Origin of the sequence: Pseudomonas antarctica, from assembly GCF_001647715.1 — a bacterium.
Lineage (GTDB): Bacteria > Pseudomonadota > Gammaproteobacteria > Pseudomonadales > Pseudomonadaceae > Aquipseudomonas > Aquipseudomonas antarctica_A.
This window is the reverse complement of record NZ_CP015600.1, coordinates 3307633-3362666: the sequence shown is the minus strand read 5'-3', so window position 1 is coordinate 3362666 and position 55034 is coordinate 3307633. Positions and strand designations below refer to the sequence as shown.

Sequence of the window (55034 nt, the reverse complement as noted above, 5' to 3'; positions counted from 1 at the left end):
TCGCAATTGCGACAAGCATGAGTAAACGCTCCGATGGCTCAGCAGCAATTGCTGGCGCGTTGTGGTCTGTCGCCCATTGCATCCAGACGCAGCGCGTCGTTTTGCAACCATGGCTGGTTGGCTTGCAAAGTGGTGTCGAGCACCTGTGTCACCCAGGCGGGCAATGCCGGATTGATGCGGTAATAGACCCATTGGCCCTGGCGACGGTCCTGCAACAACCCACAACTGCGCAGTTGCGCCAGGTGGCGGGAGATTTTTGGTTGACTGTCGTCCAGAGCATGGATCAGTTCGCACACGCAAAGTTCGCCCTCGCGCAGGATCAATAACGTCAAGCGTGCGCGGGTGGCATCGGCCAGGCATTTGAACAGGGTGGGCGGGGAGAGGAGGTCAGACATGATCAAGATCTTTATATATATGATTATTCGAATATACGTATAGCCATATATGTAGGTCAAATCCTGAATTCGTTTGATGTGGATCAACCGCCGGCAAAACAGCCACAACTGACTGAAATTAAACTGAAACACGCATGTCCTAAAGTGCCAGCCATTACTGATGAAGGAAGAACCCGCGTGACCCGTGCCACTCGCAACCTGCGCAAGACCCTCGATTCCGTCGCGGATAACAACGAAACCGCGGCGTTTGACCTGATGCGCGCCGTCGAAAAACTCAGTGATGAAGTGCTGCGCCAACGGCTGCTCAATACTATTCACCGGCTAAACCAGGATGCCTACGAGCTGCGCGAAGCGCGCGACTCGGTTGAACAGGTCTCGGTAAGGCTCGCCTGAGCACGATCGTTCAAGACAAGCTCCGTATGACGCTGGCATGCTTGTCGACTGTCTGTCGATGAGCCGTCTCCATGCCTACAGCCTTACCTCATTACGCCTTCGGACGCGGCGCAATTGCCGTTATTCCGCTGTCCCTGGCCTGTGCCCCTTGGGGGCTGCTGGCCGGCTCCATGGCCATTGATGCGCAATTTACCCCGCTGCAAGCCCAGGGTTTGTCCGCCATTGTCTTCGCCGGTGCAGCCCAGTTGGTGGCTATCGGTATGGTCAAGGGTGGCGCCAGCCTGATTTCGATTGTGCTGACCACCTTGCTGCTGACTTCCCAGCATTTGCTCTATGGCATGCACATGCGCCCGACACTCTCATCGCTTAACACTCGCTGGCGCATGAGCCTGGGGTTTCTGCTGACCGATGAGTTCTTCGCCCTGGTCAACCACTATGACCGTGAGACCTTCAACCGCTGGTATGCCCTGGGCGTTGGCCTGACGTTCTATATCATCTGGAACCTGTTTACCCTGGCCGGCATTGTGCTTGGCAAAAGCATTCCCGGCCTTGATCAATTGGGGCTGGAGTTTTCAATCGCCGCGACGTTTATCGCGTTGATCACCCCCGTAGTGCGCGACTTGCCCACCGTGGTGTGCGTCGCAGTTTCCCTGCTGTGCTCGGTATGGCTGAGTTACCTGCACTGGGAGTCGGCGGTGGTGGTGTCCGGCGTGCTGGGGATGAGCGCAGGGTTTGCCTGCAAACGACTGGGAGTAGGGCTGAAATGATCTACATCATGATCGTGGCCATGGGCCTGGTGGTGTTTCTCAACCGTTACCTGTTTATCGAGCCACGCCTGCCGGTACGCCTCAACCGCGGCGCGCGCGAGTTTCTTGGGTTTGCGGTGCCGGGCATGCTCACGGCGATTTGCGGGCCGATCATTTTCCTCGCGGATCACACGCTCAACCTGAGCCCGGCCAACCCCTACTTGCTGGCCGGCATCTGCGCAGTGGCATTGATGTTCTGGACGCGCAGCGTATTGATCACCGTGCTGCTGAGCATGGCGTTGTTCTATCTGTTTCGCTGGTGGCTCTGAATCAGGGGCGAAAAAAAGCCCGCGGGAGAGCGGGCAGAAGGGAGACTTCTTAAAAATGAGCCTGTTGACTATAGGCGTCGTGGTGTCCCTTCACAGTGAAACTAAATTCATTCGGCGGCCGGTAACGGCTTCTTCTTGGCCTTCGCTTCAGCCGCCAGGCATTCCAGGGCGAACTGCTCGGTGTAGGTCATCTGGATCGGCGTGCTTTCGCCCTTGACGGTGCGCTCGCCATCGAGAATGTAGCGGATGCGCTTGTCCGTGACGCCGATACGCTTGGCGATCCACGCGGGTGTCTGGCCAATGCGGCTGACCAGCTTGTCGGCGTAGTCGGTGGAAGGGTTGTAGCGCTCGGCGTTGGGGGTCATCGGGTTTCCAGGTAGAAGCGAGGTTGCAAGTAGGCGACAGGGTGACTGAATAATCCTTGGGTGTCGCTGGCTAATGGTAGAGTCGCATTTTTTACAAGGAGGCGATGGCATGCACAAGGTGGTAATTGGCGCATTGGTAGTGGCTGCACTGTCCGGTTGCGCGGGCTCGAAGATGAAAGACGCGCGCGCAGGTCAGCCTTACAAGACCCTGGCGTCGGACAAGGCCACGCTGGTAGTTGCCCAATGCATTCAGTTCGGCTGGCAGGACGAAGCGGTATTTGGCGTAGACGCCGGGGGCTTCAAGGAACCTCTTGAGGCAGGTGGTTTTACCGTCTACACCACCGGCGGCGATTATTTTGTCGACGTGCGCGCCGCGGGCGCGGGTTCCAGCGTGAACTACTACGCGGCCCAGGACTCGATGCCGGCTAAACGCCGTTTGGCTGCACTCGCAACCTGTCTGTAATCCTTTGCCTTAGTGATATTCGGAAATGCCCGGCGGGACAGCTGGCAGGCATTGGCTTATCATTCTTTCCGCTCGCTCGACGTGATAGCTCTTTACCAGTACACGGATGTCGAGGCCGAAACGTCGGGCGGGCCTCCTTTCTTCTTAGCGTGGCATGTAGCCCAGGTGCCAGCGCCGAGGAATCTTCAGCGACACCAACCCCAGCAAGGCGGCCAATGCGCCACTGACCAGCAGCGCCTTGAGGCCAAGCTGATGCTCCAGCACCGCGCCGATCACCGCGCCCACAAACATCCCGGCCCACGGCACCAGTTGCACCCGCCAACCGTTGCGTCGCTCCCCGAGCATCCAGCGCCCGAGCCCGCGCCCAAAACGTGACAGCGCACCGGTCACATACGTCAGGCCTACCGGCAGGCCGTTGACCTCTTCCACCGCGGCATTGAGCATGCCCATGGCCGTAATCGCTGCCAGCAGCGCAGGCAAGGCATCGTCATAGGGCCACACGGCTGCGCCACACAACAAGGTGGCGATGCACATCAGCAACGGTAGTGCATGCCGCCGACTGAGCCGGCTGATCACCACGCCCAAGGCGTTGCCGACCACAAACACCAGCACCAGCAACAGCAAGCGCCCGGTCAGGCCGAGGTCACCTGCGCTGATCGCCACCGCCAGGCGCGTGGTGTTACCGCTCATGAACGAGACAAAATCACCGCTGGCCATAAAGCCAATCGCATCGGTCATGCCTGCCAGCACGGAAAGGCTGGCCACCAGCATCAAACCGACCCGCCCGCGCCAGCGTTGGCGATGGGCGAGCGCCGCATTGGCGTAAGGTCTGTGGGATGAAGGCAGCATGGGGCCGGGCTCCTCGGTGAGATTATTCGGCCACCACCGTAGTGCGCTTTGGTTGCGCATGCAATGACCTCAGACACACACCAGTCGCCATCCCGCTGGCTGCCAGATCAAGTGATGGGTTGGCCGAATCGCCTGCACAAACGCTTCGTCGTGTGACACCGCGACCACTGCGCCAGTAAAACCTTGCAGTGCCTGTTCAAAAGCCAGCACCGATTCCAGGTCCAGATGGTTAGTCGGCTCGTCCAGTAGCAGCAGTTGGGCCGGTACTTCACGCCACAAGGCAATCGCCATCGAGGCCTTCAAACGCTCACCGCCACTCAATCGGCCGACGGGTTGAGTGACGCGCAAAGCATCCAGTTGCAGCAAGGCCAGGCGCGTGCGCAGTTGCGCTTCGGCCAGCGGAGTATCGAGTAGATTGAGCTGCTCCACGATGCAACGCTGATCGTCCAACAGCGCGAGCTGTTGATCGATATACGCACAGGGTACGTGCACCGCACAGTCGCCGCTGACCGCCGGCCATTGGCCCGCAAGCAGTTTGAGCAGCGTGGATTTGCCGCACCCATTTGGGCCGCGCACGGCCACGCGTACCGGGCCCATCAGGTCGAGCGTGACGTACGCCGAAGGTTGCCGTGGGTCGAGCCATGGCAGTTGGGCGTTTTCCAGCGTCAATACGTGTCGTCCGTTGGGCAGGGCCGAGCCGGGCAGTGCAAGCAGGGTGGGGCTTTCATCGACAACACGCGCATAGGCTTCGCGCACGTGCCCATCGAGCTCGTTTTTATACGCGTGATGTGCGCTGCGGACCGTGCTGACGATTTCTTTGGCAGCGCCTTTCCAGCGGGCCTTGGTAAACCGCGAGACATTGGCGGTCTCCGCGTGTTTGCGCGCGTGGGCGGCACTGCGTTGCAGGCTGTCGTGATCCTTTTGCAGGCGCTTGCGTTCGCGACTGCGATCCAGGCGAGCGTGCTCAAGTGCGGCAACCGCAGCCTGTTGTTCGGTGTCGCGTTGCCGGCGATAGGCATCATAATTGCCGCCGTACACCCGTGCGCCGAGGGGCGAAAGCTCGATGATGCGCGCCAGGGTATTGAGCAACTGCCGATCATGGCTGACCACCACCAGGCCACCACGCCAATCGCCCAGGATGTTCAGCAGCCATTCGCGGCCGGCGCTGTCGAGGTGATTGGTGGGCTCATCCAGCACCAGCAAATCCGGCGCCGCCAGCAGCGCACCTATCACGGCGACCCTGGCCTGTTGGCCGCCACTCAACTGATCGGCCGGGGCGTCAAAACCGAGCGCTTGCAAACCTGCGCTATCAAGTGCTGCGCGCAGACGTTCGGCAAGGTCCCAACGATCGTCGATCACTTCGAGGTCATCGGCCTGGGGTGCGCCCCCGGCCATGCGCTCAAGCGCGGCCAGGGCCTCGGCGGTGCGGGTGAAACAGGCGACGCTTGCTCCCGCTTCAACCACCGGGTTCTGTGCGACGTACGCCACGCGGGCCTTACGGTCGAGCATGCCGAAGGAGGGCGTCAGCGCCCCGGCGATCAACTTCGCCAGGATACTTTTGCCCCGACCATTACGGCCGACAATCCCGGTGGGCGTGTGATCAATCGACAGGTTCAAATCTTCCAGCAGGGTCTCGCCATTGGCGAACTGGAAGGACATGTGTTGCAGGGATACGAGTACGGGCAGCCGTTTGACGTCAGTCATCAGCACCTCCAAAAAAATGTCGAACAGGCCAACAAGCACGCAGGGCGGCTCGTTGCAGATACATTTTGGAAGGCTTAGTTGTTCACGTCGGCGGTCATCCCGTGAGTCAGAAGGGACGCGAAGGCTAACGCACCTTGGCGTTCTTCGGCAAGTCAGCGGCCAATTGTTCGAGGAACATCGCCAGGGCGACTTCCTCGGCTTTCAAGCCCGTGCGCTTGCGCGGTTTTGGCAAACTGGACAGTTCACCCAGGCTGAAATGCTCCAGCACCGCCGGGTGGATATAGCACTTGCGGCACACTGCCGGGGTGTTGCCCAGTTGCTTGGCGACATCCTTGACCATGGCCACCACATGCCGCTTGGCGTCGGATTCCGGTTGCCACGCCAATTCTCGCAGCACCGCCAGCGCCATCGCGGTACCGGCCCAGGTGCGGTAGTCCTTGGCGGTGAAGTCGGCGCCGGTCAGGCTGTGCAAATACGCATTCACGTCGTGGGAGCTGACCGTGTGGCGCTCGCCGGCTTCGTCCAGGTACTGAAACAGGTTCTGCCCCGGCAATTCCAAGCAACGCTTGACCACCGTGGCCAGGCGTCGGTCCTTGACGCTGATCTGATGCTCGACGCCGCTCTTGCCGCGAAACTGGAACTGGATCTCGCTGCCCTTGACGTCCACATGGCGGTTGCGCAGGGTGGTCAGCCCATAGGATTTGTTGTCGCGGGCGTATTGGGTGTTGCCGACACGGATCAGCGTGGCATCCAGCAGCATCACCACCGTGGCCAGGACTTTCTCGCGCGTGAAGCCTGGGGCGGCGATTTGCGCCTCCAGTTGCTTGCGCAGTTTGGGCAAGGCATTGCCGAATTCCTGCAGCCGCGAATACTTGTCGGTGTCGCGCACCTCACGCCAGCGCGTGTGGTAGCGGTACTGTTTACGACCGCGCGCATCGCGGCCGGTCGCTTGCAGATGGCCGCGCGGGTCGGCGCAGATCCACACGTCGGTGTAGGCCGGCGGCACGGCCAGGGCATTCAGGCGTTTAATTTCCTCGGCATCGGTGATGCGCTGGCCTTTGGCGTCGACATACTGGAATTTGCCGCGCAGCTTTTTACGGCGAATGCCGGGCTGGGTGTCGTCAACGTAATGCAGGTCGCGGGGCAGGTCGGCAGTCAGGGCAGAGTCGGGCATCGTGCAAATTCCTTGGCAACGGATCAGGCCGGTATGTCTGATTGACCGCAGGGTTTTGCGCGCGTGCAAAAAAGTTATGCGAGTACCGCCACCGCCTTGATTTGCGCCCACAGCGTCTGGCCGGGATGCAGATGCAACTGGTCGCGGGAGAAGCGGGTGATACGCGCCAACAGCGGCGTCCCCCCGGCGTCCAGGCGCACCAGCACATGGGCGCTGTTATCCGCCGAAATGTCCTGAGTGACCGTCACCGGCAGGCGGTTGAGGATGCTGCTGTGTTCCTCCGCCTGCAGGCTGAGGCTGACGTCTCGGGCCTGCACCTTGATGCGTAGCTGTTTGCCCAACGCCAGCGGTGTATGGGCGACGCGCATGCTCAACGCACTGTCGGGCAACTGCAGGGTGAGCAACTGATAGTGCTCGTCATATGCGCTGACGCTGCCATTGATGACCACGCCGGCGTCATCGCCCAAGGCCAGGGGTAAATCCAGGCGCGCCAGGGTTTCGCCGATGGGGCCGCTGGCCAGGGCCTTGCCGTCGCTGAGCAACACGATGTGATCGGCCAGCCGCGCCACTTCGTCCTGGGCATGGCTGACGTACAGCACCGGAATCTCCAGTTCGTCGTGCAGGCGCTCGAGGTACGGCAGGATCTCGCTTTTGCGTTGGCTGTCCAGGGCCGCCAGCGGTTCATCCATCAACAACAGCCGGGGGCTGGTGAGCAATGCGCGGGCGATGCCGATGCGCTGGCGCTCGCCGCCGGACAAATGCTGCGGGTGGCGCTCGAGCAGGTGGCCGATGCCGAGCAATTCGGTCGCGTGGGCCATGTCCACATGACGCAGCCTGCGTGGGATGCGCTTGAGGCCGAACTCCAGATTGGCGCGTACCGACAGATGAGGAAACAGGCTGGCTTCCTGGAACACATAGCCCAAGGCACGTTTGTGCGGCGGCACAAACAGCCCCTTGCGACTGTCTTGCCAGACCTCGTCATTGACCTGGATAAACCCGTCTTCGGCGCGCTCCAGCCCGGCGATACAGCGCAGGCAAGTGGTTTTGCCGGAACCGGAATGGCCGTACAGCGCGGTGACACCGCGGCCGGGCAAATGCAGGTCGACGTCCAGCGCAAAGGCGGAATAGTGAAGGTTCAGGCGTACCTCAATCATCGATCAGCTCCAGCCCATCTTGGTTTTACGGCTGGAGTAGAGCGCCAGCAACACGAGGAAAGCGAAGACCACCATGGAACCCGCCAGCCAATGGGCCTGGGCATACTCCATGGCTTCGACGTGGTCGTAGATCTGCACCGAGACCACGCGGGTTTTGTCGGGAATGTTGCCACCGATCATCAGCACCACGCCGAACTCACCCACGGTGTGGGCGAAGCCGAGAATCGATGCAGTGATAAAACCTGGGCGCGCCAGGGGCAGGATCACCGTGAAAAAAGTATCCCAAGGATTGGCGCGCAAGGTTGCGGCCACTTCCAATGGGCGAGTGCCGATGGCAGAGAAGGCGTTTTGCAACGGCTGCACCACAAACGGCATGGAATAGATCACCGAGCCAATCACCAGCCCGGCAAAACTGAAGGTCAGGGTGCCCAGGCCCAGCCATTGGGTGAACTGGCCGAAGTAACCATGGGGGCCCATGGTCAACAGCAGGTAGAAACCGATCACCGTCGGTGGCAACACCAACGGTAACGCGACGATCGCCCCGATGGGGCCGCGCCACGCGGAACGGGTGCGCGACAGCCACAGCGCAATCGGAGTGCCGATGACCAGCAGGATCACGGTGGTCAGTGACGCCAGCTTGATGGTCAGCCAGATCGCGGACAAATCGGCACTCGACAGCGGCATTTAGTTGGCCAGCTCGTAACCGTAGGACTTGATCACTGCGGCGGCTTTTGGACCTTTGAGGTACTCGACCAGGGCTTTGGCAGCGGCGCTGTCTTTACCTTTGGCGAGGATCACGGCGTCCTGTTTGATCGGGTCATGCATGGCCGCCGGGACGATCCAGGCCGAGCCGCTGGTGACTTTGCCGTCTTTGTAGATCTGCGACAGGGCAACAAAGCCCAGTTCGGCATTGCCGGTGGACACGAATTGATAGGCCTGGGTGATGTTCTGGCCTTCGACGATCTTGTCCTTGACCTTGTCGGTCAGGCCTTCTTTAGCCAGCACTTGAGTGGCGGCCAGGCCATACGGGGCGGCTTTCGGGTTGGCGATGGACAGGTGCTTGAATGCATTCTTTTTCAGCACGTCGCCTTTGGCATCCACATAGCCTTCTTTCGCCGACCACAGTGCGAGGGTACCGACTGCGTAGGTGAAGCGCGATCCTTTGACAGTGTCGCCTTCGGTTTCAAGTTTTCGCGGGGTGGTGTCGTCAGCGCTGAGGAACACTTCGAACGGTGCGCCGTTCTTGATCTGCGTATAGAACTGACCCGTGGCGCCGTAGGCCGCGACCAGTTTGTGGCCGGTGTCTTTTTCGAAGTCAGCCGCGATCGCCTGGATCGGGGCGGTGAAGTTGGCGGCGACGGCGACCTGCACTTCATCGGCTTGGGCCGAGCCAAAGGCAAAGGCGGCAATAACGGTTACCAGGGCAGTGGGGGCCAAGCGTGAGGCGCGGATCATCATGAAGCAGCTCCTTTGGACGTTGTACGGCTTGTTATAGGCAGAAGGCGTTACCGCTATGTATGGGAATATATAGCGGTTGGCCATAGCCGGTACAGTGCAAAGTTGTTCCCAGTGTCAGTCGCGCTTGAGCTTGGCCAGCGCCTGCTCGGCCAACTGGCGCGTCAGGTCATAAGTGGAAAGCTCTTTACCCAGGCGCAGCGCCTGGCCTGACCACAGGTTGCTGAAGCCCGCTTCATCCTTGGCCTTGAGCGGCATCAAGGCGCCGCCGGAGGTGGGGAAGGCAGGGGCCGCCGGGTTGATCGCGCCGAGTTCACGCATTACGCGGTTGACGATACCGCGTGCCGGGCGGCCGGTGAACAGGTTGGTCAGGGCCGTCTCGCTGGCCTGGGCGTGACGCAGTGCAAAGTGGTGGGAGGCGGTTACGTTGGCTTCGGGGGTGAACAGGTACGCGGTACCGATTTGGACGGCCGACGCCCCCAGCGCAAATGCCGCGACAATCCCGCGCGCATCACCGATACCGCCGGCAGCAATCACCGGCACGCTCACGGCGTCGACAATTTGCGGCACCAACGCCATCAGGCCGATCTGGGTATTAAGGTCGTCGCTGAGAAACAAACCACGATGCCCGCCAGCCTCTATGCCCATCGCAATGATTGCGTCGCAACCATGCTGTTCCAGCCAGATGGCCTCTTCTACGGTGGTGGCCGATGACAGCACCTTGGCCCCGGTGGCTTTTACCCGGTCGAGCAAGGCTTTTTCCGGCAGGCCAAAATGAAAACTCACCACTTCGGGACGAAACTCCTCGACCACTTTGCAGGCGGCTTCGTTGAATGGCTCGCGGTTGGAAACGGGGGTTGGCGCATCAAAATCGGCGCCGAGTTCGCGGTAGTAGGGCTCCAGCAAATCCTTCCAGTGGCGATCACGCACTGCATCAGCAGCAGGCGGTTGATGGCAGAAGAAATTGACGTTAATGGGGCGCGAGCTTGCCTGGCGGATGGTGATCAAGGCGTCGCGCAGTTGCTCGAGACTCAGCGCGGCAGCCGGCAGAGAACCCAGCCCGCCTGCGTTATTGGCGGCGATGACCATGGCGGTGGTGGTCCCGACAGCCATGGGCGCCTGGATAATAGGCACTTCAATGCCCAGCAGGTCGAGAATTCGGGTGTCTGGCCAGGTGCTCATGGGATGCGTCTCCAGCAGTAGTAGGTCTTTTCGCTGTTTTAACAGGGCCCTTGGCACCCGGCCAGTCTGTTTTATTCACTGGACGAAGTCGGGATTTCGTGTAGCGCCGTCAGTCGATGGCCTCGCCCAGCACCGCATGAATGCGCTCAGCGATATGCGCCGCATGGGTTTCCAGGGCGAAGTGGCCGGTGTCCAGTAACTCGACCACGGCATTCGCGTTGTCCCCTTTGTAAGCGTGGGCGCCAGGCGGGATGAAGAACGGATCGTTCTGGCCCCAAATCACCAGCGTGGGCACCTGTGTGGCTTTGAAGAACGCCTGGAACGCCGGGTACTGCGTGAGGTTGTTACGGTAATCGAGGAACAGGTCCAGTTGGATCTCGTCATTGCCGGGACGCTGCATCAATAGCACATCAAGCATGTAGGACTCGGGCGCAACCCGCTCCGGCTGACTCACACCGTGCAGGTACTGGTAGCGCGTGCCCTCCAGGCTGATCACCGCCGTGCGGATCACCTCGCGATTGGCCTGGCTCGGCTCGGCCCAATAGGCCCGAATCGGTGCCCAGGCATCGCCCAAGCCTTCCAGGTAAGCGTTGCCGTTTTGCGAGACCAGCGCGCTGACCCGCTCCGGATGTGCCACTGCCAGCCGCAGGCCCACGGGTGCACCGTAATCGAACACGTATAGCGCGTAGCGGGACAGCTTCAGCGCATCGACGAAATGCCCGACAGTGACCGCCAGGTTATCGAAGCTGTAGTGATAAGCACGCTCGGCAGGGATTTCGGTGAAGCCGAAGCCCGGCAAGTCTGGCGCGATAACCCTGAAACGTGTGGCGAGCAGCGGGATCAGGTCGCGGTACATATGGGAGGAGCTGGGAAAACCATGCAGCAGCAATATCACGGGTGCGGCCGGGTCGCCGGCTTCACGGTAGAACATGCGAACGCCATCGGCATCGACGTGGTGGTAGCGAACGACAGGGGCTTGGATAGACATGACTGGATCACCTTTTGTAACTTGATTAAGTGTTATTACGGGTTACCTTTTTAAAAAAGCTGCGCCAAATTATGTAACCTGTCAAATAAATAATTCAGGTTAGCTATTCGTCTGGTGTAACTACCCTTGCGTGAAAATAGCGGTTACGATTGCGCGGTGATCAAGAGGACGAATCATGGCCATCCCTACGCCCCCAGCCACACCTTTGGAACCCTATGTGCTTGCCGATGACCCGGTCTTGGACATGCTCAATACCCTGGCGAATATCGACGGCATGCCGTGGGATTTCTGGCAGGCCGATGCTGACGTCCAGCGTTGGTTAGTGCGTTTGGCGTGGGTTCAAGAAGGGCGTCTTCCCACGTTTGAGGAGGGCGCCTTGCTCGCTGCCGCACGTGAGTTGCGCGAGGTGATTCGTGACCTCGTCGCGACACGCAAGAACGGTCAAGTGGGCGATCCTGCGGCGCTCAACAGTTTTTTGCGCAAGGCGGTCAGCCATCCACAGCTGGTCTGGCCGGCGTCCGGAGCGCCTCTGTTGGAGCGCCAACGCAAATTGCAGACGGCGGAGCAATTTTTGTCGCCGATTGCCGAAGCCGCAGCTAATTTATTGGTGGCCGGCGATTTCAGTTTGATTCGCCGTTGCGAGCATCCGGAATGCGTCCTGTGGTTTTATGATCGGACCAAGGCCCACAAGCGTCGCTGGTGCAGCATGGCCTTGTGCGGTAACCGGCATAAAGTCGCCGAATTCCGTAAACGTCAATTGAAGCGTTGAAAGGAGAGGGCTTTGCAAGCAATCAAGGAACAGGTCGTGGCGGCAATCAGGGTGTCGGGCTTGCAAGTGCGGACCCGAAATGCCGATGAAATGCAGCCCGCGAGCGCGAAAATCGGCCCAATGTGGCAACGGTTTTTTGAGGAGGGGCTGTACCAGGCAATCCCGGGCAAGCACCCCGACTCGCCGGTGTACGGGGTGTACAGCGGCTATGAATCGGATGCGAGTGGTTTTTTTGATGTGACGGCGGGTGTTGCCTCCGTTGCACCGGCGCAAGGCTTTGAAAGCCTGGTGATCGAGCCGGGCCGTTATTTGGTGTTTGAGGCGCGCGGGCCAATGCCGGATGCAATCATTGCTACCTGGCAACAGGTCTGGGCTTATTTCGCAAAGCCGGGTGTCGAGTCGCGGGCGTTTGTCACCGACTTCGAGGTCTATCAGGCAGACGAAGAGGCACGGATTTATATCGGTATCCGCTAGCGCATTACTGACGTTCGCGCTCCAGCAGCTGCCGCTTGCGTTCTACGCCCCAGCGGTAGCCCGACAACTCACCGTTGCTGCGCACCACGCGATGGCAGGGAATCGCCACCGCCAGGCTGTTGGCTCCACAGGCCTGGGCCACGGCGCGAAAGGATTTGGGTGCGCCGATACGCTCGGCAATCTGCGCATAGCTGGCGGTGCTGCCCAGCGGAATTTCGCGCAGCGCCCGCCATACTCGTTCCTGAAAGGCCGTACCGCGTAAGTCGAGGGGCAAATCCAACCCCAGCGCAGGCGCTTCGATAAAGCCCACGACGTGGGCAATCAGCTGTTCGAAGTTGCGGTCCGCGCCCTCCAATTGTGCCTGGGGAAATTGATCCTGCAGGTCACGCACCAGTTTGTCCGGGTCATCCCCCAGCAAAATCGCACACACACCGCGTTGACTCTGCGCCACCAGAATCGCCCCCAATGAGCATTGGCCCACGGCAAAGCGAATCTCGCTGTTAGTGCCGCCGGCCCGGTAATCAGTCGGCGTCATGCCCAGTAACTGATCGGCGGACTCATAAAAGCGGCTGTTGGAGTTGAAGCCGGCGTCATACAGCGCTGCTGTGACGGAATGCTCGCCCATGAGGCCGTCGCGCATTTTGCGCGCGCGCAGGGCGCTGACATAACCTTTGGGGGTCAGGCCGGTGATGGCTTTGAATACGCGGTGGAAATGGAACGCGCTCAACCCGACCAGGCAGGCGATTTCATCCAGGCTGGGTGGTGTTTCGGCCTGTTCTATGTACCGGCAAGCCGCTGCCACCAACTGCGCATGGTGCGCGGCCAGTTGGGTCTGGTCACCGGAGGCGCGTTTGCTCGGGCGATAACCGGCAGCCTCGGCCTGCTCGGGGGTGTCGAAGAATTCGATGTTTTGCGGGCGTGGCAAACGCGAGGCACTGCTGGGGCGGCAATACACGCCTGTGGTTTTTACGCCGTAGACAAACAGCGTGTCTGCCTTGGCATCGCGGGCGATGATGGCGGCCCAGCGGGGGTCGTGTTCGTTGTTCATGGCCTGCACTCTTGACGGATCAGGGGCAGATTAGCCGCACCGGTCATACTCGGCACTCCGAAGCTTGCGGTCAAATCAGCCGGCGGTACGAAAGGTCAGGTTGATGCGTTGTGGGCCCATGACCGGATGCACGCCTTCCTTAATCGGCATCACCCCATGAAAACGCAGGCGATCGACGCCGCCCCAGACCACGATATCACCGTGGAACAAGGAAATTTTCTGGGTCTTGCTGCTGCGCTCAGGGCCGCCGAACAGGAAAATCGCCGGCAGCCCCAACGACACGGAAACCACCGGGGCGTTGTAGCTGCGCTCGTTTTTATCCTGATGCAGGGACATCTTGGCCCCTGGCACATAGCGGTTGATCAGGCAGGCATCCGGGGAAAACTCGCTGAAACCGGCCTCGGCTGCCGCAAGCGTGGCGAGCTCGCGCAGGGCGCTGGGCATGGCTGGCCAGGGTTGCTGGCTGCGCGGGTCGAGAGGGCTGTAGCGATAGCCGGCGGTGTCGGTGGTCCAGCCCAGTTCGCCGCAACTGCTCAGCGCTGCTGACATGGTAAAACCGCCGGGCGTGACCATTTGCCGAAACGGCGCTTGGGCCAGCACCTGCCGAAGCTCCGGTAGCAGGCGTTCAATCCAGGGCAGGGCATAGCCCCTCAGTACGTAAGACTCTTCGCCAATCTGTTCGCGCCTTGCAGGTTGCTGCAACGCATCCTCGGCGAACAGGTCGGCAGTCGGCCCTGGCATGACTTACAGCGCCTTACTCACATTGATGTCAGTGATTTCGTCGCTGGCACCGTGGATTTTCGCCAAGGCCTGTTTGGCCTCTTCGACGCTGTTGGTGAGCAATTGTGCGAACTCAAAGCGACGTTCGCCGTTGAGCTTGTACTTGATGACGTATTTAGTCGTGGTGGTCACAGCTTTTTTCCTGTCGTGGGTTCGGATCAGCTCAGTTTGGTGCTGGTGCGACGAACGATGCGGATCTTGTGGGACAACGCGGGTTTGCGGGTAACGCTGATGGCGCGACGCGTGACTACGTCCAGGGTGATGTTCCAGAAACCAGTGCTGGGTGCAGTGATTTTTGCCGGGAATTTTTCGAAGGCGCCGCCGTGGTAGGTGTGGCGGCCGCCGTTCTTGAAGCTGCGAAAATTGGCATCGCTCATCAGGCGAATATTGCAGGTCTGCGAGCATTCGATGACAACGATGTCGCCCTCGTTGAGGTGCTCGCGCTGGTGGATGAATTTCATGGGGTGTCTCCAGAAGGGCTTTTTCTGAAAAATCAGAATGATACGTAGGTTAAGATAGAGTTTATCAGCCCCAGCGCGTTTATTATCGGGTCGTCGTCGACGACTTCGACAATTTAAAACAGTTATTTACCGAGTTTTCAGAGATAAATCCTACATTGGCGGGAGAAATTTACTCTCTAAGCTGTCGTAGGGTCTTTATCGGAGGTTTTAGTATGAAGTGGAGTGTGTTGGTTCTGGCCTTGGCGATAGGTGGATGTGCTTCGGTTGCAGATATCAAGCAGACCCCGCCAACGTTGGTGGTCATTTCCGGGAAAAAACCGCCGGAATATGCTGCGTGTGTGGTGCGCAAGCTGGCTGCGACCCGTCGCCCGCCGCAGATCGAGCCACATAAGGAGGGTGTACAGGTGATTGTGCCGCAGAAATTCTCGGCCGACCCTTCGGCAATTTTCGAGATTGAAGAGCGCTCCAGCGGCAGCAGCATCAAGCTCTATGAGAGCATGTCCAATGTCCCGATCCGCCCAGGTGATATCAAGAAAGCCGCGGAGGATTGCATTTCCGGCTGAGCCTGAGGCTTACCCACGCCGTTGAATCCGATAGAAAAGCCTGACGCTACGATAGCGGCGTCAGGCTTTTTTTTGCGTTGATGTCAGGTGTTGTCGACAAAGGATCATTACCCTGCGATTTGTAGATCCGTTAAACTGTCGGTCATCCAATCCAAAAAAATGCCGCGCAAGCCTTGAGAATGCGCGGCATTTGTCTTTTCTGGAAACCGTCATGAAACGTGAACACGTCACCGCCCGCCATGCCGAGGGCCAAATCTCGGCCACCCATGTCATCCAGAATCCTGCCCACCTGGGCGAGTGGATCGTATTTTTCAAGAAAAGCGGCGGTCGCAGTTTTTTCCTGGTGGATGAGCACGATGAAGTCGAATCATTTGCGCGCCTGGATGACCTGATCGAAATCCTGCGCGGCCTAGGCATCAAGTTCGCTGAAATTCATCTGTAGCCATCGGGTTTACTTGCAGACGACAACCACGCTGCGGCTCTTGAAGTTACCCACGTCTTTGCCCAGGGTCTTGTCGCTTTCCTTCAGCGCCGGCGTGCCTTCGGTGCCGACGATGCGGTAGCCGGTGCCTGCGCAGGAAGCATCGGCTTTTTCGTAGCAACTGGCCCACGAGTTCGCCTCGCCCGAGCAGTCGATGGTCAGGCCTTGTTCGCCATTTTTCAGGTAAGTATCGGAAGTGGTGGTGCAGCCGGCCATCAGCGCCAGTAGTGCAGGCAGTGCCAGAATCTTGTTCATAGTGGAATCGTCGTCGAGGGTGTTGGAGGGGCGCTGACACTGTCGTGGGGCGTTTGTGCAAGATTATAGCGAACTGCCACCTAGGTACAGCCAATCGCAAAAAAGCCCCGATTACCGGGGCTTTGTGCAAAGGGCTTTGATGCTTACTTACCCTTTGGTCTTTTGCTCGACGCGTGGCCGGCTTCGTCCACAAACACTTCGGCTACTGCAGCAGCCTGGCTTTCGGTCGCAAATGCCCCGGCGACGCTGTCTCCGTGGAAGTTGATCAAGTGCCAGCCGTCCGCTCGCTTTGTGATCAGGTAGCCGTTTACGCCTTTGGGTTCTGACATCTATCAATCTCGTGGTGTGGTTCAAGCGCGTAATGATAGCGCCAAACGCCCTGCAAGCGCGCAAGTTGTTGCAGGTCAGTGCCTTGCGTCGAAAAGCGTGCTAAAACGGTTACAGCCCTTTTAAACAAAGGGGTCAAGGCGTGTTTTGTCGTGCCGTTGGTAATGCCCCTTGTAGGATCAGCGGAACTTACGCGCACATTTTTTCTCTATGTTGACATCGCAACGCCAGCAGGACCCATTGTAAGGTGACTGCGGCCTCATTAGACTGCGCCGAATTCCGTACGCACAGCCCTTTGTAAGGACTCATATGATCAAGAAATGCTTGTTCCCAGCAGCCGGTTACGGCACTCGCTTCTTGCCAGCGACCAAAGCCATGCCTAAAGAGATGCTGCCGGTGGTGAACAAGCCACTGATTCAGTACGGCGTCGAAGAGGCACTGGATGCCGGTCTGAACGAAATTTCCATCGTTACCGGCCGCGGTAAGCGCGCGCTGGAAGACCACTTCGACATCAGCTACGAGCTGGAAAACCAGATCAAGGGCACCGACAAGGAAAAATACCTGGTCGGTATCCGTAAATTGCTCGACGAGTGCTCGTTCTCCTACACCCGTCAGACCCAGATGAAAGGCTTGGGCCACGCGATCCTGACCGGCCGCCCACTGATCGGTGACGAACCGTTCGCCGTGGTACTGGCGGATGACCTGTGCGTTAACCTGGAAGGCGACGGCGTACTGACCCAGATGGTCAAGCTGTACCAGAAATACCGCTGCACCATCGTTGCGGTTCAAGAGGTCGATCCTCAGGAAACCAACAAGTACGGCGTGATCGCCGGTGATGACATTGGTGATGGCCTGATTCGCGTGCGTGACATGGTTGAAAAGCCAGCGCCGGAAGATGCACCTTCGAACCTGGCCATCATTGGCCGTTACATCCTGACCCCGGACATCTTCAAATTGATCGAAGAAACCGAGCCAGGCAAGGGTGGCGAGATTCAGATCACTGACGCCCTGTTGAAGCAAGCCAAAGACGGCTGCGTGATTGCCTACAAATTCAAAGGCCGTCGTTTCGACTGCGGTGGCGCTGAAGGCTACATCGAGGCGACCAACTTCTGCTACGAGCACTTCTACAAAACTGGCAAGGCTTACTGATTCACGGTTGCCTGACCTGTTTTAAGAGAAAGCCACCTTCGGGTGGCTTTTTCGTTTTTCAGTCCCATCTAAATCGGTATGCTGATGTCCTGCCGAGGAGAGTGAAATGGCCTACGATTTTGATCTGTATGTAATTGGTGCCGGTTCTGGCGGTGTTCGCGCGGCGCGCTTTGCCGCAGGCTTTGGTGCCAAGGTGGCCGTGGCGGAAAGCCGCTACCTGGGCGGCACGTGCGTTAACGTTGGCTGCGTGCCGAAGAAGCTGTTGGTTTACGGCGCGCATTTTGCCGAAGACTTTGAGCAGGCCAGCGGTTTTGGTTGGTCGCTGGGCGCAGCGAACTTTGATTGGGCGACCTTGATCGCCAACAAGGACCGCGAAATCAATCGCCTCAATGGCATCTACCGGAATCTGCTGGTTAACAGTGGCGTGACCTTGCATGAAGGGCACGCACGCCTGGTTGATCCGCACCAGGTGGAAATCAATGGCGAGCGTTACACCGCCAAGCACATTTTGATCGCTACGGGTGGCTGGCCGCAGATCCCGGAGATCCCGGGGCGTGAACACGCCATTGGCTCCAATGAGGCGTTCTTTCTGAAAGAATTGCCTAAGCGCGTGCTGGTCGTTGGCGGTGGTTACATTGCAGTTGAATTCGCGGGTATTTTCCATGGCTTGGGCGCACAGACGACGCTGCTGTATCGCGGCGATCTGTTCCTGCGCGGCTTTGATGGCTCGGTGCGTACGCACCTGAAGGAAGAGTTGACCAAGCGCGGCCTGGACCTGCAATTCAATGCCGATATCGAGCGTATCGACAAGCAAGCAGACGGCAGCCTCAAGGCGACCCTGAAAGATGGGCGTGTGCTGGAGGCCGATTGCGTGTTCTACGCCACCGGTCGCCGTCCGATGCTGGACAACCTGGGGCTGGAGAATACCGGTGTCACCCTGGACGAGCGCGGTTTTGTTGAAGTGGATGACCTTTACCAAACCGCTGAGTCGTCGATCCTGGCCATCGGTGATGTGATTGGTCGTGTGCAATTGACGCCGGTGGCCCTGGCTGAAGGCATGGCGGTGGCCCGTCGTCTGTTCAAGCCAGAACAGTACCGCCCGGTGGATTACGCGATGATTCCGACGGCGGTGTTCAGCCTGCCGAACATCGGCACCGTCGGCTTGAGCGAAGAAGAAGCGAAGAAGAACGGCCACAAGGTGCAGGTCTTTGAAAGCCGCTTCCGACCTATGAAGCTGACGCTGACCGATTGCCAGGAAAAAACCCTGATGAAACTGGTGGTCGATGCCGACACCGACAAAGTCCTGGGTTGCCACATGGTCGGGCCGGATGCCGGCGAGATCGTTCAGGGGCTGGCGATCGCGCTCAAGGCGGGCGCGACCAAGCAACATTTCGACGAAACCATCGGCGTGCATCCTACGGCGGCGGAAGAATTCGTCACCATGCGCACGCCTGTGGTGGACTGATCAGGTCTCGGGCGTTGCCTCTGGCGTCGTTGCAACGACGGCCGTCAGGCGCAATGCCTCGATACTGGCCTGGGCCTTGATAAGGTCCAGTTCCAGGGTTTTGTTGGCCTGCTGGTGTTCGCTCAGCGCTTGCTGGCGTGACTGGCTCTCCAGTACGGCAACCCGCAGGCGCTCCTGAAGCAGGGTGCGCTCGCTCTCTATCAGGCTTGCCTGTTCGTTCAACTTAAGCTGCAAGGCCTGGTCTTTGCGAGTTTGCTCCTGCAGGGCGGCCAACTCCTTCGCCGTCACACGGTGTTCAATCAATAGCCGCTCATTGTCGCGGTGCAGTTGGGTGATTTCATCCTGGCGCACCATTGCGCTTTGCTGGGCTTGGCGCAGTTCCGCCTGGACCTGCTGCAACTGGCCTTCATGACGTCGCTGTTCCTGCTCGCGCTGCTCCTTGATTGCATTGCGGTAATGCTCGAGGGCTTCCCGGGCGTGCAGGTGCTTTTCTTCCAGCGAACGAATTTGTTCGTCCTTGTCGTTGATGCGTAATTCGTAATCGCTGCACGCCTGGCTGAGCCCGGCGTTACGGGTTTGCTCGGTTTGCAGGCTGGTGCTCGCGGTTTGCAGGGCAGCACTTTCTTCTGCGAGGGCAGCGGCCTGGATCGCAAATTGCTGATTTAGTTGGCTGTGAGCCTCTTCAAGCGCTTCCACCTGGGCGAGTAGGGCGGCTTTCTGTTGTTCGAACTGCGCCAACGCCAGGTCAATCGGCTCCTGGGCTTTTTCTTTAAGGCGCTGGGCCAGGCGTGCGACCAGCTCACCCAGTTCGTCGTCGATGGGCGCTTCGGTGATCGTCAGCCGGGTTTCGCTCTCGTCCAGCTCCTTCAAGTAACGGTGAATTGTGGTCTTTGAACCGGTATTGCCCATTTCGATGCGGACTGCGTCGATGCTCGGGTTCTCGCCGCGGGCAAGGATCGCCAGGCGTGCCGTTTGAACTACTGCTTTGTTTATGCCGCCGCGAGCCATGGAGTCTCCGTCGATTTAGTACTGTGTTATGTAGTATGTATGTACATACTGTAACACGAATAAAAAATCGTTTAAATTCATGATTTAACAGATGGGATATTGGCGTATTATCCCGTGTCATTGCGGTTTTGAGCACCAATACACCCGTCTGCAGTACGAATAGGCCTTTCATGAGCGATCTGGATCGTTATCTCAATGCCGCCACCCGCGACAACACGCGGCGCAGCTATCGCGCGGCCATTGAGCACTTTGAGGTAAGTTGGGGTGGGTTCCTGCCCGCGACCAGCGATAGCGTGGCGCGTTATCTGGTGGCACACGCCGGGGTGCTTGCAGTCAACACCTTGAAACTACGGCTCTCGGCATTGGCGCAGTGGCACACGAGCCAGGGCTTCCCTGATCCGACCAAGGCGCCGGTGGTGCGCAAGGTGCTCAAGGGCATTCGTGCGGTGCACCCGGCGCAGGAGAAGCAGGCCGAACCGCTGCAGCTCAAGCACCTTGAGCAGGTGGTTGCGTCTTTGGAGGCGGAGGCAATTCAGGCACGTATTGACGAGGATAAGCCGCGATTGCTGCGCGCCAAGCGCGACACAGCGTTGATCCTGCTGGGCTTCTGGCGCGGTTTTCGCAGCGATGAGTTGTGCCGCCTGACGATCGAGCACGTGCAGGCGGTACCGGGCGCCGGCATCAGCCTGTATCTGCCGCGCAGTAAAAGTGACCGCGACAACCTCGGCAAGACCTACCAGACCCCGGCGTTGCTGCGGCTGTGCCCGGTGCAGGCCTACAGCGAATGGCTCAACGCGTCGGCGCTGGTGCGTGGCCCAGTGTTTCGCGGAGTAGATCGCTGGGGCAACCTGGGCGAGGAGGGGCTGCACCCCAACAGCGTCATCCCGCTGTTGCGCCAAGCGCTGGAGCGCGCAGGCATTCCTGCCGACCTATACACTAGTCACTCGTTGCGCCGAGGCTTTGCCACCTGGGCCCATCGCAGCGGCTGGGATTTAAAGTCGTTGATGAGCTACGTCGGCTGGAGCGACATGAAATCCGCCATGCGCTATGTTGAAGCGACGCCCTTTCTTGGCATGACCTTGGCCACCCAATCGCTGATTTGAGATTTCTTCTATTAATAGTGTCACTTGATAGCGAAAACCAATCGTCAGCATCAGGTTTGCCAATGAGCCATCGTCGGAGAGAGTGGGTAGGATTCATCTCATCAACTTACTAACCCCTGACGGAGAGTCATCGATGCCTATCATCAACAGCCAAGTAAAACCGTTCAAAGCTACCGCCTACAAAAACGGCAACTTCGTAGACGTGTCGGATGCTGACCTGAAAGGCAAATGGTCCGTAGTGTTCTTCTACCCGGCCGACTTCACCTTCGTCTGCCCAACCGAGCTGGAAGACCTGGCTGACAACTACGCCGAATTCCAGAAACTGGGCGTCGAAATCTACAGCGTCTCCACCGACACCCACTTTGCTCACGCTGCCTGGCACAACACTTCGCCAGCCATCGGCAAAATCCAGTACACCATGATCGGCGACCCAACCCTGACCATTTCCCGCAACTTCGACGTACTGATCGAAGAAGCTGGCCTGGCTGACCGCGGCACGTTCGTGATTGACCCAGAAGGCAAGATCAAAATCGTTGAGCTGAACGATGGCGGCGTGGGCCGTGACGCTTCCGAGCTGCTGCGCAAAATCAAGGCCGCTCAGTATGTTGCTGCCCACCCGGGCGAAGTGTGCCCAGCCAAGTGGAAAGAAGGCGAGGCCACCCTGGCTCCGTCCCTGGACCTGGTCGGCAAGATCTAAGCCTGTGAAACACCTCAGGGCGGATTGTGCCGCACCTTAAGTAAGCTGCACCGCCCTCAAAACGCCCGGGCGAGTTTCGCTCGGGCGTTTTTTTGTCTGCAATAAACCGAATTAATAGGAAATCGCCCGTATGTTGGACGCCAATCTTAAAGCTCAGTTGAAGTCATACCTGGAACGGGTCACCCAGCCGATCGAGATCGTCGCCTCCCTCGACGACGGCGCGAAATCCCAGGAAATGCTCGCTCTTTTGCAGGACGTAACCAGCCTCACCACGCTGATTACCCTGAAAACCGATGGCGATGATGCGCGCAAGCCATCGTTCTCCATCAACCGCCCGGGTGCCGATATCAGCCTGCGTTTCGCCGGCATCCCGATGGGCCATGAATTCACTTCGCTGGTGTTGGCCCTGCTGCAAGTCGGTGGCCACCCGTCGAAGGCCAGTGTCGAAGTGATTGAACAGATTCGCGCCTTGAAAGGCGAGTTCAGCTTCGAGACTTACTTCTCGTTGTCATGCCAGAACTGCCCGGACGTGGTGCAAGCGTTGAACCTGATGGCGGTGCTTAACCCGAACATCCGTCACGTCGCTATCGACGGCGCGCTGTTCCAGGCTGAGGTCGATGAGCGCAAGGTCATGGCAGTGCCCAGTGTTTACCTCAACGGTGTGAACTTCGGCCAGGGCCGCATGGGCCTGGAAGAAATCCTCGCTAAACTCGACACCAGCGGCATCGAAAAAGCCGCCGAGAAAATCAGCGCCAAAGACGCCTTTGATGTGCTGGTCGTCGGCGGTGGCCCAGCCGGTTCGTCGGCTGCCATCTACGCCGCGCGTAAAGGTATCCGCACCGGTGTGGCGGCTGAGCGTTTTGGCGGCCAGGTACTGGACACCATGTCCATCGAAAACTTCATCTCTGTACAAGAGACCGAAGGGCCGAAACTGGCCAGTGCCCTTGAGGCACACGTGCGTCAGTACGACGTGGACATCATGAACCTGCAACGTGCCAGCAGCTTGATCCCCGCGAAAAATGCCGGTGGCTTGCACGAGATTCGCTTTGAAAGCGGTGCGACCCTAAAGTCCAAGACCGTGATCCTGGCCACCGGCGCCCGCTGGCGCGAAATGGGTGTGCCGGGAGAGCAGGAATACAAGGCCAAGGGCGTGTGTTTCTGCCCACACTGCGATGGCCCGTTGTTCAAGGGCAAGCGCGTAGCGGTGATTGGCGGTGGTAACTCTGGCGTTGAAGCGGCCATCGACCTGGCCGGTATCGTCAGCCACGTGACGTTGCTTGAGTTCGACAGCAAGTTGCGCGCCGATGCGGTGTTGCAACGCAAGCTCTACAGCCTGCCGAACGTTGATGTCATCACCAGCGCGCTGACCAGTGAAGTCAAAGGCGATGGCCAGAAAGTCACCGGCTTGGCATACAAGGATCGCGATAGCGGTGAGTTCAACACCATCGACCTGGAAGGCATTTTTGTTCAGATCGGTTTGCTGCCCAACACGGATTGGCTCAAGGGCACTGTGGAGCTGACGCCTCGTGGCGAGATTATTGTCGATGCCCGTGGCGAAACTTCCCTGCCAGGGGTGTTCGCTGCCGGTGACGTAACCACCGTGCCGTACAAGCAGATCGTGATTGCGGTAGGCGAGGGTGCCAAGGCTTCCTTGAGTGCTTTCGATCACCTGATCCGAACCTCCGCTCCGGCATAAATTCGCGCTCGAAAACGAAAAACCCCATGAGTGATCATGGGGTTTTTTCGTTCCTGCGCGCTGCGTGGGAATGCATCAGTGACGCTCTGCACCCACCCATAAGCGGCTTACATCGGCGCCGGTTGAATAATCTCAACCCAGTACGCGTCCGGGTCTTTGATGAACGCCAGGCTTTTCATGCGGCCATCGGTCAAACGTTTCTGGAAGTCGCAACCCAGCGCTTCAAAGCGCTCGCAGGCAGCCACGATATCCGGCACCGAAATGCAGATATGGCCAAAACCACGAGGGTCGGTGTTGCCGTTATGGTAGGCAAAATCGGCATCGTTTTCGGTGCCGTGGTTGTGGGTCAGTTCCAGGATGCCCGGAATCGACTTCATCCACTGGGTACGTTCAGCGGCATCTGCCGGGATCTGGGCTTTGTCCACCAGGGCCAGGAAGTACAGGCTGAATTCGGCTTCCGGGAAGTCGCGCTTTTCAACCAGGGAAAAACCCAGGACGCGGGTGTAGAAGTCCAGCGATTTGGTGATGTCTTTGACCCGCAGCATGGTGTGGTTGAACACGAAGTTCGTGGTCGCGGTGTCGGGTTGGGCGGTGACGCCCGGGAAAGTGTTCAGATCGTGCAGGCTCATGGGCCCTCCAGAAAAATGGGGCAAACGCGGCTTGAAGTGAGAATAGCGTTCCCTTGGCGTGCGGCAAGCATCCATGCAGCCCGGCCATGATACGCAAGGCCTGCCTGCTGCGCCAAATGAAAAGGTCACACAGCGCTTGCGACTTGCGGGTATCGGGCGTCAAACTTTGGCGCTTGAACCTTGGGTGTTTTTCGCAATGATTGAATTCCGTAAACCGCTGTTGAGTGCTTTGTGTTTGCTGTTTGGCCCACTCTTGGGCAGTTCGTTCGTGCAAGCGGCAGACCCGGAAATTCATTGGCCCAGCGGCTGGCAAGTCGAGGAGGTGGTGCCCGACGACGGCGCGCCGGTAACCCCCCTGGCGGCGTCTCGGCAACGCGCGATCAAGAATGATGAAAATGGCAATACCTTGATGGTCATGGAGTTGACCGGCACACCGATTGAGGCCGGGCATAAAGTTAATCTTCAGGGTGTGTTGCTGGACATGCGTAAATCCATCCAGAAAGCATTTGCCCGCAGTGGTTATCAAAGCGTGTGCAGCAAAATGCACCCAACCACATTGAGCCGTCTTGAGGCGATGGAAACTACTTGTGTGATTACCGAGAACGGACGGCACGTGTTGTCACAAACATTGGTGGGCGCGGTAGATACCGATAAAGCGTATGTTTTTTCATACGCGGGCCAAGCCGAAGCCTACGAGGCCAGCCAGGGTGAAGTGAGTTCGGTGCGCGACAGTCTGAAACTTTGAACACACCCTTTTGATCGATAGTGAACAAAGTGAAACGGTAGTTAGATTCGTTTTCGAACCCTCAAACAAAAAGCCCCGCGTAGGCGGGGCTTTTTGCTAGTGACTTTTGATTAGCCGCGAAGCCAGGAATCTACAGTGGCGGCGCCATACTGTTCTTTCCAGGCTTTCAGGCCGCGATGGTTGCCGCCCTTGGTCTCGATCAGTTCGCCGGTGTGCGGGTTGTGGTAAACCTTGACCACGCGCGCGCGACGCTGTTTGGGGGCGTTGGTGGCGGCACCGGCTTTGCCTGGGTTTGGATCAAGGATCGAGATGATGTCGCGCAGGCCTTTGCCGTAGTGCTTCATCAGGCCTTGCAGCTTTTCTTCAAATTCGATTTCTTTTTTCAGGCCGGCGTCGTTCTTCAGGGATTCCAGCTGGGCAAGCTGCTCTTGAAGGGCTTTTTCTGCTGCGCGAAATTCGGCGAGTCTGGACAAAATCTGTACTCCAATAGTGTAGTTGGCTGATATCAACTGCAGACAAAGCTAGTAAGCCAAGAGCTTAAGGTGACTCAAAGAAAGAGGCCTTTCTGCGAGTTCAGCACAGGCAGGAAAAATTGTAGTAGTTAATGTCGCACGAGTAAATCACGTTGTTGCTTTAATAAGATTATTTCATCGAGCGCAGTAGATGGCTATTCAATGGCTGGTCAGGGACTTAATGAACTCTTCACAGGGTAACGGTCGACCGAAGAGATAACCCTGCAGGAAATCCACACCTTGTGCCGCGAGATATTCGCACTGCTCTGCTGTTTCCACACCCTCGGCCACAATACCCAGATCCAGCTTGCCGGAGAGTTCGATGATGCTGTCAAGAATATGCCTTGAGAGTGCATCGGCCCCAATCATGGCGACAAAGCTTTGATCGATTTTCAAGTAGTCGACATTAAAGTTGCGCAAGTAACCCAGGCTCGAGTGGCCGGTGCCAAAGTCATCAATCGCGATCATCACGCCCAGTTGATGCAGGGCGTCGAACAAGCGGCGGGTGATGTCGGTAGGCTGGATCAGATCGCGTTCGGTCAGCTCCAGCACTAGCGTCACCTGGCCGGGGGTAAAGGCGGCGAGAAACTCCTGACAGTCTTGTACCAGGTCCAGATCCTGGCAGTGGTGTGCCGTGATGTTCACGCCGATATGAAAACCAGGGCTGAAGCGCCCGGCATGTGGGGCGAGTTGCGCGGCGGTCTGGCGCAGCAGTGAGCGGGTCATCGGTACGATCAGGCCGGAGTGTTCGGCCAGCGGGATAAACAGGTCAGGACGCACCAGGCCTTCTTTCGGGTGTTGCCAGCGCATCAACACTTCACAGCCAGCCCATTCGCGGGTATCGCCGCGTACCACGGGTTGGAAATAGGGAATGAACTCGTTGGCACCCAAGGCGCGCTGCAGCTCGTGGGTGGGTGCGGACGAGCGCTTTTGCAGCCAGTGCGCGAGCATGCCCGCCAGTACGCCGAAGAACACCAGCAGGCTGAACAGGGCCGGGTAGCGCGCTTCCATATAACGCCAGACCTCGCCGTCGGGCATGCCTGCGTCGACACTGTAGTGATAACGCTCAGAGGCCAAGTGGTGATGGGCCACGGCATACTCCGGCACAGCGGTGTTGTGTACTTTGCCGTCCGCATCCAGCCAGTTGGGGCCGACTTGCAGGATCAGGTACGCGTAACGGCTGATCAGGCGCAAGGCGTTGGTCAGGTGGTAGCCGTCAACAGAGGCAAATGCGGCTTTATCGCCTTCGACCAAGCGGTAAACCAGCAGCGCGGTGTCCGGCGTCACCGGGTTGCCGTTCATCAGCCACAACGTGCCATCAACGTAATCATCCGGGTTAACCGCTGACTGGTAAGTACCTCCGAATAACGAGCTGCAATAAATGTTTTTCTGCCAGGACAGGGTCGTCGCTCGCACAAAGGGCCGACGCGTCACCTGCTCACGCAGGGCCAGTTGCGTACCGTTGTCGCAAGGGTGGCCGGCCAGCGGTAGCAATGTGCGGGCGGCGAGGGCGGTATTGTCGAGCATCAAGTCGAATTGGCGAACGGCTTCGTGGGCGGTTTGGTCCGTGCTTTGTTCAAGGGTGCGTTCGGCCTGCCAATAAAGAATCGCAACGCCCAGTAAAACGGGGAGCACGCCGCAGATTCCGCTGATAAACGCGCGTACGGTTCGGCTTCGTGGGCCTTTGGCGGTGAGGGGCATAGGGGCAGCCAATAACGAAATGAAAACAGAGGTGTATGCCGATGATAGATGGCATTACGCCGGTGTGCTCAGTTGTTTGAGGCCCATCCACCTAGCCGTTTGGTCAGTTGTTGCGGGCACTTCACCTTGGCAAGATAAACATCGTTGCAAAAAGTAAGAGACTCAGGAACAACACCCCCTCCAGCCTCTCTCTCAGCCGTTCAAGCCCAACTTTGGCGGGACGGTACGACCTCGTCTTTCAATAATTGAAATTCGTCTTGCAACCCGTTAACGCTACTTATGAGGAAACACCCGCAATGAAAAAAATCCGACTGGCCGCCGCCTTGCTGGCCGCTACCGGCGTTGCCACGCTGCCTGTGTTTGGCGCAGATGGCACGATCAGCCTGACCGGTGAAATCACCGGTACAACGTGCAGTATCAGTGGCGGCTCCGGCTCCGCGGCTGGCACCAGTTCGAACTTCGCGGTGGCGCTCAGCAAGGTCCAGGCCAGCGCGCTCAAGGCCAAAGGCCAGACGGCCGGCACCACGCCCTTTTTTGTGCGAGTGGGTGCTTGCCCGAAGGACACGGCCGTGGCCGTCTTGTTTGAGAGCAGCAGCCCTGCCATCAACCCGGCTACCGGTAACTTGAAGAATCAAGCGCCTGCCTCGCCGAAGCCCGCTTCTCTGGTTGAAGTACAGATTGTCGACGGCACCACTCACCGCCCTATGGACCTTCGCCTCGCCCTTAATTCGAGCGCCGCAAAGGTCCCTGAAAACGGTGAAGTGTCGTTGCCGTTCGCGGCTCAGTATTTCGCCACCGGTGTTGCAACCCCTGGCCCGGTCAGCACGCAAGTGCTGTATTCCATCACGTTCCCCTGATCAAGGCCCAGGTGCCTGGCGATTCGCCAGGCACCGGACAGCGCCTTGAAGGACCGATCCATGCTCGCCCGACCCTTGCTTCTGAGTTGCCTGCTGATGACCCTTTCGATCAGCGCGGGATGGCCAAGCGCCGCCCACGCCGGCGTGGTGATCGACGGCACTCGGCACATCTACCCGCAGCAGCGCCGTGAAGTCACGCTACGCCTGACCAACGACGACCCGCGGGCTCCGCGCCTGGTGCAGGTGTGGCTGGCCCCGGGTGACCCAGCGTCAGCCCCGTCAGGCAGTGAAGTGCCTTTCATTCTTTCGCCACCGGTATTCCGTCTGGACCCGGGCAAAAGCCAGGCGGTACGATTGGTCTATACCCAAGAGCCGCTGCCGGCTGACCGCGAGTCAGTGTTTTGGCTGAACGCGCTTGAGATTCCGCCCAAGGTCAACGCTGAGCAGTCCGCTCAGGACGACGCTCCTGCGAGCCACCTGCAGTTCGCCTTTCGCATCCGCACCAAAGTGTTTTTTCGGCCGGCCCATTTACCCGGCAGCACGGACGAGGCGCCCGCCCAATTACGCTGGACCCTGCACCGCAGCGCCCAGGGCGCGCTCCTGGAAGTGCACAACCCATCGGCCTATCACGTGACATTCAACGAGGTCGCGCTGGCCATGGGCGCGCAACCTGAAGCGCGCCTGCTGCCGGCGGGAGAGGGCATGGTGGCGCCCGGCGGTCATCTGACACTGGCCGTGCGCGAGGTCGTGCATGCAATTCCCGCTGATGCCCAGGTGCATTTTAAATACATCAATGACTACGGCGCGTTTTCCTCGCCGCAGCGTGCGCCCCTGAAGTTCTGACTATGCCTGCCTCATTACAATTTACGTTCTACCAATGCGCCTGGCTGTTTTCCCATCCTCGGCTGGTGGTGTTGTTCGGCCTCCTGAGTACGCTGGTGATATCGGTCGAGGCTGCCCCATTGTTGTTTGACATAGAGGCTTTCAGCAGCGGCCAGTCCAGCCCGGCGGACATCACGCGTTTCAATGCCGTCAATACGCTAGCGCCTGGCGTTTATCGCGTAGACGTGATGCTCAATGGGCAATCGATTGGCCGCCACGCGCTCAATTTCGTGCCCCGCAATGAGCAGGATGGCGCGCAGCCGTGCGTGAGTGCGCAACAGCTTGCCGAACTCGGGGTGGTGCTGCACCCACTCGACGGCGCCTCGCAGGCTGCCTGCCGCGATTTCGCCGACTGGATCCCCATGGCCAGCAGCCGCGTCGACACCGAGTCGCTGACGCTGGACCTGAGTATCCCGCAGGTCTACATCAACCGCTCCGCACGCGACTACATTGACCCTGCCCAGTGGGACGAGGGCATTGATGCCGCACTGCTCAATTACAACTTCAGCGCCGCAGCGGTGACGTCGGGCGCCGGTGAGGACCGGGGCTACCTGGGCCTTAACGGCGGCGTCAACCTGGGTGACTGGCGACTGCGCCACCAAGGAGGGCAAGCCTGGGCATCGCGAAGTGGCCGGTTGCCTTATCAACAAACGGCCACCTACCTGCAACGCTCCCTTGCAACCTGGCGTTCGCAACTTACCGTTGGCGACAGTTTCAGCAGCGGCCAGATCCTCGACGGCGTGCGCGTACGAGGTATTACCCTGGCGACCGAGGACCGCATGCTTGCGCAGTCGCAACAAGGCTATGCACCACAGGTTCGCGGCGTCGCCGAAAGCAATGCCACGGTGACGGTGCGCCAGAATGGCTACACGCTCTACGAAACCACGGTGGCTCCCGGGCCCTTTGTGATCGATGATCTTTACCCCACCGGTTACGGTGGCGACCTCAACGTCAGCGTCACCGAGGTGGACGGGCGGAGTAGCACCTTTGTCGTGCCCTATTCGGTTGCCCCGCACCTGTTACGTAATGGCGCTACCCACTACACCGTGACCATGGGGCGCGTGCAACAACGCGGGCTAGCCGGCGCCAGCCCCGCGGTATTCCAGGGCACCCTCCAGCAGGGGCTCACGAATAGCCTGACCGCCTACGCAGGCAGCACGCTTTCCCAGGGTTATGGTCAAGCCAAGGTGGGTGTGGCGATGAGCACGCCCATCGGCGCGTTCGCCCTCGACAGCACGCGCTCGCGTACTCAGGTGCCGGGGCAAGGGCTGTTCGGCGGACAAAGCTGGGGCCTGGCCTATAGCAAGAACGTGCCGTACTCAGGGACACATTTTATGTTGGGGGCCTATCGCTTCTCTACCGAAGGCTATCTGAGCCTGCCTGACGCACTGACTGCACGGGAACTGGGGCATCACGGCGGGAGCATGGGCAGTTATACCCGGCAGAAAAGTCGATTGGACCTGACGATCAGTCAGCAGGTGGGCGAGGGCACGCTGAGTGTGTACGGCAGTTCCATCGACTACTGGGCCGGGACGCAAGGGCGCCAGACTTCATTCACTGTCAGCTATGGGGCCCATTGGAAGAAGCTCAACTGGAACCTCTCGGCGCAGCGCTCAAGGGTCAGTGAAACGCATCGCTCGAGCGACCGAGAACGCAGTGACGAGATCTTTTTTGGCCGGGCCACGCAAGCAGGGCGTGTCGATAATCATCTGGTACTGACCCTCTCCATGCCGTTGGGCGATAGAGCGCACGCACCGACCCTGAGCAGTTCGCTTTACCGGGACGCCGGTGATTCGCGCGGTAGCCAACAGCAAGTCGGAATCAATGGTTTGCTGGGGGATTCAGATCACACTCACTACGGGCTGATCGGCAGCCACGGCACGGGTAACCAGCACGGCTCAAGTTTCAATGCCTACACGGGCTATCGCAGCAACACCGCCACCCTGCGCGCCGGTTATGGCCAGAGCCGGGACAGCGCGCAAGTGTCCATGAGCGCCGATGGCGGGCTCATCGCCCATGACGGCGGCGTCACGCTCTCGCCAAGCCTAGGTGAAGCCTCGGCGCTGGTTTATGCGCCGGATGCGCAGGGCGCGCAGCTCGGCAGTTCCGGGGTGCGTATCGACAAACACGGCTATGGCGTCATGCCCTCGCTCAGGGCGTACCAGCGCAATGAAGTGGCCATTGATCCACAGGGCATGCCCATGGATGTGGAGTTGAAAGCGTCCAACCATCACGTCGTCCCCACGATGGGGGCGGTGTCGCGGGTCAGGTTCGAGACCGTCAGCGGTCGGGCGGTGGTGATCAAGGCGACCCATCCAGACGGCAGACCCGTGCCGTTCGCCGCACAGGTGTTCGATGAACACGGTAGTGAAGTCGGCGTTATCGGGCAGGCCGGCAAGGCGTTTGTGCGTGGCGTTGCCGAGCACGGCACGCTGACCGTCCGCTGGGCTGAGGCCGCCGGCGAGCGCTGCTTTATCCAGTATCGCTTGCCACCCCGAAAACCCGGCCGGCGCCAGCAAAACGCGGACCAGTTGATCAGCCAGTGCAAGGGCGACCTGGATAGGCAGGAGGAGAGCAGTTGATGTTTAACAGGTGGTTGAGGACCGTGTTCGGTCTGGCACTGGCGGCTCAGATGTGGCCGGCGCACGGGGAAATCGTCATAGATCGAACCCGCATCATCTACCCCGCCGCCGCGCGGGAGGTGACGGTCAACCTTCGCAACGAAGCTGACGGCCCGAGGTTGGTGCAGGTATGGATTGATCGCGGCGACCCTGAGGCCTTGCCGGAGTTGAGTGACGTACCGTTTACGGTCAGCCCGCCGATCCTGCGGCTGGAGGCCGGCACGGCACAGGGGTTGCGGTTGGCTTACCACCCCGCTGAGGAGCAGGCGAACGCACGCCCTCAAGAGTCAGTGTATTGGCTGAATGTACGAGGTATCCGGCCCACGGCCAGGACTAGCAATCAACTGCAATTTGTCTTTCGCACACGAATCAAGCTGTTCCTGCGCCCAGAGGCGCTGGCAGGCCGGGAGGTGGACGCCGTGCAGACCCTGCGGTGGCGGCTGGGCGGCGACAGCCCGGTGCTACGGGTGCATAACCCCAGTGCCTTTCATGTGACGTTATCCAGCGTCGTGCTGACCCTGGAGGGCGTCGAGTACCCCAGTGAGGACCCGCCGATGCTGTTGCCACGCACCACGGCAAACCTGATGTTGAAAGGCCGGTCAGCACCTTGGCAAGGCTCGGCGACGCTGCGCTTTACCACCCTGGATGACCACGGCGTGACGCGCGAGCATTCGGTGTCCCTGGCGGGTCCTGTTACAGAGGATGTGGCGATATGATCAGGTTTTTTCGCATGAGCGCACTGTTGGCGGGTTGGGGACTTGCGATGGCGGCCCATGCTCATTTCAGTGCTGGCACGTGTACGCCACAAGCGACACTGAACCTCTCCATTGCGCCGATCACCTTGCCGGTCAACCCGCAAGTGGGTCAGGTGATAGGTGCGGCGAACGGTTATGACTTCGGCAACAATAGCTTTGTGATGCTGTGTCGATATCAGGACTGGCCCGTCGAGCAACCGGTGTCTGCGAACATGAGCGTGGTCAATTCGCCAGTCAGTGGCAGGACGTTCAGCGCCTCAGGCGTGTCAATGCCGGTGTATGCCACCGGCCTGCCCGGGGTCGGGTTCGCCATGATGGCCAGGGACCCCGGCCAGCCAATGCGTGCGATCAGCCACACCGGCACCACACTGTTAACCACCAAACATAACAAACCCAATGGCTGGGGGCTTCAAGGGCGGGTCTATCTGGTTGCCACCGGGCCGGTATCGGCCGGTACGATTCCCTCCCGCAACATCGCCAGGTACACGCTGACAAATGTATCGACCGCAGGTCCGGGCTATGTGGCGGTCAACTTTACCCCTGCGGTCATAGCTCCCCCTCGCAGGCCTACCTGCCGTGTCTCTGCGCCGTCGATTGCGATGCCGGTGGGGCGTATAGCCAGCCGTGATTTCAAGGGGCCAGGCAGTTTCGCCGGCAGCGTAACCCAGGATATTACCTTGGAGTGCGCTGGCGGAACCGGTGGTACCCAGGATGTATTCATCACGATAACCGACCAGACTGACAACGCTAATCGCAGCGACCGGTTGAACTTGACCCGCACTTCAAACGCCCGTGGCGTGGCGCTGCAACTGCTGCATGGCGCCCAATTGGTGAGGTATGGCGCCGATTCCGCGGCCGTGGGCAACCTGAATCAATGGCAGGTGGGCAGCACCGGCAATGGCAAGGTGACGATCCCCTTGACCGCCCGTTACGTCCAAACCGAACAAACGATCACGCCCGGCGTCGCTAACGGGTTGGCCTCGTTCACCATGAGTTATCGCTAAGTCCCGGCGTGGTGCAGCTTTTGCGCCAGCGCGATGAACGCCAGGGTGGCAGGTGAGGACTGGCGGCGGTCAAGCACGGCCAGACCGATCCGGCGTGGCACCGCGGGAGACAACGGCCGCGCTGCATAGCGTGGGTCGACGTGTTCCGGCAGCGACGCTTGCGCCACGATACTCAGCCCGTCGCCACGGCCGACGGCTTCCAGCGTGCTGAGCAATTGGGCGCAGCGATAACGCACTTTAGGCCTTAAACGGGCCTCGCTGAACAAACGCATCACCAGTTCCGAGGAACCGGCCTCGGTGAGAATAAACGGGTCATCGCACAGCGCTTGCAAGGGCAGCGCCGCGTTAGCGGCCAGTGGATGACCGGCGGGTAGCAGTGCCACCAGTTGGTCCTCGAACAAGGCCACGGTGTCGAAGCGCTCCTGATCCAGCACCACAAACCCGACATCGATCCTGCGCTCATCCAGCCACTGGATAACCTGTCTGTCGGGCCCTTCGTCCACGTGCACTTCGATGCCCGGATAAGCCTGTCGAAACTGCCGCAGGAGCGTGGGCAAGATGCGGATTGACGCCGTCGGCCCGAACGACCCAATCCGCAGTGTGCCGCGTTTCATCCCGCGGGCATCGGCCGCTTCCTGCTGCAAGGTATTGGCCAGGCCCAGCATTGCACGCGCGCGCCCGAGTAATTGCGCGCCGATATCGCTCAGTTCCACCAACGACTGGTGGCGCCGGAACAATTCCACGCCCAACTCTTGTTCCAGTGCCTTGATCGCATGCGACACCGCGGATTGACTGACGCCGAGGCGGTGAGCTGCACTGGTAAAACCTTGCAGTTCGGCGACTAACGAAAATATTTCCAACTGCGTCAGGGTCATGAGTAAAGGCTCATTTTACGATTACCGATCATTAGTCGAAGAATACGCCAATCCTTCAATACCCTGAGCACCTCCTCATGCACCCCCTGTCCGATCGACTGACCTATCTGAAACTTGCTGCTGTGACCATGATATGGGGCGGCACGTTTGTCGCCGGGCGCTACCTGGCCGATCGGGTCGACCCGTTACTGGCCGCCAGCCTGCGGTTTATCCTGGCCAGCCTGGCGCTGCTGCTGTTTATGGTGTGCGCGCGAATTCCTCTGGCGCGACCCGATCCTCGGCAACTGGTACGGCTGAGCGTGCTGGGTTTCTTTGGCATCTTTTTCTATAACCTGTGTTTTTTCTATGGCCTGCATTACGTCAACGCATCGCGCGCCTCGTTGATCGTGGCGCTGAATCCGGCGGTGATCGGCCTGGCCTCATGGTGGCTCTTCAAAGAGCGCCTGGGTGTCGCCAAAGTTATGGGCATCGCCTTATGCCTGGCGGGCGCCGCCGTGGTGATTGTCAGTCGCAACCCTGAGTTGCTGCACAGCACCGCGAGCAACTGGCGGGGCGACGTGCTGATTTTTGGTTGCGTAGTGGGGTGGGGGATTTACTCGCTGTTTTCCCGTGAGCTGAATCAGAGCCTCGGCCCTTTGCAAACCGTCACCTGGTCCGTGCTGCTGGGCACCTTGATGCTCACCGTCCTCACCCTGTTCATGGGACGTTTCACCGCAGAAGGGCTCGGCAGCCTCCAACTGCCGCAGGCATTGAGTTTGTTGTACCTGGGCGTGCTGGGCTCAGCACTGGCGTACATCGGCTATTACGACGGCATTCGGCGCATCGGCGCGACCCGTGCCGGTGTGTTTATTGCGCTTAACCCGCTGACAGCGGTGATGTGCGGCGCACTGCTGCTGGGCGAACAACTGACTGCGCCCATGGTGCTGGGCGGCGCGGTGATCCTCTCCGGCATCTATCTGTGCAACAAACCCCTTGCACAGGCCAAGCCAATGGGGATTTGATAAGAGTGCGGACAAATACGGTTACGCTGTGTAGAATCGATTTACGCATACAAGAATATGGACTTGCGCTCACGCAAGCCTCGGCCGTCAGAGACTGATGTAACCATGAAGCTATTCGGCTCCCCCCTGATCTTTGGTGACTTCCTCGCACGCAGTGTGCGGGGCCTCTCTTGTGCGCCTCCCTCCGACCTCATCCTTGCTCGCAAATAACTATTTGTTCACTACAAGAATGAGGCGCCGAAAATGGCCGACCAATACGAAAACCCAATGGGCCTGATGGGCTTTGAATTTATCGAATTCGCATCGCCAACCCCGGGCACACTGGAGCCGATCTTCGAGATCATGGGCTTCACCAAAGTCGCGACCCACCGCTCCAAGAACGTCGACCTGTTCCGCCAGGGCGAGATCAACCTGATCCTCAACAACGAGCCCGACAGCCTCGCATCCTACTTTGCGGCCGAGCACGGCCCATCGGTGTGTGGCATGGCGTTCCGCGTCAAAGACTCGCAACAGGCGTTTAACCGCGCGTTGGAGCTGGGCGCCCAGCCAATCCATATTCAAACCGGGCCCATGGAACTGAACCTGCCGGCGATCAAGGGCATCGGCGGCGCGCCGCTGTATTTGATCGACCGTTTCGGTGAGGGCAGCTCGATCTATGACATCGACTTCGTGTACCTCGAAGGCGTTGACCGCAACCCGGTGGGCGCCGGCCTCAAGGTCATCGACCACCTGACCCATAACGTGTACCGCGGGCGCATGGTCTACTGGGCCAACTTCTACGAGAAGTTGTTCAACTTCCGTGAAGCGCGTTACTTCGACATCAAGGGCGAATACACCGGCCTGACCTCCAAGGCCATGAGTGCCCCGGACGGCATGATCCGCATCCCGCTGAACGAAGAGTCCTCCAAGGGTGCCGGCCAGATCGAAGAGTTCCTGATGCAGTTCAATGGTGAGGGCATTCAGCACGTGGCGTTCCTCACCGACGACCTGATCAAGACCTGGGACGCGCTGAAGAAGATCGGCATGCGCTTCATGACGGCGCCGCCGGACACGTACTATGAAATGCTTGAAGGCCGCCTGCCGAATCACGGCGAGCCGGTGGACCAACTGCAAGCACGCGGCATTCTGCTCGACGGTTCTTCGATTGAAGGCGACAAACGTCTGCTGCTGCAGATCTTCTCGGAAACCCTGATGGGCCCGGTGTTCTTCGAATTCATCCAGCGCAAGGGCGATGATGGGTTTGGCGAGGGCAACTTCAAGGCACTGTTCGAGTCGATCGAGCGTGACCAGGTGCGTCGTGGTGTACTGACCGCCGACTAAACGTAAAAAAGCCCGCCCGAGGTTAACCCTCGGGCGGGCTTTTTATTGCCTGCGAATCACGCTCTGCGCTGACGCACCAAGTGCTTGAACCCTTCATACACCAGCACCATTACCGCCAGCCAGATCGGGATGTAAGTCAGCCATTGGCCGCCCTTGATGCCTTCTCCCAATATCAACGCCACTGCCAGCAGCAATACGGGCTCCACGTAGCTGAGCAGGCCAAACAGGCTGAACGCCAGCAAGCGGCTGGCAACGATATAGCTCACCAGGGCGGAGGCACTGATCAAGCCCAGCATCGGAATCAACGCGTACAGCTTGGGGTGCACATCGAGCACGGCAAACCCCTGTTCACCGCTCTGCACAAACCACCAGGCCACCGGCAGCATCAGTGCCATGTCCAGCCACAAGCCGCCCAAGTGATCGGTGCCCAAGTATTTGCGCACCACAAAATAGATCGGGTAACCGATGATCACCACCAATGTCGCCCAGGAAAAACCCCCGGCCTGATACAACTCGTTAAGCACCCCGAGCGCGGCAAAAAATACCGCGATCTGCTGCAGGCGTGACAGCTGTTCGCCGTACACCAAACGTCCGGTCAGCACCATGGTCAGCGGCAGCAGGAAATACCCCACCGACACATCCAGGCTGCGCCCATTCAGCGGTGCCCACATAAACAGCCAGAGTTGCACACCTAACAGGACCGACGACAGCAGCACACCGCCAATCAGCCTCGGCTTGGCCACCAACATTCGCACCAGTTCCCACACACGCCGCCATTCGCCACTGACGATCATGAACACGGTCATGCAGGGCACGGTCAGCAACATGCGCCAGCCAAAAATTTCCAGGCCGCTCAATGGCGTGAGCAACGAAGTGAAGTAATACATCACGGCAAACAACACCGAGGCCAATACCGATAACACAACACCTTTAGACACACTGTCCTCGCGAAAACCGATTGCTACAAAAGAGAGAGATTTCAGGAGGGGATTATGGTGCTTTTGGTGGAATACGGTTGCGCTGTTTTGGGGCGTTTGCGGGAAATTTTTCACGACACGCGGTTTTGGCTAATACCTTTGGCAAGCGGGCTTTTATGGTGAGCCCGGCTCGCCACACCCTGCTACTTGTCACAGGCGGCGGGCGAGCCGGGGTACACGCTAAGAACGAGCTACGCGACCCGAGACAAAATGGCCCACATCATTAAACCCCGGCGTAGACGAATGCCCCGGCGTCACCAGTGAGTCAATAAACGCCTCATCTTCAGCACTGATCTTGACATCCAGCGCCCCGGTGTACGCATCCCACTGCGCCTCGGTACGCGGCCCGACAATCGCCGAACTGACCGCCGAGTTGTTCAGTACCCAGGCAATCGCAAACTCCACGATCCCCACGCCACGCCCCTGGGTGTATTGCTGAATCTGCTGGGCAATACGCAGTGACTCAACCCGCCATTCGGTTTCCAGAATGCGTTTGTCCTGGCGCGCCGCGCGGCTGCCGGCTTCGGGCGTCACATCAGGTGCGTACTTGCCACTGAGCACGCCACGGGCCAGCGGGCTGTAAGGCACCACGCCCAAGCCATAGGCGCCTGCGGCGGTGATTTGTTCGATCTCGGCCTGGCGATTGACGATGTTGTACAACGGCTGACTGATGATCGGCTTGTCTACGCCCAAACGCTCGGCCACGCGAATCACTTCAGCGATGCGCCAACCCCGGTAGTTGGACAGGCCCCAATAACGAATCTTGCCTTGGCGGATCAGGTCGCCTATCGCCGACACCGTCACTTCCAGCGGCGTGTCGTGGTCTTCGCGGTGCAGGTAATAGATGTCCAGGTAGTCGGTGTCGAGGCGGGTGAGGCTGGCTTCCAGTGCGTTGAAAATGCGCTTGCGGCTCAGGCCATTGCGGTTGGGTAAACCGTCCAATGGGCCGATGCCGACTTTCGACGCCACCACCCAATCCGAGCGGTGGCGGACGATAGCTTCACCGACGATTTCTTCGGAGCGCCCGCCGGTGTAAACGTCGGCGGTGTCGATAAAGTTGATGCCCTGGTCCCAGGCCTTGTCGATGATGCGCAGCGAGTCTTCGGTGTGGGTCTGTTCGCCAAACATCATGGTGCCCAGGGTCAGTGCGCTGACCTTCAACCCGGACTGGCCCAATGTGCGGTAAATCATGCAAAGATCCTCATGGCTGGGAAACGTAAGTGATGCAATACCAGACTCAAGGGCTTTGGAACAACCCCGGCACGGCTTTCTTCATGCGCTCAGCAAGGTCTGACAGCGCTGCTGTAAAAAACGATGCAGCACTTTCACCCGTTCCGACACTTGCAGGCGGTGAGGGCACATCAGGTTGAACGGGGTGGGCTCGCCTTGCCAATCGGGCAACAGCGGCACCAGGCGCCCGGCTTGGATATCCCGGGCGATATCCAGATTGGCCTTATACGCGACCCCGTGGCCAGCCAACGCCCAACGCCGCACAATTTCGCCATCGTCGCTCAGGTAATCGCCCGTCACTTCGACTTCCTGGAGCAGTGCGCCCTGGCGAAAGTACCAGGTGTTATTCGGCTGCCCCCGGCGCATGTAGCGCAGCGTACTGTGTTGCGCCAGGTCCGCAGGCGTACGCGGCGTACCGTGCCGCGCGAGGTAGTCAGGGCTCGCGCAAGGAATGCGATGGTGGCCGGGCACGACGGGTAATGCCACCAGGCTGGAGTCCCGTGGCACACCAAAGCGCAGGGCGATGTCGACGGTGTCGCGGAACAAATCGGCGTTGCTGTCGTTGAGCAACAACTGCAGGCGGATGTTCGGGTGCTCGACCTTGAATTCATCCAGCCAGCCCAGCAGCACATTGCGCCCGAAATCCGAGGGGGCGGCCAACTGCAACAGGCCGCTGAGGCTTTGGCCTTGTTGTTTGATCGCTTGCTCGCCCTCGGACAAGGCTTCCAGGGCTATGCGTACGCTGTCCAGGTAACGCCGACCTTCTTCGGTCAGGCGCATGCTGCGGGTGGAACGGGCGAGCAGGCGGATGCCCAAGCGGGTTTCCAGACGTTTGAGGGCGATACTGGCTGCTGCCGGCGTGAGGTTAAGGCTACGCGCGGCCGCCGAGAGGCTACCTGTGTCGGCGGTGCGCACAAACACTTCCAGGTCCAGGGTTGAGCTCATTTGTAAAAATCCTTTAAAGATCTTGTCGTTTTACCGGGATTTTTCGCTGATTGCCAAGCTGAGAAGATCAACGTTCACTTTCTCAATCAGGTATCAACCTCATGACATCCCCCCTCAGCGGTAAAACCGTCATCGTGATTGGCGGCAGCAGCGGTATCGGCGCAGCAGTGGCCAAGGCCGCCGCCGCGCGTGGCGCGCAGGTGGTGCTGGCCGGGCGCCGCTTGACCTCCAGTGTCGACAACGGCGTGCGCAGCGAGCCGGTCGACGTGACCGACAGCGTCTCCCTGCAGCGTTTGTTCGAAGCGGTCGGACGCTTTGATCATCTGGTCTATACCGCCGGGCCGTCGGTGCGGGCCAAAACCCTCAGTGAAACCGACCTGACCGAAGCCCAGGACAACTTCAACGTAAAACTCTGGGGCGCGCTGCGGGCAATCCAACAGGCGCTGCCGTTTTTGGCTGAGCACGGCAGCATCAGCCTGACTTCGGGCCAACTGGGCCGCAAACTGGCGCCCGGCCAGTTGATCAAGACCGGCATCAACGCTGCGACCGAGGCGCTGGGCAAGCAACTGGCAAAAGAATTGGCGCCCCGTCGGGTCAATGTGATCAGCCCGGGGGTGATTGATACACCGGCTTATGCAGGGCTGACAGAGGAGCAGCGGCTGGCGATGTTCGCCAAGGCTGGCGGGGCCTTGCCGGTTGGGCGAGTGGGGCAGGCTGAGGAGGTTGCGGCGGGGTATGTGCTGGCCATGGAGAACGGGTTTATGACCGGTGCCGTGATTGATATCGACGGCGGCGGTGTGTTGTAAACACAGCGCAAAATGTGGGAGGGGCTTGCACCCTCCCACATGGACTGGGTTTTATACTTTGAGAGTACGTGTCATGCGCAGCGCCAACAGGCTACCGGCGACAATCACCGCCGCCAGCAGGTACAACGCCATGTCCGTGGACCCGGTGGCATCCTTCACAAACCCCACGATGTAGGGGCTGAGGAAGCCAGCCATCTGGCCCATGGAGTTGATCAGCGCCAAACCGCCTGCCGCCGCGCCCGCGCTGAGCAGGGCGGTTGGCACCGGCCAGAACATCGGCAGGCCGGTGAGGGCGCCCATGGTGGCGATGGTCAGGCCGAGAATCGCAATCGCCGGGGTAGTGGCGAAATTCACCGCGATCAGCAGGCCGATGGCGCCCATCAACATCGGCACCACCAAATGCCAGCGACGCTCCTTGCGCAAGTCGGCGGAGCGGCCCACCAGCAGCATGAACACGGCGGCCAGCAGATACGGAATCGCACTCAGCCAGCCAATCACCAGGTTATCGCTGAAACCCAGGTTCTTGATGATCGACGGCAGCCAGAAGTTGATCGCATACACACCGCTCTGGATGCAGAAGTAGATCAGGCCGAACGCCCAGATGGCCGGGTTCTTGAACACTGCGCCGAGCGAATCGGTGGTTGTCTTCGGCTTGTTGGCCAAGTCCGTCGCCTGATCGGCTTCCAGCACTGCACGCTCGTGGGGCGTGAGCCACTGGGCATTGGCAAAGCTGTCGCTGAGCAGGAAGTAAGCGAGTGCGCCAAGTATTACGGTCGGGATGCCTTGCAGCAGGAACATCCACTGCCAGCCCGCCAGGCCACCCTGGCCTGCAGCAAAGTGGTTGAGGATCCAGCCGGAGAACGGGCTGCCGAGCAAGCCGGACACCGGAATCGCCGACATGAACAATGCCATGATCCTCCCGCGGCGAAAGGTCGGGAACCACTGCGAGAGGTACAGCACCACGCCAGGGAAAAAGCCGGCTTCAGCGGCGCCGGTCAACAGGCGCAGCCCATAGAAATGCGTCGGCGTCGTGACGAACAGCAGGCAGGTGGACAAGGTGCCCCACACGATCATCATCAACGCGATCCAGCGGCGCGGGCCGAACTTGGTCAGCGCCAGGTTACTCGGCACGCCGCACAGCACGTAGCCGATAAAGAAGATCCCGGCACCGAGGCCGTACACCGTCTCACTGAATTTCAAGGCGTCGAGCATCTGCAACTTGGCAAAGCCAACGTTCACCCGGTCAAGGTAGTTGAACAAGTAGCAGATAAAAATGAAGGGGATCAGGCGCAGGGTAATGCGCTTGTAGATGGCGTTTTTATCGTCATCGGTGGCCAGTGTGGCAGCGGCGCTCTGTGACATGGCAGTCTCTCTTTATTATGATTTTTTGCGATGCGAGGGTAACGTTGATCGCCCAAAGAGTCTCGGCCACCGGCCGGGGTGCTGTCTTTGTGCTAGCGCACAGTGAAGCAGGCTTTGCGCTGTGCCTATGAACAACCCTGCCTTTCAAGGAACTTAGCCCCATGTTCGAGCTGGATCATGACCTGGCGCAGGATATCGTCAATCGCACCATGGCCATCCTGCCCTACAACGTCAACGTCATGGACAGCCAGGGCTTGATCCTCGGCAGCGGTGAGCCGGAGCGCATCAACACGCGTCATGAAGGCGCGCAGTTGGTGCTGGCCAACGGTCGGGTGGTGGAAATCGACGGCCAGACCGCCAAACACCTGAAGGGCGTGCAACCCGGCATCAACCTGCCGCTGATGCACGACCAGCGGCTTATCGGCGTGCTCGGCATTACCGGTGAACCCGAGTTGTTGCGCACTTACGCTGAGTTGGTGCGCATGACGGCGGAAATGCTGGTCAGCCATCGCCATCAACAAGCCGAACAGCAATGGCGGCGCCAGCGCTGTGATGATCTGCTGGCGTTGCTTTTGGCCGACGCCGGCGACTCGCCACGCCTGGTCGATGAGGCGCAACAATTGGGGCTCAAACCGCAAATGACGCGCACGCCGTACCTGTTCGAGCTGGGCGTGGGCCAATCGGCGGACGCGTTGAGCGCCTGGCTCACCAGCCGCTACCCGGACAGTTGGTGCGTCAGCTCCGCGCAATTTTCCCTGCTGTGGTGCCGACCGGCAGCGGTGCACGTGGATAACCTGCGCTTGCTGGAGAAGCTTGAAGGCCTGGGCTGGAATATCCTGCGAGTGGCCGTGGGCGGTCAGGCCGATGGCTTGGCGGGGCTGCGCCGGTGTTACCGTCGCGTGGGGGACTTGCTCGCCTATGGTCGCGATATTCTCCCGCAATCACGGCTGTTGACGCTCAACCGTTATCGTTTGCCCGTGATGCTCTGGCGACACCGTAATGAAGACGCCCTCGACGAATTGCTCAACCCGTTGCGCAAAGTGCTGGCCAAGGACACCAACGGTCAGTTGCTGGCGACGTTGCGCAGTTGGTGCGAACACGACGGCCAGAGCCAGGCATGTGCCGATGCGTTGGGTATTCACCGCAACAGCCTGCGTTATCGGATGGAGCGCATAGCCGAGTTGAGTGGTGTCGACCCACTGACCCTCGACGGCATGCTTGCCCTTTACCTCGGCGTACAGTTGTTGCCCCAGGCTTTGTCGAAATGAACAACAAACCTCACTCACACTTGTGCATCTGACCGGCGTCATTGCCGCAGCCAACTGGCAGCATGGGCGTTATAAAAAACGGAGAAACCCCATGAAAATCATCATCGCCCCCGACTCATTCAAGGACAGTCTGAGTGCCGAAGGTGTCGCCCAGGCGATTGCCGAAGGGTTGGCCCAGGTGTGGCCGGATGCACGCTTGATCCAGTGCCCGATGGCCGATGGCGGTGAAGGCACCGTGGATTCGGTACTCGCCGCCTGCAATGGCGAACTGCGCAGCCACACTGTGCGAGGTCCGTTGGGCGGGACGGTTGAAGCGCGCTGGGGCTGGCTGGCCGACAGCTGCACCGCGATTATCGAGATGGCCGAAGCCAGCGGCTTGCAACGTGTGCCGCCGGGTCAGCGCGATGCCTGCACCAGCACCACGTACGGCACCGGCGAACTGATACGCGCCGCATTGGATGCTGGCGCCCGGCGCGTCATCCTGGCGATTGGCGGCAGCGCCACCAACGACGGTGGTGCAGGCGCGATGCAGGCGCTCGGCGTGCAACTGTTCGATGCCCAGGACCAGATACTTGCGCCCGGTGGCCTGGCCTTGGCAGGCCTGGCGCGCATCAATCTTGAACAACAGGACCCACGGCTGGCCCACGTACGCTTTGAGATTGCCGCCGACGTGAACAACCCGCTGTGCGGCGCACACGGCGCCTCTGCCATCTTCGGCCCGCAAAAAGGTGCGAATGCGCAGCAGGTCGAACAACTGGACGCCGCCCTCGGCCATTTTGCCGATCACTGCGCCAAGGTTCTGCCCAAAGACGTGCGTGATGAGCCCGGTAGTGGTGCAGCAGGTGGCTTGGGGTTTGCCGCCAAGGCCTTCCTGGACGCGCAATTTCGCGCCGGCGTTGAGGTCGTCGCCGAATTGGTGGGGCTGGACGAAGCCGTACGGGGCGCCGATCTGGTGATTACCGGCGAAGGCCGCTTCGATGCCCAGACGCTGCGTGGCAAAACCCCGTTCGGCGTGGCACGCATTGCCCGCCAGCACAACGTGCCGGTGATCGTGATCGCCGGCACACTGGGCGATGGCTACGAGCAAATGTACGCCCACGGTGTGGACGCCGCATTCGCCTTGCCTTCGGGCCCGATGAGCCTGGAACAGGCTTGCAGCGAAGCGCCGCGTTTATTACGCGAGCGGGCCTCGGACATCGCGCGCTTATGGCGGCTGGCGGCGCCCAGGGTTTAATCGATAAGCCCGCGCGCCAACTGCTCGATCCATTGCTTCTGGAATGTCAGCAACGTCGCGTTGGGTTGCTGCAACTGGACAAATTCCAGCATCGGGTCTTGCACCGCTGTGCGCACACCGCTTAACTCCTCCAGGGTGGCCAACCCGCAAAACGGCACATAGGCTTCGCTGTAGCCGCCCTCATGCACCAGCACCAGGCGGCCCTGGCACAGGCGCTCTGCCGCCAGGCGTAGCGCGCGGGTCATCAGCCGGAAAGAGTCACTGTGCAGCAGCATGCGCGCCAACGGGTCGACGGCGTTGGCGTCATAGCCGCAAGCAACGATGATCAGCTCCGGTTGAAACCGTTCCAGCGCCGGCACCACGATGCGCGCCATGGCATGCAGGTACGCGTCGTGCCCACTGCCCGGCGGCAATGGAATATTGATATTCGCCCCCAGGCCGGCGCCACGGCCGCGATCCTGCTCGCCGCTGTAACCCGGCGGATAACAACCGTCCTGATGCAGTGAAATCGTCAACACATCGCCCCGGTCCTCGAAAATCGATTGGGTGCCATTGCCATGATGGACGTCCCAGTCGATCACGGCGACCTTGCCCAGCCCGTTGCGCGCCTTGGCCACTTCGATGGCAAGCGCAATGTTGGCGAGGAAACAGAAGCCCATCGCGCTGTCGGCCAAGCAATGGTGCCCCGGTGGCCGCGACAGCGAATAGGCATTGTGTGCCTGGCCGTTTAGGACTGTGTCCACCGCGGCGATGGTCAAGCCGGCGGATAACTTGGCAATTTCGTAGCTGCCCGGACCTATCGGGGCCTGGGGGCCGAGTTCACCACCGCCGGCATCGCTCAGGGCCTTGAAACGTTGCAGGTAGTGGCTGCCATGCACCCGCAGCAGATCCTCTTCACTGGCGGGAGGAGCGCTGTGCAGGTGCAAGTGGCGACTCAAGCCGGACACGTCCAGCAGGCTTTTCAAGCGTCGCTTGGTGTCCGGCGACTCGGCATGCCCGCTGCCGGCCGGCGGCTGCACCCATCCGCCCACGGGCAAGGTCAGCGCGTGGGCACTGGCGCTGTGCCACAGGGTCATTTCATCAAAGAAAAACGCGGTGGTTCGGTTCATACAGGCTCCAGTTCAGCGGGGTTGTGATGGGCGGCTGGCGAAGGTCATCGCCAGGGACAGCAAGGTGATAACGGCAGCGCCGACCAGCAGCGCGGTAAACCCGCCACTGGTCTCGATCAGCCGGCCGGCGACGGCAGGGCCGATGGCCAGGCCGCCGCCGATCACCAGGTTGGAGGCGTTCATCAACTTGCCGCTGTGGTCCAGGTCGGCCAGGCAGGCGAGGATCAGCGGCAGGATGAAGGTCCAGGTGAACTTGAACAGCAGCGCCGCCAGCGCAAAACGCAGCAGCGCGGGTTGGCCGAGCAGTAGCAGCACGGCGGTCGCCATCAGTGCATAGCCCGCGAGCAACAGCACCCCACGCGGCAGGCGCGCACCGATCAGCGCAGCGCACGCCGCCCCGGCAATGCCCATCAGCGTCGCGACGGCCAACACTTCACCGCTGTGCTGTGGCGAGATTCCGGCACGCGCACCCAGGGCACCGATGAAGGTCCAGACGCCGCCGAGGCTGATGTAAAAGGCCAGGACCGCTGCGATCCCCAGCGCGGCCTTCCAGGGTGAGCGGTGCAGCGAAGGGCTGTCGTTCGCCTTGTTCGCCGGGCTGGCACGGGGAAAACCACGGGCCAGGGGCAAGAGTATGGTCATCAGGACCGCCAGGATGAGGTAGCAGGCATTCAAGCCGTAGCGTTCGAATAAGCCCGGAAGTACCGCAAGGCCCAAGGCGCCGACCACCAGTTGCCCCATCACCCATAGCCCGTAGACCCGGCTGGGGTTGGCCGTATGGGCGGCACTGGCCAGGCAGATGATCATCAATGAACCTCCGGCCAACGCACTGGCGAAGCGCAAGGCAAGCAAGCTGGCGTAGGTGTCGGCGAGCATCGACAGCAGATTGGCCGCGATGAACAGGAGTGCGGCGCATAAGGCCGCCACCCGCCAGTCGACCCGTTTGAGCCACCAGAGCGCGGGCAGCGTCGCCAGGCTCATGGCGCCCAGTTCGACGGAAAACAGATCACCGATTTGCGCAGGGCTCAGTTGCCATTGACTCGCCAACTGTGAAGCCACGGCGGGGGCGGTCATCAGGATGGTCGGGGTGATTGCGGCGAACAGCACGATGGCTGCCAGCAGTGCCCAGGAGGACGATGAGGCTGAGGCCTCATGTTGTGCGGCATGGGTTTGAGTGTGCATCTTCTTGCTCCGGGAAAAGGGGCTCGGGAAAGCGCGTCAGAACACGTGGACCAGGCGCAACAGCGCATCGGTTCCGGCGTAACCGTTGGACGCGGCGACATTTTGCGAAAGGCCGAACATCAGTTGGTTCTGCTTGTCGAGCCAGTGCCCGACCTCGAACCCGACCTGGGTGTAGCGTTTGTGGGTGTCGTCGAGTTGACGGTTGTTGAGGCGCAGCGCCCCACCGTCGGCCTGGATCAGGCGCAACGCACCGTAAGTGGCGGGGCTGAAGTCGTAGGAGGCAAATGCTTGCAGGCGATACAGCGGGGCTTGCTTGAGCTGGCTGCCGAAATAGTCGTCATTGGGGGCGTAGAGCTGGGCTTCCAGATTGGCTTCCAGCACCCATTTTTCGCCGATGCCTCGCGTGTAGTTGTAGACAAAGGTTGCGCCCCAGCGATTGGCGCCCGCAGACACGTCCGGGTTGTTGCTGTGGTATTCGCCCACCGGCACGGTGATCAGGCTCAAGAGGCCGCTGTAGGTACGAGAGGCCGGGTCGTTGATGAAAAACACGGTGCCGCCCACTTGCGGATCGCCCAGCCCACTTTCGCCAGTGCGTTGGCTGGCGCCAGGCAAGCGCGCATTGATGTCGGCGAAGGGCACGATGACTTGCGGCGTGCACAGCGTGCCGCAGGCGTCGGTGAAATACACTTGGCGGTATGCCAGGGCGTTCACCCTGAGGTCGGCCTTGCCGGTGGTATCGGCAGGCCCGTGGAAATTTCCGGCACGCGTCGCAGGCAAGTACAGCGCGCCCAGGCTGGTGCCTGGCGGTGCGCTGAAAAAGTCGCGGGCATTGAGGTCGGCAGCCTGGCTATCGAGGCACAGCAGTGTGCCGCCGAGCAGCACCGTCAGGTTACGCACGGTTGTTGGGGTCATGGCGAGGCGTCTCTTGAATGGAGCGTCAGGGCGAGTGCAGCAGCGGTAAAAAAATGGGCAAAAGAAACCCGTGACCGTCAAAACGACAGTGCAAAACGCTGCGATAAACCGGTGTAGATCAGTCGGGTGGGGCGTGCACCAAGTGCGCTATACGCGCCTTGTCCTTGACGCCGAGCTTGGTGTAGATACCGCGAATATGATGGCGTACGGTATTGGGCGACAGGCCAAGGTCGCGGGCGACTTCCTTATAGGTCTTGCCCTCGCCAAAGCCTTGGGCGACGTCGTTTTCCCTTGGGCTGAGCTGGGGCAGGGCGCGGTTGATGCGCGCCGCCAGCAGAAACTGATCGCCCACCGCCGAAACCTCAATGTGGATCTGCTTGCCCTCGTAGCCGCGCTCATCCAGGGCCACCGGCAGGGTAGGGCCGCTCCATTGCGGCCATTCACTGAGCAGTAAATCGGTAAAGCCGCGCTCGGCGCACTGCAGGACGCCGCGCGGGCCGCACACCGCCAGCGCGAGATTGCGTGGGCTTGTGAGCGTTTCGCGCATGGCCACCAGGGTGCGGATCTGGTTCGCCGAAACCGCCGCCACCAAGTGAAGCATCAGGTTGTTGAGCAGCAGGCAGTCCTGCTCGTTGAATTTCGCAGCCGCAGGCTTGCGGTACAAGGTCAGGTGATCGCTCAGACAAGTGAGCGGGTCGACATGGATGACGCACAACAACTCGCCGATCCCGTGCCGTTCGCCGAGCCAATTCAAGCCGGCGCCGCTGGCGCAGTCGCGCATGTCGATGATGACGGCCTGGCCTGGCGCCGCATGTACCTGCTTGATCGTCACATCCATATGGCGGATCGATTGCCAGTCGTCCAAATAACCCGGCGGCAACTGGTACAGATAGCTGCTGTGCTCTTCCGGCAAGCCTCCTATCAGCGCCGCGCGCCCCCACCAGGCGCTGTCAAACGCCAGTAACTGGCTGATATGCGTCAGTGCATGCTGCTGAAAATGTTCGATGTCCTGGTGCTGGGCAAGTCGCTGCAAATCCAGGGTCAGGGTGCTGAAGGCCTGTAACAGGCCCGAGGGATCAAGACGATTCATGGGCGTTCCTCTGTGGGACTTTTTTTGTTGTTTTCGTCACAGGGTTAAAGGCCGAAACGTTGGATTGACGTGGCAGGGCCTGCGCCAAGTATCCGCGCTGCCGGGTGCGATCGCTATCGTACAGATGCAGGATACAGCCGGTTGATTTGCGGGAGGATTCCGGGCTCGTCAGAGAAGCTGGTTTGCCCCTACACTGGCCTGCCACTTGTCTTTCAAAGGATGAAACACAATGCACACGCCTGAACCCCACATCGTGATCCAGCGCTTTACCGAAGCCCACCTTGAAGGTGTGGCTGCGCTCTATAACGAACCGGCTGTGTGTCGTCAGGTGCTGCAAATGCCTTTTCAGTCGATCGAGGCCTGGCGCAAGCGGTTGGTGATGGATAACGAGCGCCGGCTACAGCTGGTGGCGATGCATGGCGGCGAGGTGATTGGTCAGCTCGGCATGGAACAGTACCTGCGCGTACGCCAGAGCCACGTCGGTTCGTTCGGCATGGGCGTGGCGACGGCCTGGCAGGGCAAGGGTGTGGGTTCCAGGTTGTTGACGGCCGCGCTGGATGTGGCCGACAACTGGATGAACCTGCACCGCGTGGAACTCACGGTGTACGCCGACAACGAGGCGGCGCATAACCTGTACCGCAAGTTCGGCTTCGAAGTTGAAGGTCGGTTGCGCGATTACGCCCTGCGTGACGGTGTCTTTGTCGACACCCTTAGCATGGCGCGCCTGCGCAAATCGGCTTAATCCTCCAGCGCAAACGCCACCGCGGCCTGCGCATGCAGCTCGGTGGTGTCCAGCAGCGGCAGGTCGCTGTGTTCAGGCTTGATCAGCAGGCCGATTTCCGTGCACCCGAGGATGATGGCCTGGGCACCCCGTGCGGCCAGGGTGGCGATTACGCGCTGATAGACCTGGCGCGAAGCCTGGTTGATCACCCCGACACACAACTCCTCATAGATGATCCGGTGCACGGCCTGGCGTTCGTCCGCGTCGGGCACCAGCACGGTCAAGCCCTGGGCGGCCAGGCGCGCTTTGAGAAAATCCTGTTCCATGGTGAACGCGGTGCCCAGCAGGCCGACCGTCAGCGTGCCGCGCTCAACGGCCGCTGCCCCGGCGGCATCGGCAATATGCAGAAACGGAATCGACACCGCCGCTTCAATGCGCGGCGCCACCAAATGCATGGTGTTGGTACACAGCACCACACACTCGGCACCGCCGGCTTGCAGGCGGCGCGCGGCATCTTCCAGAATCAGCGCGGTGTCATCCCAGCGGCCGGCATGCTGAGCCTGTTCCATCGGGCCGAAATCCACGCTGTACATCAACAATTGCGCAGAGCGCAGTGGGCCAAGTTGGTCGCGCACGCGTTGGTTGATGATGCGGTAATACTCGGCGCTGGACTCCCAGCTCATGCCGCCGATTAGGCCAATGGTACGCATGCGAAGCTCCTGACAAGGAATGTCGCGTTACCTTACTCACCGCCTGCGGATTAGTCATATGCAGTTACCCGCTAAATGACCGGAGCAGTTTTAAGCCATACGGCGAGCCGCCACTTCTGCCATGATCCTACTTCGCAACCTGGCTCACCCAAGGAAATCTGCAATGGACGATGTACAGCAACTGGGCGAGATGCTTCGTCATTACGCCGATAGCGAAGCGCACAAGAAACAGCAATTCGACGTGCAGTCGGCGCGCTGGGCGCAAAAGCTCGGTGAGTTGTTCGGGCAGATTGAACAGTGGCTGGAGCCGGTCAAGACCGTCGGCCTGCTGGACGTCCATCGCGAAGCGTATGTCGCCAGCAGCCCGAGCCTGCCGGTCGAGAGTTCGACCTTCAAGACCGAGAAACTTACCGTGCAGATCACCGGCAAAGCCGTTGAGTTCGTGCCGGAAGTCATGGGCGCATGCGGCTTGATTTCCGTCTCGGTGATAGGCCTGACCGCTGCTCGGCACGGCAGTATCTCGCTGGTGCTACCGCCGGATAAACAGGACTGGCTGTGGAAGAAAACCAACGGCCTGAAAGACCCGGACACCTTCGCCTTCGACGCCAACTTCCTGGCCGCGCAGTTACAAAGCCTGATCCCGCGCGAACGCGGCTGAGCAAACTCCTTCAGCATTGGCTATACATAGGGCTCGTTGTTTCAATGATGGTCGCCAGGGAGTTCAATGATGAAACTAAGGCTAATGGTCAGTGCGCTGTGCGTCGCTACTATCGCAGTGTCCGGGTGTGCCTCAAAGACGCCCCAGCCGGACGAGTATTCCGGTTTTCTCTCGGACTACAGCCAACTTAAAGAGGCCAAGTCGCCATCGGGCGCCGAGGTGATGCGCTGGGTCGATCCCAACCTGGACCTCAAGCGCTACACCGCGGTGTACATCGAACCCACCCAGTTCTATCCCAAACCCCAGGCCACCGCCAAAATTCCGGCCAGCACCCTGAACGGTATCAACAGTTACTACACCGCAGCGCTCAAGCGCGAGCTGAGCAAGTCAATGCAGGTGGCCAATGCCCCCGGCCCGGGCGTGATCGTGCTGCGCGCAGCCATTACCGCCGTGAGCAGCAAGACCGAAAGCCTCAAGCCTTACGAGTACATTCCCGTGGCCTTGGTGGTGGCGGCGGTGAGTACCGGAGCCGGTATTCGTGATCAGGAGACGACACTGGGCACTGAGGCGCAGTTTCTGGATGGCGCGACTGGCAAGGTGCTCGCACAGGTGGTTCGCAAAGGCACCGGCAAGCCCTTGTCCAACGACGCTCAAGTGATGAAGGCGGATGACGTTAAAGGCGTCATCGATGGCTGGGCGTCGGACGTGTATCAGTCTTATGTGAAGCTGAAAAACCGCTGAGGGTTCGACGCATTCCCTGCGCCAGAGTTGTTATAGCGGGGCAGGGCGGCGCACTTATCATCGAGGAGGGACGTACCCGGCCGAATCGAGGTTTCGGCCGGGCACCGGGTGTTACTTGAGCGGTGTCAGCGGTGGTAACTGCCATTGAGTCGCGTCAGGCTTGGGCAGGTAAATCCGCAGTACGGCATAAAACGGACCGGGCGGGGCCGGCAACCAGTTGTTCTGTTCGGCTTTGGGCGGCTCGTGGTGCTGTAATGCCAGGGTCAGGCCGCCGTCGGCGTCCAGCTTGAGGTCGGGCAGCATCCGCGAATTGATCTGGTAGCGTTTCTTGAGGTTGGGCGCCAGCAGCTTGGTCTTGGCGTCGTACATGGTCAGCGACCAGAACGCATCGGCCGGCGGCAATTGATCCTTGTCGAAGTGCACGGTGTAGCTGTGGCGTGCGCCGTTGGCCGGCTTGCCTTCGCTGTCAACGGCGTAGTTCAGGTAAATGGCTTCGTCAGGGGAGTTGCCGAAAATCCCCAGATCGGCCCCGGCGTAGCGGTACAGGTAATTGTTTTTCAGGCGATCGCGGCTGCCGTACAGGTCACTGCTGGACACTTGATGAGTGTCGATCTTGTCCTTTTTGAATGCCGCAAACTCAGCCCGGCCATCGGCAATGCCATCTTCCAGCGCCTTGCGCTGTTCGACGGTCAATGCCTTGACCTTGAACGGCGCGCCAGGGGCGATACCGATCTTGGCAAAGCGTGCCAACAGGTCTTTTTCGCTGTCCTGGGGCGCGGCAAACGCCAGCATGAAGTTCAGGTAGCGAAACAGCTGCGGGCCTTCGGTCATGGTCGCCGTAGGCTTGGGCCATTCGATCTTCGGCACCGGAGCCGGTGCAGGCTGTTTTACATAGCTGCTCAGCGACTGCACTTTGTAGCCGTTCTGAATCTGCTTGACCTTGTTCAGGTCCTTGTCGTCCAACAATTGCGTGCGATACAAGGCGTAGGCGATGTTGCTTTCGCTATAGACCACTCGGTCGATGTCAACCGGCTGCTGACCCTTCCAGTCCGGGCCGGCGATCATGTAGTGGCCGCCATTGTTGCCGGTGCTGCGGGTGCCCAGGTACGCCATGTTCTGCGTATAAAGGTCGATCAACTGCACCGAGTAGTAACGGTTGTCTTCGATCTTCGGCAGGGTCAGTACCAGAGGTTCTTTGCGCAGGTCCATCCACACGAACGAGTAGGGCGTGTCTGCGTTCGGGGTGGCGAACGCCGTGTCCTTGGGCGTGAAGACCTGGGCGGTATTAGCGATATGGTTGAACGGCGCCTTGAATTTGGCACCGCCTTTATCAACGGCCTGGGTGTAAAGCCTCTTGTACATTGCCACTACCGGGTAGCCATATAAGTAGGCTTCCTTGGCAATGGCCCGGGCTTCGGCAGGGGTTGCCGTAAAATCGGCCCAGGCGCCGGTACTCATGAGAATCGAGAGGCTCGCCAACAGCAGGCGCGTCGGTTTTCCAATCATGTTGTTGCGTCCTTCCAGAGTGCTTTATAAAGGGCGTGGGATCAAAGTGCTGAGTGTCCAGCTTTATTGGCCGAACGTCACGTTAATCCCTGCAAACAAGGTGAACTGAGACTATAGCCGTCATGCGGGTCAGGGCAGGTGTTGAGGCGTAGAGCAGCCCTCGCAATAGCCGCGATGGGCCGATGATGTTCGCCAGGGCTACAAAAATGAGGAGCGTGCTGCCGCGAATGGGCAGCGTCAACGTCAGTTCAGACGATCAGCCAGCATCGATTTGACCTTGTCGCGCAGTTGATCGATAGAGAATGGCTTGCCGATCACCTGCATGCCGGGCGGCACATCGATACTGTCGGCATAGCCGCTGGCAAACAGGATTGGCAGAGCAGGGCGCAGCTCACGCACCTTCTGCGCCAAGTCTTTTCCATTCATATCAGGCAGGCCGACATCGGTCATCATCAGGTCGATCACCTGATCGGTGTTTTCCACGATCACCAGGGCTGCTTCCCCGTCCGCCGCTTCTACTACCGTGAACTCCAATTCTTCGAGTACATCGACGATCAGCATGCGCACGATGGCGTCGTCTTCGACTACAAGGAGGGTGGAGGGGGCAGCGGACATAGGGAAAATTCCTGATGAGTTGGAAGTGCAGGCCTTTAGTCATTTAACGACCGTTCTCATTCCTGAGTCCTGTCGATCGAGGTAAGTTCCCCCGACATCAAAACATTGTGCCGCTAATGGGCTGCAATGTCCCGCCCTGCGAGTCAGCGCCCTTGCCCAAAGCCAAGTGAACGCCCGGTAAGTGCAGCAGGCCGGGCGTTCATTTCAAGCCTGTCGATCAAGTGAGATCGTCGTAATCGTCGAAATCAAAATTCGAGGGTTGGCTGTTTTTTCGAGGAAGCTCAATGTCAGGACGCTCGATCCTGTCGCCCGTGTAAGGGGCTCGAGGCGGCTTGGAAGTGGTCGCAATACCCTGAGCGTCAAAACGAACCGGGTTGTAGTTTGGACTGTGTGTGTAGATACCTCGACCGTCCGCATTGATGCCGGTCATGGTGTACTTAACGACCTCGTGCTTTTGTCCAATGAGGGTGTCATCAATATAATCCCGCTGGCGGGCTTTATTCGTGAATACCCGCGCAGCCAGATCGTCCACTGCAGAATTATTGACCTGCATAATTCCCTCGAATCCTTCAACGGGTTTCTTGGTGAGTTTGGCAAACTGCGCGGCAAATGATTGGCCGCCGCCGGTGCCGGAAAAGCACATGGTTAACCGAATTTCGCTGTATTTGCTCAGGTTAACGTTCTGTGCTTTGAGTAGATCACGTAACTCATTAGGGGTTATGTGCGTGCCATTCACCGCCATGACTGCGGAGTTATGCCCTGCAGGTACAATGCCATGGGCATCCAGCGTCAGGCGAAGGCCCCGTTTTGTCTGGTCTGCGGACATGCCCAGGCCGGTACCCAGTATCTTGAACTCTTGCATCGCGCCACCCATGGCTATGCTTTGGGCCGTAAACACGGGAAGCGGCGGGCCATAGGGGCGGCCATTGACGGGGTTGTAGGCATACCATTTGCCATCGCTCAGTACTGCACCGCCTTCGAAGGTATTTTCTGCAACTTTGTAGGTGCCCGTTGCAACGACACCATTGCTTTTACTGGCTGCCTTGAGCAGATCGTAACTGCCGTCCGCCCCCTTGAGGGTGCTGACACCTTTTTGAATCAGTTTTGCGGCGCCCACTACCAAATCGCCCAGACCGCTGAGTGGATTGAGTGCCTCAACCGCGGCCACGCCAATGAACTTGACCGTTTTCACGGCCTTGGTGGCTGCGTGTAGGCCTGTACCCAAGATTTTTGTGGCTTGTGCGGCCTTACCCGCGCCAAGTGTGACCAGTCCAACGACGTCAAAGAACAGGTCAAATAACCCCTCACCGATCTTGTGATTTTGGAAATTGACGATGGCAGACCGAAGCGGAATCAGGTTGAGAAAGAACTCACCAATCGCCGCGTTCAACGAACGGTTTTTGTCAAACGACGTCACGCCCTTGGCGTGGTTCAGGAGATCCTCGTTATCCAGTGCGAGCGATTTGACGAAGACATCGGCGATAAACGAAGTGCGGTCTGAGGTATAGCTGTCGGGGATCGCAGGAGGGTTCTTTATCTCGTCGGCGTGCGTGCCGGCGTAAGGGGGGGCAAAAAGTTTCGTACGGGATACGA

General features: G+C 59.7%; 60 protein-coding genes and 1 pseudogene (2 of these 61 only partly in view). 27 read left to right on the top strand and 34 right to left on the bottom strand.

What is annotated here, in order from left to right:
- Positions 1–19, bottom strand: the 5' end (the start) of a protein-coding gene (locus tag A7J50_RS15180; protein WP_064452545.1) for an arsenic transporter. It extends 1265 nt beyond the left edge of the window; only the first 19 of its 1284 coding nucleotides appear in the window; its start codon is at positions 17–19; its stop codon lies off the left edge, out of view.
- Positions 20–38: 19 nt separating this feature from the next.
- Complete coding sequence (locus tag A7J50_RS15175; RefSeq protein ID WP_064452544.1) at positions 39–395, bottom strand: metalloregulator ArsR/SmtB family transcription factor; 357 nt, start codon at positions 393–395, stop codon at positions 39–41.
- Positions 396–572: 177 nt separating this feature from the next.
- On the opposite strand from A7J50_RS15175, the gene A7J50_RS15170 reads away from it, so the two are divergent.
- The 3 genes from A7J50_RS15170 to A7J50_RS15160 all read left to right on the top strand — a co-directional run bounded on the left by A7J50_RS15170 (position 573) and on the right by A7J50_RS15160 (position 1863).
- Positions 573–788, top strand: coding sequence for a hypothetical protein (locus A7J50_RS15170; RefSeq protein ID WP_064452543.1), 216 nt, complete (start codon positions 573–575; stop codon positions 786–788).
- Between the two features lie 71 nt (positions 789–859).
- On the top strand, positions 860–1555 hold the full coding sequence (locus A7J50_RS15165; protein ID WP_064452542.1) for an AzlC family ABC transporter permease: 696 nt from the start codon (positions 860–862) through the stop codon (positions 1553–1555).
- On the top strand, positions 1552–1863 hold the full coding sequence (locus A7J50_RS15160; protein WP_064452541.1) for an AzlD domain-containing protein: 312 nt from the start codon (positions 1552–1554) through the stop codon (positions 1861–1863). Before A7J50_RS15165 ends, A7J50_RS15160 begins: the two co-directional genes overlap by 4 nt.
- A gap of 107 nt (positions 1864–1970) precedes the next feature.
- Here A7J50_RS15160 and A7J50_RS15155 read toward each other — a convergent pair whose 3' ends face one another.
- On the bottom strand, positions 1971–2228 hold the full coding sequence (locus A7J50_RS15155; RefSeq protein ID WP_064452540.1) for a hypothetical protein: 258 nt from the start codon (positions 2226–2228) through the stop codon (positions 1971–1973).
- 109 nt (positions 2229–2337) lie between these two features.
- On the opposite strand from A7J50_RS15155, the gene A7J50_RS15150 reads away from it, so the two are divergent.
- Entirely contained in the window at positions 2338–2691 is a 354-nt protein-coding gene (locus tag A7J50_RS15150) for a hypothetical protein (RefSeq protein WP_064452539.1), read from the top strand.
- Positions 2692–2835: 144 nt separating this feature from the next.
- Here A7J50_RS15150 and A7J50_RS15145 read toward each other — a convergent pair whose 3' ends face one another.
- The 8 genes from A7J50_RS15145 to A7J50_RS15110 all read right to left on the bottom strand — a co-directional run bounded on the left by A7J50_RS15145 (position 2836) and on the right by A7J50_RS15110 (position 11197).
- Positions 2836–3540 carry a YoaK family protein gene (locus A7J50_RS15145; RefSeq protein ID WP_064452538.1) on the bottom strand — a complete coding sequence of 235 codons (705 nt, stop codon included), beginning with the start codon at positions 3538–3540 and terminating at the stop codon, positions 2836–2838.
- A 69-nt stretch (positions 3541–3609) separates the two neighbouring features.
- Positions 3610–5244: an ABC-F family ATP-binding cassette domain-containing protein gene (locus tag A7J50_RS15140; RefSeq protein WP_064454948.1), complete on the bottom strand. Its 1635-nt coding sequence runs from the start codon at positions 5242–5244 to the stop codon at positions 3610–3612.
- A gap of 124 nt (positions 5245–5368) precedes the next feature.
- Positions 5369–6418: a DNA topoisomerase IB gene (locus A7J50_RS15135; RefSeq protein WP_064452537.1), complete on the bottom strand. Its 1050-nt coding sequence runs from the start codon at positions 6416–6418 to the stop codon at positions 5369–5371.
- A 74-nt stretch (positions 6419–6492) separates the two neighbouring features.
- Positions 6493–7572 (bottom strand): molybdenum ABC transporter ATP-binding protein, encoded by a 1080-nt coding sequence (modC, locus tag A7J50_RS15130; protein ID WP_064452536.1) that lies wholly within the window; start codon positions 7570–7572, stop codon positions 6493–6495.
- Between the two features lie 3 nt (positions 7573–7575).
- Positions 7576–8256 (bottom strand): molybdate ABC transporter permease subunit, encoded by a 681-nt coding sequence (modB, locus tag A7J50_RS15125; protein ID WP_064452535.1) that lies wholly within the window; start codon positions 8254–8256, stop codon positions 7576–7578.
- Positions 8257–9030, bottom strand: a complete 774-nt coding sequence (gene modA / locus A7J50_RS15120; protein ID WP_064452534.1) for a molybdate ABC transporter substrate-binding protein — start codon at positions 9028–9030, stop codon at positions 8257–8259.
- A 114-nt stretch (positions 9031–9144) separates the two neighbouring features.
- Positions 9145–10209: an NAD(P)H-dependent flavin oxidoreductase gene (locus A7J50_RS15115; RefSeq protein ID WP_064452533.1), complete on the bottom strand. Its 1065-nt coding sequence runs from the start codon at positions 10207–10209 to the stop codon at positions 9145–9147.
- Positions 10210–10318: 109 nt separating this feature from the next.
- Positions 10319–11197, bottom strand: coding sequence for an alpha/beta fold hydrolase (locus A7J50_RS15110; protein ID WP_064452532.1), 879 nt, complete (start codon positions 11195–11197; stop codon positions 10319–10321).
- 175 nt (positions 11198–11372) lie between these two features.
- On the opposite strand from A7J50_RS15110, the gene A7J50_RS15105 reads away from it, so the two are divergent.
- Positions 11373–11966, top strand: coding sequence for a CGNR zinc finger domain-containing protein (locus A7J50_RS15105; RefSeq protein ID WP_064452531.1), 594 nt, complete (start codon positions 11373–11375; stop codon positions 11964–11966).
- Positions 11967–11978: 12 nt separating this feature from the next.
- Positions 11979–12440 carry a GyrI-like domain-containing protein gene (locus A7J50_RS15100; RefSeq protein ID WP_082895895.1) on the top strand — a complete coding sequence of 154 codons (462 nt, stop codon included), beginning with the start codon at positions 11979–11981 and terminating at the stop codon, positions 12438–12440.
- A gap of 4 nt (positions 12441–12444) precedes the next feature.
- Here A7J50_RS15100 and ada read toward each other — a convergent pair whose 3' ends face one another.
- The 4 genes from ada to A7J50_RS15085 all read right to left on the bottom strand — a co-directional run bounded on the left by ada (position 12445) and on the right by A7J50_RS15085 (position 14729).
- Positions 12445–13488, bottom strand: coding sequence for a bifunctional DNA-binding transcriptional regulator/O6-methylguanine-DNA methyltransferase Ada (gene ada / locus A7J50_RS15095; RefSeq protein ID WP_064452530.1), 1044 nt, complete (start codon positions 13486–13488; stop codon positions 12445–12447).
- A gap of 75 nt (positions 13489–13563) precedes the next feature.
- Positions 13564–14229 (bottom strand): DNA oxidative demethylase AlkB, encoded by a 666-nt coding sequence (alkB, locus tag A7J50_RS15090; RefSeq protein ID WP_064452529.1) that lies wholly within the window; start codon positions 14227–14229, stop codon positions 13564–13566.
- A 3-nt stretch (positions 14230–14232) separates the two neighbouring features.
- Positions 14233–14400 carry a hypothetical protein gene (locus tag A7J50_RS31640; RefSeq protein ID WP_167353701.1) on the bottom strand — a complete coding sequence of 56 codons (168 nt, stop codon included), beginning with the start codon at positions 14398–14400 and terminating at the stop codon, positions 14233–14235.
- 26 nt (positions 14401–14426) lie between these two features.
- The gene (locus A7J50_RS15085; protein ID WP_064452528.1) at positions 14427–14729 is read right to left on the bottom strand and encodes a DUF1883 domain-containing protein; all 303 of its coding nucleotides are present in this window, start codon (positions 14727–14729) and stop codon (positions 14427–14429) included.
- A 212-nt stretch (positions 14730–14941) separates the two neighbouring features.
- Between A7J50_RS15085 and A7J50_RS15080 the strand changes: the two genes are divergently transcribed.
- Together A7J50_RS15080 and A7J50_RS15075 are read left to right on the top strand one after the other, a co-directional pair.
- Positions 14942–15292 (top strand): hypothetical protein, encoded by a 351-nt coding sequence (locus tag A7J50_RS15080; RefSeq protein ID WP_064452527.1) that lies wholly within the window; start codon positions 14942–14944, stop codon positions 15290–15292.
- Positions 15293–15503: 211 nt separating this feature from the next.
- Positions 15504–15734 (top strand): hypothetical protein, encoded by a 231-nt coding sequence (locus tag A7J50_RS15075; RefSeq protein WP_064452526.1) that lies wholly within the window; start codon positions 15504–15506, stop codon positions 15732–15734.
- A 9-nt stretch (positions 15735–15743) separates the two neighbouring features.
- Here the strand turns inward: A7J50_RS15075 and A7J50_RS15070 are convergent, their stop codons facing one another.
- Together A7J50_RS15070 and A7J50_RS15065 are read right to left on the bottom strand one after the other, a co-directional pair.
- Positions 15744–16028 (bottom strand): hypothetical protein, encoded by a 285-nt coding sequence (locus A7J50_RS15070; protein WP_053255959.1) that lies wholly within the window; start codon positions 16026–16028, stop codon positions 15744–15746.
- Positions 16029–16171: 143 nt separating this feature from the next.
- Positions 16172–16357 (bottom strand): hypothetical protein, encoded by a 186-nt coding sequence (locus tag A7J50_RS15065; protein ID WP_017734216.1) that lies wholly within the window; start codon positions 16355–16357, stop codon positions 16172–16174.
- A 307-nt stretch (positions 16358–16664) separates the two neighbouring features.
- Between A7J50_RS15065 and galU the strand changes: the two genes are divergently transcribed.
- Together galU and gorA are read left to right on the top strand one after the other, a co-directional pair.
- Positions 16665–17504: a UTP--glucose-1-phosphate uridylyltransferase GalU gene (gene galU, locus A7J50_RS15060; RefSeq protein ID WP_003212579.1), complete on the top strand. Its 840-nt coding sequence runs from the start codon at positions 16665–16667 to the stop codon at positions 17502–17504.
- 106 nt (positions 17505–17610) lie between these two features.
- The gene (gorA, locus tag A7J50_RS15055; protein WP_064452525.1) at positions 17611–18969 is read left to right on the top strand and encodes a glutathione-disulfide reductase; all 1359 of its coding nucleotides are present in this window, start codon (positions 17611–17613) and stop codon (positions 18967–18969) included.
- On the opposite strand, the gene A7J50_RS15050 is transcribed toward gorA, so the two are convergent.
- Complete coding sequence (locus tag A7J50_RS15050) at positions 18970–19977, bottom strand: DNA-binding protein (RefSeq protein WP_064452524.1); 1008 nt, start codon at positions 19975–19977, stop codon at positions 18970–18972. It abuts the gene before it with no gap.
- Between the two features lie 170 nt (positions 19978–20147).
- Between A7J50_RS15050 and A7J50_RS15045 the strand changes: the two genes are divergently transcribed.
- The 3 genes from A7J50_RS15045 to ahpF all read left to right on the top strand — a co-directional run bounded on the left by A7J50_RS15045 (position 20148) and on the right by ahpF (position 23473).
- Positions 20148–21080, top strand: a complete 933-nt coding sequence (locus tag A7J50_RS15045) for a site-specific integrase (protein ID WP_064452523.1) — start codon at positions 20148–20150, stop codon at positions 21078–21080.
- Between the two features lie 133 nt (positions 21081–21213).
- Positions 21214–21777 (top strand): alkyl hydroperoxide reductase subunit C, encoded by a 564-nt coding sequence (ahpC, locus tag A7J50_RS15040; protein ID WP_053255965.1) that lies wholly within the window; start codon positions 21214–21216, stop codon positions 21775–21777.
- Between the two features lie 130 nt (positions 21778–21907).
- Positions 21908–23473, top strand: a complete 1566-nt coding sequence (ahpF, locus tag A7J50_RS15035) for an alkyl hydroperoxide reductase subunit F (RefSeq protein WP_064452522.1) — start codon at positions 21908–21910, stop codon at positions 23471–23473.
- Positions 23474–23580: 107 nt separating this feature from the next.
- Here the strand turns inward: ahpF and gloA are convergent, their stop codons facing one another.
- Positions 23581–24102 carry a lactoylglutathione lyase gene (gene gloA, locus A7J50_RS15030; RefSeq protein WP_064452521.1) on the bottom strand — a complete coding sequence of 174 codons (522 nt, stop codon included), beginning with the start codon at positions 24100–24102 and terminating at the stop codon, positions 23581–23583.
- A gap of 196 nt (positions 24103–24298) precedes the next feature.
- Between gloA and A7J50_RS15025 the strand changes: the two genes are divergently transcribed.
- Positions 24299–24847 carry a DUF4946 domain-containing protein gene (locus tag A7J50_RS15025; protein ID WP_064454946.1) on the top strand — a complete coding sequence of 183 codons (549 nt, stop codon included), beginning with the start codon at positions 24299–24301 and terminating at the stop codon, positions 24845–24847.
- A gap of 110 nt (positions 24848–24957) precedes the next feature.
- Here the strand turns inward: A7J50_RS15025 and A7J50_RS15020 are convergent, their stop codons facing one another.
- Together A7J50_RS15020 and A7J50_RS15015 are read right to left on the bottom strand one after the other, a co-directional pair.
- Complete coding sequence (locus tag A7J50_RS15020) at positions 24958–25320, bottom strand: histone-like nucleoid-structuring protein, MvaT/MvaU family (protein ID WP_064452520.1); 363 nt, start codon at positions 25318–25320, stop codon at positions 24958–24960.
- Between the two features lie 198 nt (positions 25321–25518).
- Positions 25519–27060, bottom strand: coding sequence for an EAL domain-containing protein (locus A7J50_RS15015; protein ID WP_064452519.1), 1542 nt, complete (start codon positions 27058–27060; stop codon positions 25519–25521).
- A gap of 296 nt (positions 27061–27356) precedes the next feature.
- On the opposite strand from A7J50_RS15015, the gene A7J50_RS15010 reads away from it, so the two are divergent.
- From A7J50_RS15010 to A7J50_RS30725, 5 genes are read left to right on the top strand one after another with little or no spacing between them, the layout of a single operon-like run.
- Entirely contained in the window at positions 27357–27917 is a 561-nt protein-coding gene (locus A7J50_RS15010) for a fimbrial protein (RefSeq protein ID WP_064452518.1), read from the top strand.
- Between the two features lie 60 nt (positions 27918–27977).
- Complete coding sequence (locus A7J50_RS15005) at positions 27978–28760, top strand: molecular chaperone (RefSeq protein ID WP_064452517.1); 783 nt, start codon at positions 27978–27980, stop codon at positions 28758–28760.
- Between the two features lie 2 nt (positions 28761–28762).
- Positions 28763–31381: a fimbria/pilus outer membrane usher protein gene (locus A7J50_RS15000; RefSeq protein ID WP_064452516.1), complete on the top strand. Its 2619-nt coding sequence runs from the start codon at positions 28763–28765 to the stop codon at positions 31379–31381.
- A complete protein-coding gene (locus tag A7J50_RS14995; RefSeq protein WP_064452515.1) occupies positions 31381–32136 on the top strand; it encodes a molecular chaperone in 756 nt (251 codons plus the stop codon). Before A7J50_RS15000 ends, A7J50_RS14995 begins: the two co-directional genes overlap by 1 nt.
- Positions 32137–32150: 14 nt before the next feature.
- Complete coding sequence (locus A7J50_RS30725; RefSeq protein ID WP_156526284.1) at positions 32151–33179, top strand: fimbrial protein; 1029 nt, start codon at positions 32151–32153, stop codon at positions 33177–33179.
- Here A7J50_RS30725 and A7J50_RS14985 read toward each other — a convergent pair.
- The gene (locus A7J50_RS14985) at positions 33176–34054 is read right to left on the bottom strand and encodes a LysR family transcriptional regulator (protein WP_064452514.1); all 879 of its coding nucleotides are present in this window, start codon (positions 34052–34054) and stop codon (positions 33176–33178) included. The two genes, A7J50_RS30725 and A7J50_RS14985, sit on opposite strands and share 4 nt — an antisense overlap.
- A gap of 77 nt (positions 34055–34131) precedes the next feature.
- On the opposite strand from A7J50_RS14985, the gene A7J50_RS14980 reads away from it, so the two are divergent.
- Positions 34132–35055 (top strand): DMT family transporter, encoded by a 924-nt coding sequence (locus tag A7J50_RS14980; RefSeq protein ID WP_064452513.1) that lies wholly within the window; start codon positions 34132–34134, stop codon positions 35053–35055.
- Positions 35056–35298: 243 nt separating this feature from the next.
- Complete coding sequence (gene hppD / locus A7J50_RS14975) at positions 35299–36375, top strand: 4-hydroxyphenylpyruvate dioxygenase (protein ID WP_064452512.1); 1077 nt, start codon at positions 35299–35301, stop codon at positions 36373–36375.
- A gap of 56 nt (positions 36376–36431) precedes the next feature.
- On the opposite strand, the gene rarD is transcribed toward hppD, so the two are convergent.
- The 3 genes from rarD to A7J50_RS14960 form a co-directional block, all read right to left on the bottom strand.
- Positions 36432–37313, bottom strand: coding sequence for an EamA family transporter RarD (gene rarD, locus A7J50_RS14970; RefSeq protein ID WP_064452511.1), 882 nt, complete (start codon positions 37311–37313; stop codon positions 36432–36434).
- Positions 37314–37532: 219 nt separating this feature from the next.
- Complete coding sequence (locus A7J50_RS14965) at positions 37533–38543, bottom strand: aldo/keto reductase (RefSeq protein ID WP_064452510.1); 1011 nt, start codon at positions 38541–38543, stop codon at positions 37533–37535.
- 81 nt (positions 38544–38624) lie between these two features.
- Positions 38625–39527 (bottom strand): LysR family transcriptional regulator, encoded by a 903-nt coding sequence (locus A7J50_RS14960; protein WP_064452509.1) that lies wholly within the window; start codon positions 39525–39527, stop codon positions 38625–38627.
- Between the two features lie 101 nt (positions 39528–39628).
- Between A7J50_RS14960 and A7J50_RS14955 the strand changes: the two genes are divergently transcribed.
- The gene (locus A7J50_RS14955; protein ID WP_064452508.1) at positions 39629–40333 is read left to right on the top strand and encodes an SDR family oxidoreductase; all 705 of its coding nucleotides are present in this window, start codon (positions 39629–39631) and stop codon (positions 40331–40333) included.
- Between the two features lie 51 nt (positions 40334–40384).
- Here A7J50_RS14955 and A7J50_RS14950 read toward each other — a convergent pair whose 3' ends face one another.
- A complete protein-coding gene (locus A7J50_RS14950; RefSeq protein WP_064452507.1) occupies positions 40385–41695 on the bottom strand; it encodes an MFS transporter in 1311 nt (436 codons plus the stop codon).
- Between the two features lie 161 nt (positions 41696–41856).
- On the opposite strand from A7J50_RS14950, the gene A7J50_RS14945 reads away from it, so the two are divergent.
- Both A7J50_RS14945 and A7J50_RS14940 read left to right on the top strand, forming a co-directional pair.
- Positions 41857–42963 (top strand): sugar diacid recognition domain-containing protein, encoded by a 1107-nt coding sequence (locus A7J50_RS14945; protein WP_064452506.1) that lies wholly within the window; start codon positions 41857–41859, stop codon positions 42961–42963.
- A gap of 91 nt (positions 42964–43054) precedes the next feature.
- Positions 43055–44197: a glycerate kinase gene (locus A7J50_RS14940; RefSeq protein ID WP_064452505.1), complete on the top strand. Its 1143-nt coding sequence runs from the start codon at positions 43055–43057 to the stop codon at positions 44195–44197.
- Here the strand turns inward: A7J50_RS14940 and A7J50_RS14935 are convergent.
- From A7J50_RS14935 to A7J50_RS14920, 4 genes and pseudogenes are all read right to left on the bottom strand, one after another.
- Entirely contained in the window at positions 44194–45306 is a 1113-nt protein-coding gene (locus tag A7J50_RS14935) for a class II histone deacetylase (RefSeq protein ID WP_064452504.1), read from the bottom strand. The genes A7J50_RS14940 and A7J50_RS14935 overlap by 4 nt on opposite strands.
- A pseudogene (locus A7J50_RS14930) lies at positions 45303–46488 on the bottom strand (MFS transporter). Before A7J50_RS14930 ends, A7J50_RS14935 begins: the two are co-directional and overlap by 4 nt.
- A gap of 36 nt (positions 46489–46524) precedes the next feature.
- Positions 46525–47400, bottom strand: a complete 876-nt coding sequence (locus tag A7J50_RS14925; protein ID WP_064452502.1) for a transporter — start codon at positions 47398–47400, stop codon at positions 46525–46527.
- 118 nt (positions 47401–47518) lie between these two features.
- A complete protein-coding gene (locus A7J50_RS14920) occupies positions 47519–48490 on the bottom strand; it encodes a helix-turn-helix transcriptional regulator (RefSeq protein WP_064452501.1) in 972 nt (323 codons plus the stop codon).
- 229 nt (positions 48491–48719) lie between these two features.
- Between A7J50_RS14920 and A7J50_RS14915 the strand changes: the two genes are divergently transcribed.
- Entirely contained in the window at positions 48720–49232 is a 513-nt protein-coding gene (locus tag A7J50_RS14915) for a GNAT family N-acetyltransferase (protein ID WP_064452500.1), read from the top strand.
- On the opposite strand, the gene A7J50_RS14910 is transcribed toward A7J50_RS14915, so the two are convergent.
- Positions 49229–49921 (bottom strand): aspartate/glutamate racemase family protein, encoded by a 693-nt coding sequence (locus A7J50_RS14910; protein WP_064452499.1) that lies wholly within the window; start codon positions 49919–49921, stop codon positions 49229–49231. The genes A7J50_RS14915 and A7J50_RS14910 overlap by 4 nt on opposite strands.
- A gap of 163 nt (positions 49922–50084) precedes the next feature.
- Between A7J50_RS14910 and A7J50_RS14905 the strand changes: the two genes are divergently transcribed.
- Positions 50085–50579 (top strand): hypothetical protein, encoded by a 495-nt coding sequence (locus A7J50_RS14905; RefSeq protein ID WP_064452498.1) that lies wholly within the window; start codon positions 50085–50087, stop codon positions 50577–50579.
- 69 nt (positions 50580–50648) lie between these two features.
- Complete coding sequence (locus A7J50_RS14900; protein WP_064452497.1) at positions 50649–51320, top strand: DUF3313 domain-containing protein; 672 nt, start codon at positions 50649–50651, stop codon at positions 51318–51320.
- A gap of 111 nt (positions 51321–51431) precedes the next feature.
- Here A7J50_RS14900 and A7J50_RS14895 read toward each other — a convergent pair whose 3' ends face one another.
- From A7J50_RS14895 to A7J50_RS14885, 3 genes are all read right to left on the bottom strand, one after another.
- Positions 51432–52826: a DUF1254 domain-containing protein gene (locus A7J50_RS14895; protein ID WP_064452496.1), complete on the bottom strand. Its 1395-nt coding sequence runs from the start codon at positions 52824–52826 to the stop codon at positions 51432–51434.
- 243 nt (positions 52827–53069) lie between these two features.
- Entirely contained in the window at positions 53070–53441 is a 372-nt protein-coding gene (locus tag A7J50_RS14890; RefSeq protein ID WP_064452495.1) for a response regulator, read from the bottom strand.
- Positions 53442–53658: 217 nt separating this feature from the next.
- Positions 53659–55034, bottom strand: the final stretch of a protein-coding gene (locus A7J50_RS14885; RefSeq protein WP_064452494.1) for a hypothetical protein. It continues 1879 nt past the right edge of the window; the window shows 1376 of its 3255 coding nt (coding positions 1880–3255); its start codon lies off the right edge, out of view — the gene reads right to left on this strand; it ends in the stop codon at positions 53659–53661.

Coding starts and splice junctions, on each gene's coding strand:
- A7J50_RS14945 (WP_064452506.1), top strand. CDS start 41,857: ATGTTCGAGCTGGATCATGACCTGGCGCAGGATATCGTCAATCGCACC.
- A7J50_RS15115 (WP_064452533.1), bottom strand. CDS start 10,209: ATGAGCACCTGGCCAGACACCCGAATTCTCGACCTGCTGGGCATTGAA.
- A7J50_RS15080 (WP_064452527.1), top strand. CDS start 14,942: ATGAAGTGGAGTGTGTTGGTTCTGGCCTTGGCGATAGGTGGATGTGCT.
- A7J50_RS14960 (WP_064452509.1), bottom strand. CDS start 39,527: ATGAGCTCAACCCTGGACCTGGAAGTGTTTGTGCGCACCGCCGACACA.
- hppD (WP_064452512.1), top strand. CDS start 35,299: ATGGCCGACCAATACGAAAACCCAATGGGCCTGATGGGCTTTGAATTT.
- A7J50_RS15160 (WP_064452541.1), top strand. CDS start 1,552: ATGATCTACATCATGATCGTGGCCATGGGCCTGGTGGTGTTTCTCAAC.
- A7J50_RS15085 (WP_064452528.1), bottom strand. CDS start 14,729: ATGAAATTCATCCACCAGCGCGAGCACCTCAACGAGGGCGACATCGTT.
- A7J50_RS15050 (WP_064452524.1), bottom strand. CDS start 19,977: ATGGCTCGCGGCGGCATAAACAAAGCAGTAGTTCAAACGGCACGCCTG.
- A7J50_RS14925 (WP_064452502.1), bottom strand. CDS start 47,400: ATGACCCCAACAACCGTGCGTAACCTGACGGTGCTGCTCGGCGGCACA.
- A7J50_RS15045 (WP_064452523.1), top strand. CDS start 20,148: ATGAGCGATCTGGATCGTTATCTCAATGCCGCCACCCGCGACAACACG.
- A7J50_RS15000 (WP_064452516.1), top strand. CDS start 28,763: ATGCCTGCCTCATTACAATTTACGTTCTACCAATGCGCCTGGCTGTTT.
- A7J50_RS15150 (WP_064452539.1), top strand. CDS start 2,338: ATGCACAAGGTGGTAATTGGCGCATTGGTAGTGGCTGCACTGTCCGGT.
- A7J50_RS14910 (WP_064452499.1), bottom strand. CDS start 49,921: ATGCGTACCATTGGCCTAATCGGCGGCATGAGCTGGGAGTCCAGCGCC.
- A7J50_RS14955 (WP_064452508.1), top strand. CDS start 39,629: ATGACATCCCCCCTCAGCGGTAAAACCGTCATCGTGATTGGCGGCAGC.
- ada (WP_064452530.1), bottom strand. CDS start 13,488: ATGAACAACGAACACGACCCCCGCTGGGCCGCCATCATCGCCCGCGAT.
- A7J50_RS15025 (WP_064454946.1), top strand. CDS start 24,299: ATGATTGAATTCCGTAAACCGCTGTTGAGTGCTTTGTGTTTGCTGTTT.
- A7J50_RS14895 (WP_064452496.1), bottom strand. CDS start 52,826: ATGATTGGAAAACCGACGCGCCTGCTGTTGGCGAGCCTCTCGATTCTC.
- gloA (WP_064452521.1), bottom strand. CDS start 24,102: ATGAGCCTGCACGATCTGAACACTTTCCCGGGCGTCACCGCCCAACCC.
- A7J50_RS14915 (WP_064452500.1), top strand. CDS start 48,720: ATGCACACGCCTGAACCCCACATCGTGATCCAGCGCTTTACCGAAGCC.
- A7J50_RS15145 (WP_064452538.1), bottom strand. CDS start 3,540: ATGCTGCCTTCATCCCACAGACCTTACGCCAATGCGGCGCTCGCCCAT.
- A7J50_RS14920 (WP_064452501.1), bottom strand. CDS start 48,490: ATGAATCGTCTTGATCCCTCGGGCCTGTTACAGGCCTTCAGCACCCTG.
- A7J50_RS14905 (WP_064452498.1), top strand. CDS start 50,085: ATGGACGATGTACAGCAACTGGGCGAGATGCTTCGTCATTACGCCGAT.
- gorA (WP_064452525.1), top strand. CDS start 17,611: ATGGCCTACGATTTTGATCTGTATGTAATTGGTGCCGGTTCTGGCGGT.
- A7J50_RS15110 (WP_064452532.1), bottom strand. CDS start 11,197: ATGTCTATCCAAGCCCCTGTCGTTCGCTACCACCACGTCGATGCCGAT.
- A7J50_RS14900 (WP_064452497.1), top strand. CDS start 50,649: ATGAAACTAAGGCTAATGGTCAGTGCGCTGTGCGTCGCTACTATCGCA.
- A7J50_RS14995 (WP_064452515.1), top strand. CDS start 31,381: ATGTTTAACAGGTGGTTGAGGACCGTGTTCGGTCTGGCACTGGCGGCT.
- A7J50_RS15005 (WP_064452517.1), top strand. CDS start 27,978: ATGCTCGCCCGACCCTTGCTTCTGAGTTGCCTGCTGATGACCCTTTCG.
- A7J50_RS15175 (WP_064452544.1), bottom strand. CDS start 395: ATGTCTGACCTCCTCTCCCCGCCCACCCTGTTCAAATGCCTGGCCGAT.
- A7J50_RS15165 (WP_064452542.1), top strand. CDS start 860: ATGCCTACAGCCTTACCTCATTACGCCTTCGGACGCGGCGCAATTGCC.
- A7J50_RS14985 (WP_064452514.1), bottom strand. CDS start 34,054: ATGACCCTGACGCAGTTGGAAATATTTTCGTTAGTCGCCGAACTGCAA.
- A7J50_RS15065 (WP_017734216.1), bottom strand. CDS start 16,357: ATGTCAGAACCCAAAGGCGTAAACGGCTACCTGATCACAAAGCGAGCG.
- A7J50_RS15075 (WP_064452526.1), top strand. CDS start 15,504: ATGAAACGTGAACACGTCACCGCCCGCCATGCCGAGGGCCAAATCTCG.
- A7J50_RS14980 (WP_064452513.1), top strand. CDS start 34,132: ATGCACCCCCTGTCCGATCGACTGACCTATCTGAAACTTGCTGCTGTG.
- A7J50_RS14965 (WP_064452510.1), bottom strand. CDS start 38,543: ATGATTTACCGCACATTGGGCCAGTCCGGGTTGAAGGTCAGCGCACTG.
- A7J50_RS15010 (WP_064452518.1), top strand. CDS start 27,357: ATGAAAAAAATCCGACTGGCCGCCGCCTTGCTGGCCGCTACCGGCGTT.
- modA (WP_064452534.1), bottom strand. CDS start 9,030: ATGATGATCCGCGCCTCACGCTTGGCCCCCACTGCCCTGGTAACCGTT.
- A7J50_RS15155 (WP_064452540.1), bottom strand. CDS start 2,228: ATGACCCCCAACGCCGAGCGCTACAACCCTTCCACCGACTACGCCGAC.
- A7J50_RS15135 (WP_064452537.1), bottom strand. CDS start 6,418: ATGCCCGACTCTGCCCTGACTGCCGACCTGCCCCGCGACCTGCATTAC.
- A7J50_RS30725 (WP_156526284.1), top strand. CDS start 32,151: ATGAGCGCACTGTTGGCGGGTTGGGGACTTGCGATGGCGGCCCATGCT.
- A7J50_RS14950 (WP_064452507.1), bottom strand. CDS start 41,695: ATGTCACAGAGCGCCGCTGCCACACTGGCCACCGATGACGATAAAAAC.
- A7J50_RS15105 (WP_064452531.1), top strand. CDS start 11,373: ATGGCCATCCCTACGCCCCCAGCCACACCTTTGGAACCCTATGTGCTT.
- ahpF (WP_064452522.1), top strand. CDS start 21,908: ATGTTGGACGCCAATCTTAAAGCTCAGTTGAAGTCATACCTGGAACGG.
- modB (WP_064452535.1), bottom strand. CDS start 8,256: ATGCCGCTGTCGAGTGCCGATTTGTCCGCGATCTGGCTGACCATCAAG.
- ahpC (WP_053255965.1), top strand. CDS start 21,214: ATGCCTATCATCAACAGCCAAGTAAAACCGTTCAAAGCTACCGCCTAC.
- A7J50_RS14935 (WP_064452504.1), bottom strand. CDS start 45,306: ATGAACCGAACCACCGCGTTTTTCTTTGATGAAATGACCCTGTGGCAC.
- alkB (WP_064452529.1), bottom strand. CDS start 14,229: ATGCCAGGGCCGACTGCCGACCTGTTCGCCGAGGATGCGTTGCAGCAA.
- galU (WP_003212579.1), top strand. CDS start 16,665: ATGATCAAGAAATGCTTGTTCCCAGCAGCCGGTTACGGCACTCGCTTC.
- A7J50_RS15140 (WP_064454948.1), bottom strand. CDS start 5,244: ATGACTGACGTCAAACGGCTGCCCGTACTCGTATCCCTGCAACACATG.
- A7J50_RS15070 (WP_053255959.1), bottom strand. CDS start 16,028: ATGAACAAGATTCTGGCACTGCCTGCACTACTGGCGCTGATGGCCGGC.
- A7J50_RS14940 (WP_064452505.1), top strand. CDS start 43,055: ATGAAAATCATCATCGCCCCCGACTCATTCAAGGACAGTCTGAGTGCC.
- A7J50_RS15015 (WP_064452519.1), bottom strand. CDS start 27,060: ATGCCCCTCACCGCCAAAGGCCCACGAAGCCGAACCGTACGCGCGTTT.
- A7J50_RS14890 (WP_064452495.1), bottom strand. CDS start 53,441: ATGTCCGCTGCCCCCTCCACCCTCCTTGTAGTCGAAGACGACGCCATC.
- modC (WP_064452536.1), bottom strand. CDS start 7,572: ATGATTGAGGTACGCCTGAACCTTCACTATTCCGCCTTTGCGCTGGAC.